Consider the following 57,671-nt stretch of genomic DNA (forward strand, 5'->3'; position numbering starts at 1 on the left):
CGTCGCCGCGGATGACGTGGGTGATCGCCATGTCGATGTCATCGACCACCACGCAGAAGTTGTAGGTGGGCGTGCCATCCGGGCGGGCGATGACCAGATCGTCCAGTTCGGCGTTGCTCACTTCCACGCGGCCCTTGACCTTGTCGTCCCACACCACCGAGCCCTGCTGCGGATTCTTGAAGCGCAGCACCGGCTGGATGCCTTCGGGCACCGGCGGCAGGGTCTTGCCCGGCTCCGGACGCCAGGTGCCGTCATAACGGGGTTTCTGTTTGGCCGCCATCTGGCGCTCGCGCAGCGCGTCGAGCTCCTCGACGCTCATGTAGCAGGGGTAGACGCAGCCTGCATCCTGCAACTGCCTGAGCACCTCCTTGTAGCGGTCCATGCGCTGCATCTGATAGAACGGCCCCTCGTCTGGCGTCATGCCCAGCCATTCCATCGATTCGAGGATCACGTCCACCGCTGCCTGGGTCGATCGTTCCAGGTCGGTGTCCTCGATGCGCAGGATGAAGTCCCCCCCCTTGGCGCGCGCAAAGGCCCAGGGATACAGGGCCGAGCGGATGTTGCCCAGGTGGATGAAGCCCGTGGGCGATGGCGCAAAGCGGGTGCGGACCCGTTGTGGTGAGGTAGTGGCTTGTGTCGTCATGATGTATGAAATTCCTTCGTCAAGGCTGGCTGATGGCGCCATGGACGATCTTGCCGCCCACCGCCCCGAGAACCAGACCGGTGAACTTGTCGATGTAATAAGCCGCGCGGCTGAACCAGGCACGCACCGGCGGGTGCGACAGCACCAGAATAATGAACAGGTCCCAGACCAGCACCACTGCCGTCATCCAGCCGCCCAGCGCAAGCTTGAAGACCAGCGCCACCTCGCTGTTGAGCACCAGCGAGAACAGGCTGAGATAGAACAGCAGGTTCTTGGGATTGAGCAGCGCCGAGGCGAACCCGACCACGCATTCGCGCCAGAAGCCCGGAGACGCGGCGGGTCGCGCCCCACCCTCCTGCGCCGCCAGCGCCGCCAAGGCTGCGTAGTCGGACTTCCTGGCGCGCAGCGCCATCCAGCCCAACCAGGCCAGGAACAGGCCGCCACCGATCTTCAGTACCAGCATCAGCCCCGTCGAGCGACTCAGCAACGCACCGACACCTGCCAGGCACAAGGCAATGTAGAGTGCGTTTCCGGTGGCAATGCCGACCGCGACACCGGCTGCGACGCGAGCCGGATGGCGGATGGCACTCTTGACCACCAGCACGAAATCCGGGCCGGGGCTGAGCAGCGCCAGGAAATGCGCCAGCGCAACGGTGACGAAGATGGTCGTCAACTCCATCGGATATGCCCTTCACCGCCGCTCGGGTCAGGACAGGCCGCCCAGGCCACGCAGTACGTCGTCCTGAATGTCCTTGGGGTATTCCAGCCCGACCGAGATGCGGATCAAGCCCTGGCCGACACCGGCAGCCTGGCGCTGCGCCTCGCTCAGGCGGCCGTGCGACGTGCTGGCCGGGTGCGAGATGGTGCTCTTGGTATCGCCCAGGTTGGTGGTCTTGCTGATCACCCGGCACTGGTCGATGACGTGGAAGGCATTGTGGCGCAGCGCCTCGGGCGAATCGCCCCGCACGTCGAAGGCCAACACCGCGCCGCCCAGACCCGATTGCTGGCGCATGGCCAGTTCGTGCTGCGGATGGCTCGGCAGACCCGGGTAATGCACGCGGGCCACCTGGGGCTGCTGCTGCAGCCATTGCGCCAGCTCCAGCGCATTGCGGCTTTGCTCGCGCATGCGCACGAACAGGGTCTCCATGCCCTTGAGCACCACCCAGGCATTGAAGGGCGAGAGGTTGAAGCCGGCACTGCGGATGAAGGCGCCGAGTTTGTCCTCGACAATGGCCCTGGGGCCGCAGACGGCTCCGGCCAGCACGCGTCCCTGCCCTTCGAGGAACTTGGTGCCCGAGTGGATCACCAGATCGGCACCGAAGCGGGAGGCCTGCTGCAGCGCCGGCGTGACAAAGGAATTGTCGACCGCCAGCCAGGCATCGGCGTTGTGGGCCAGGTCGGCCAGCGTGGCAATGTCGCACACGTCGGTGAGCGGATTGGTCGGTGTTTCGGCAAACAGCAGACGGGTCTGGCCTGGGCGGATGGCCGCCCGCCATTCGGCCGCGTCGGTCTGCGAGACGAAGGTGGTCTCGACCCCGAAGCGCGCCAGTTCGCTGCCGAGCAGCTTGATGGTCGAGCCGAACATCGAGCGCGAGGCGACGATGTGGTCGCCGCTCTTGAGCAGTCCATACACCATCAGCGCGATGGCCGCCATGCCGGTGGCCGTGCCGATGGCCGCCTCCGTGCCTTCGAGACCGGCGAGCCGCCGCTCGAAGCTGGTCACCGTGGGGTTGGAGGTGCGGGTATAGGTATAGCCCGCCTCCTCATTGGCGAAGCGGCGCGCCGAAGTGGCCGCGTCGGGCTGCACATAACTGCTGGTCAGGTACAGCGCTTCGGAGTGCTCGCCATACTGGCTGCGGGCAATGGCCTGGCGCACCGCCAGCGTCTGGGGGTGCAGGCCTTCGGGAAGCGTGGAATCAGTCACCAATCGTCCTGGTAAGGATAAAGGCGTTAGTTTATGCCTGTTTGGCGGCCCGTCCACGCCAGGCGTATGATCGGTGGAGGCAAGGCGCAAAGGATCCGGACGAAGGAGCCAAGACATGCAAAAACGTGATTTCCCGGTCAGCCAGGTCCGCCGCTATCTGGAGCCCGGCCCCATCGTGCTGGTCTCTTCGCACTGGCAGGGCGAGCGCAACATCATGACGCTGGGCTGGCACACCATCCTCGAATTCACACCCTCGCTGGTCGGGCTGATGATCTCGGCGGGCAACCACAGCTTCGAGCTGATCCGCCAGAGCCGCGAATGCGTCATCAATCTGCCCACCACGGCACTGACCGACACGGTGGTGCGCATCGGCAACACCACCGGCGCGGAGGTCGACAAGTTTGCCGAATTCGGACTGACGCCCGAGACGGCCAGCACGGTCTCGGCGCCGCTGATTGCCGAGTGCCACGCCAGCTTCGAGTGCCGGCTGCATGAGGATGCGCTGGTGGATAGCTACAACTTCTTCATCTTCGAGGTGCTCAAGGCACATGTGGCGCCCTCGCCCCGGCATCCCGAGACGCTGCATTACACCGGCGATGGGGTGTTCATGGTATCGGGCAAGATCATCAGTCGCCGGGCACTCTTTCGGCCCGGCATGCTATGAACAGGTTCTCAGGCCCAAGTCATTCCTGGACACCACCAAACGAAAACCGCCTGGGTCTCCCCAGGCGGTCTTGCTTGCGAACAGCGCACCCTGATCAAACGGCGGGTGGTGGAGCATCAGTCATCGACATGCTGCGCCAGAACCCGTGCTGATGAATGGGTTGGTGAAAATTCCGCTCAGGCAGCGGCTTGGGCCAGGGCCTTGACCTTGGCAGACAGGCGGCTCTTGTCGCGAGCCGCCTTGTTCTTGTGGAAGATGCCCTTGTCGGCCACGCTGTCGATGACACTTTGGGCCGCTGCGAATGCAGCCGTGGCCTTTTCCTTGTCACCGGCCAGCACGGCCTTCTCGACGTTCTTCACATAGGTGCGATACTTCGAACGCAGCGAGGTGTTCGCGGCGTTGAGCTTGACGTTCTGACGGGCGCGCTTGCGGCCAGAGGCAAGGCGCGGGTTCTTTTTGGCGGGCTTGGTTGCCATGGATCAATCCTTTAGGTGTTTGTGGATGTTGTTCGCAAAGCCGAAGATTATAGCCCAACTCCTGCCGGGCGTGCCAGCCAGCGCTCGGCCAGCCGCACCAGATAGCTCGCCCCGAGCGGCAGCACCGCATCGTTGAAGTCATAGCTGGCGTTGTGCACCAGACACGGGCCTTCGCCGTGGCCCGGCAGGCGGTGGGTGCCGTCGCCATTGCCGATGAAGGCATAGCAGCCGGGGATTTTCTCGAGCATGAAGGAGAAGTCCTCCGCAGCCATGATCGGTGCCTGCGCAATCAGCTGCTCGGGCCCCACCAGCTCCTGCAGCACCTCGCGGGCGAAGACGGTTTCGGCGGCATGGTTGACGGTCGAGGGATAGATGCGGTTGAAGTGGAACTCGCACCGCGCGCCGTAGGCCTTGGCGGTGCCCTCGGCGAGCTCGCCCATGCGCGTCTCGATCAGGTCCAGCGTCTCGCGCGTGTAGGCGCGCACCGTGCCGCCCAGTTCGCAATGGTCCGGGATCACGTTGAAGGTATCGCCCGCATGCAGCGTCGTCACCGAGATCACGGCAGCCTCCAGCGGCGCCTTGTTGCGGCTGATGATGGTCTGAAAGGCCTGGATCAGCTGCGTGGCCACCGCAATCGGGTCGATGGCCAGGTGCGGCATGGCCGCATGGCCGCCCTTGCCCTGGATGCGCAGCTTGAATTCGCTGTTGGAAGCCAGCACCGGCCCCGGCGACAGCGCAAAGCTGCCAGCCGCAATGCCCGGCATGTTGTGCATGCCGAACACCGCCTCCACCGGAAACTGTTCGAGCAGGCCCTCCTGCAGCATCACCTGCGCGCCGCCGCCAAATTCTTCGGCAGGCTGGAAGATCAGCACCACCGAGCCATCGAAGTCGCGGTGCGCGGCCAGGAACTGGGCCGCGCCCAGCAGCATGGTGGTATGGCCATCATGGCCGCAGGCATGCATGCGGCCGGGATGCCGGCTGGCATGCGCGAACTGATTGTGCTCGCTCATCGGCAGCGCGTCCATGTCGGCACGCAGCCCCACCATGCGGCCTCCGGGACCATGGCGGCCGTGGATCACGCCGACCACACCGGTTCTGGCCAGGCCGCGATGCACCTCGATGCCCCACTGCTGCAGCAAACCGGCGACCAGGTCGCCGGTGCGGGACTCCTCGAACGCCAATTCGGGGTGGGCGTGGATGTCGCGCCGGATTTCCGTCAGCTCGGCATGCCTGGCCACGATGGGCTCCACCAGTTTCATTTCCAATCACCTTTCATCCTGTTTCGCCGGGCCGCGGCAGCGCGCGGCCCGCCGATGATGCCACGCTTTGGACCGTACCGGCACGGCGTGCAAACGCACCACCGCAGCAAAGTGCATCTCGCTGGCACGGTGGAAGCATGAGCATAGGCGCAATAAATGTAACAATTAGTCAAATCAACAGGTTACGCCCGCATCATCGCAGAAAACGCCGTCACAATCAGCGCTGTTACAAATAGGACTGCAAGACCCATGAACACAGAAACCATCGCTCCGGCTGGAACCGAAGAAACCGTCACCACGGGCCGTGGCGACAAGATCCTGGTTGTCGATGACGACGCACGCATCCGCGACCTGCTGCGCCGCTACCTCGCGCAGGAAGGCTTCGAAGTGATGGTCGCCGAGGACAGCAAAGCCCTCAACCGCATCCTGCTGCGCGAGACCTTTGACCTGATCGTGCTGGACCTGATGCTGCCCGGCGAGGACGGTCTGTCGATCTGCCGGCGCCTGCGCAGCAACAACGACCGCACGCCCATCATCATGCTGACGGCCAAGAGCGAGGATGTGGACCGCATCGTCGGCCTGGAAGTCGGCGCCGACGATTACGTGGGCAAGCCCTTCAATCCGCGCGAGTTGCTGGCGCGCATCCATGCCGTGCTGCGCCGCCGCCCCACCCCGGAAGCTCCGGGCGCGCCGGCCGGCGACAACGCGGTGGTGAGCTTCGGCGCCTTCACCTTCGACATGGGCGCGCGCACGCTGCAGAAGAATGGCGAGGAACTGTCGCTGACCACGGGCGAATTCGCCATGCTCAAGGCACTGGTGCGTCACCCGCGCCAGCCGCTCTCGCGCGAGAAACTGGCCTTGCTGGCGCGCGGACGCGAGTTCGAGCCCTTCGACCGCAGCTTGGACGTGCAGATCTCGCGCCTGCGCAAGCTGGTCGAGGAGGACCCGACATCGCCGCGCTACATCCAGACCGTCTGGGGTGTCGGCTACGTGTTCGTGCCGGACGGCAACAACTGAGAATCCGGCTATCGTCCCTCCGGGCTGAGTGACTGAGGTGGACGTTGCGCACGCGGAGCGCTCGTCCACATGTACATATGCGCCACGCATCGATCTCCGGCAGCGCCGATGCCGGCGAAGCTATCATGGCGGGCCTGCCTGCTTTTTCCGCTCCTTCTCTCTCCACACGTTCAATCGGGTCATCGCATGGGTGAAGACTATCAGCCAACCACGCCGATGCTGCTCGGTGACGAAGAAACAGGCCGCCGCCACCGCCGGATTCGCCTGAGCCTGTTCTGGCGCACCTTTTTCATGCTGTGCCTGCTGCTGGCTGCCACCATCCTGGCCTGGCTGCAGTCGTTCCGTGCCATGGAGTTCGAGCCGCGCACGCTGCACACGGCCCAGCAGATCGCTTCGATGGTCAACCTCAGCCGTGCGGCACTGACCTACTCGGACTCGATCGCGCGCGTCTCGCTGCTCAAGACGCTCTCCGAGCAGGAAGGCATGCGCATCCAACCGCACGAGCCGACCGACAACTATGAGTTGATGGACAGCAGCCCGCTGGGCCTGCGCCTGACGCAGGAGCTGAAGAACCGCCTGGGCGCCGAGACGCTGGTGGCGCAAAGCGTCAATGGCACACCGGGCCTGTGGATCAGCTTCCGCATGGGCGATGACTACACCTGGCTGCTGATGGACAACTCGCGCCTGAGCCCGGTCGGCGGCAAGACGGTGGCGCTGTGGCTCGGCATTCTGGTTCTCATCTCCTTGACCGGCGCGGCCATCATCACCCGCCTGCTCAACAAGCCGATCCGGGAGCTCTCGATTGCCACCTACAAGCTGCGCGAAGGCGACTTCAGCGATAGCCAGCTCGACGAGCAGGTCGCCACCAGCGAAATCCGCAACCTCAACATCGGCTTCAACCGCATGGCCGAGAAGCTCGCCAAGATCGAGCAGGACCGCGCGGTGATGATGGCCGGCATCTCGCACGATCTGCGCACGCCGCTCGCGCGGCTGCGGCTGGAGACCGAGATGAGCGTGGCCGACGACGTCGCGCGCGAACACATGGTGGCCGACATCGTGCAGCTCGATGCCATCATCGACAAGTTCATGGACTATGCACGCCCGGTCTCGACCGAACGCGACAGCGTGAACCTGCAAAGCGTCGTCACCAGTTGCGTGTATTCGATCCAGGAGCTCGGCGAGATGGAAATCCACACCCATGTGCCTGGCAACCTGTATGTCTATGCCGACGAGGTGGAGCTCGCGCGCGTCGTCACCAACCTGCTCGAGAATGCACGCCGCTACGGCAAATCCCCCGCCACCGGCATCGCCACCGTGGATGTCACGGCCGCGGGCTCGGAAAATCACGTGCTGCTCAAGATCCGCGACCACGGCGTGGGGGTGCCCGAGCCAGAGCTGCGCAATCTGCTCAAGCCATTCTTCCGGGGCGATGCCGCGCGCACCGAGGCGGCCGGCGCGGGTCTGGGTCTATCCATCGTCGACAAGACCGTGCAGCGCATGGGTGGCCGTTTTGCGCTGACCAACTCCTCGACCGGTGGCCTGGCCGCCCACATCCGGCTCGATCGCGCCCCCAGCAACGAGCAATGGAGCGAGGAGCAGCGCCTGCAACGGCCGCACGTCAAGCGCCAGGCACGCTCGACCCCGTTCGCGCAGACCAATCTCTAGAACCTGTTCAAAGCTTCGCCATGCAGCCGCATGGCTGCGCCACGCCCTTCGGGTTGCTCCTGAAAACCGCGTCCGCGGTGTTCAAATCCTTGCCGGGCCAGCGGGCACCTCCGCCCCTTGCTGGCTATTTGAGGTTGCCCGAGAGGAAGCGCGCCAGCCGTTCGCTGCGCGGATTGGCGAGCACCTCGCGCGGATCGCCTTCCTCCTCCACCAGGCCCTGGTGCAGGAACAGCAAATGATTGGAGACTTCGCGGGCAAAACCCATCTCGTGCGTGACAACCACCATGGTGCGGCCCTGCTGAGCCAGCAATTGCATGATGCGTAGCACTTCGCCGACCAGCTCCGGATCGAGCGCGCTGGTGGGTTCATCGAACAGCAGCACCTCCGGCTCCACCGCCAGCGCGCGGGCAATCGCCACGCGTTGCTGCTGGCCACCGCTGAGCTGGCTGGGGTACTTGTCCTCGTGGCCCCTGAGGCCAACCATCTCCAGATAGTGCTCGGCACGCTCGACGGCCTGGCTCTTCGGCTGCCCCAGCACATGCACCGGCGCCTCGATGATGTTCTGCAGCACCGTCATGTGCGCCCACAGGTTGAAGTGCTGGAACACCATGGCCAGCTTGGTGCGAAAGCGCTGCAACTGGCCCAGATCGCTGGCATGCAGTTCGCCGTCCTTCTGCAGGCTCAGGCCGAGTTCCTCGCCGGTGACGATGATGCGCCCCTGGTTGGGCCGCTCGAGCAGGTTGATGCAGCGCAGAAAGGTGCTCTTGCCCGACCCCGAGCTGCCGATGATGCTGATCACGTCGCCCGCCCTCGCCGCGAGCGAAACGCCCTTGAGCACCTGGTTTGCGCCATAGTGCTTGTGGATGTTCAGGACCTGGAGCTTGAGCGCGGCGGGAGTCTGGGCGGAAGTCATGGCAGTGGCAGTCGGTGGCGAAGGCAATGGGGCCCCAGGGGCGAAGTCAGTTCGAGCGGACCTGCAGATAGGCGGTGTAGTGGCGCTCGGCCAGGCGGAACAAGCCCATCATTGCGAAAGTGAGCACCAGATAGAGCGCAGCCGCGAACAGGAACGCTTCGAAGGTCAGGTAATAGTCGCGATTGATCTTCTGCGCGGCGGCGGTAATCTCGAAGAGCGCCGGCACCGTGCTGGCCAGGCTGGTGCCATGCATCATCTGCATGACCTCGTTGCTGTAGGGCGGCAGCGCGCGGCGCAGCGCACTGGGCAGGATGATGCGGCGCATCACCTGCCAGCGGCTCATGCCCATCGCATAGCCGGCCTGCACCTCGCCCGGATTGGTGTCGCGTATGGCGCCAGCCAGGATCTCGGCAAGATAGCCCGCATGGTTGATGCTGAAGGCCAGCATCGCACAGAACAGTGCGCTTTTGAAATAAGTGATCGGCCAGACCGTGTCCCACAGCGCCTGCACCCAGGCGAGCTGTGCGATGCCGTAGTAGATCAGGTAGATCTGGATCAGGAGCGGCGTGCCCCGCACGAAATAGGTGAAGGCACCGGCCATTTTCTGCAGCACCTTCGAGCGCGAGGTCAGCATCAATGCAAACAGCAGCCCGGCAATGCCGCCGAAGAACAGCAGGCCTGCCAGCATGTAGAAGGTAGCCCACATGCCCTTGAGGTAGAGCATCAGGTTGCCTGGCTCGAACAGAACGGCCCAATTCATTGCAAACCCCTCACAGCGTGATCTTCTCGGTGCCCAGGCTGTAGCGCGCATGCACCCGGCGCAGCACCCACAGCGACACGCTGGCGAAAACCAGATAGAGCAAGGCCGTCATCAGGATGAAGACGAAAGGCTGGCGCGTGGCCGAGCCGGCCTGGCGCGCCAGATAGGTCATGTCGTGCAGGCCGATCAGGCTCACCAGCGCGGTAGCCTTGATCAGCGCCATCCAGCTATTGGTGAAGCTCGGCACCACGTAGCGCACCATCTGCGGCAACGTGATGCGTCGGAACACTTGCCAGCGCCCCATGCCGAAGGCCAGGCCGGCTTCGCGCTGGCCGTACGGGATGGCCTTGATGGCGCCACGGAAGTTCTCCGTCATGTAGGCCCCGTAGATGAAACCGATGGTCAGCACCCCGGCAGCGAACGGGTTGATGTTGATGCCCTGCGGATACCCCAGCTTCTCGAGCAGCAGGTTCAGGCCAATGGCGCCACCGTAGAAGACCAGCAGCATCATCACCAGCTCCGGCACGCCGCGCACCACCGTGGTGTAGAGCGAGCCGATGGTCACCAGCAGACGGTTGTGCGAGAGCTTGGCACCGGCGCCCAGCAGGCCCAGCACGATCGCCACCACGAGCGACAGCAGCGATACCGCCACCGTCAGCCCGGCGCCTTGCAGAATCGAGAGGTAGTAGCCACTCATGCCGTCTCATTGCGGGAGGGGAGGATGGAACAAACACTTCACGCACCGGCCTCCCGGCCCAGGGCATGAAAACAGCAAAGTCTGGCGGCAGTGCTGTGCCAGCCAGACTTGGAAATTCGCTTGGCGCTCACTTGGCGCGCCGGCACCAGCGTCGAAGCACCGCTGCCGGCCGATTTTAGTCTTGCCCGTACGGGTCGAAATCGAAATACTTCTTGGCGATCTCGGCGTACTGGCCATCCTCGCGCAGCTTCTTGATGGTGGCGTTGAGCTGCTCCTTCAGCTCGGGCTGGCCCTTGCGCAGCGCAATGCCCATGCCTTCGCCGAAATACTTGGGCTCGAGCAGGTCGGGCCCCACGGCGTGGAAATCGGCGCCTTCGGGCTTGCCCAGGAAGCCGCCGGTCACCTCCACCTTGTCGGCCACCGTGCCGTCGAGACGGCCGGCGTTGATGTCCAGGTAGACCTGGTCCTGCGCCTCATAGGCGACGACCTTGACCCCCTTGGGCGCCAGTTCGCCCTCGGCATAGCGCTCGTGCGTGCTGCCCTTGAGCACGCCCAGCGTCAGGCCCTTGAGCGAATCATGATCCTTGTAGTCCAGGCTTTTCTTGACGACGATGGTGCCGGGGGTCTTGTAATAGCGGTCGGTGAAGTCGACGACCTTCTTGCGCTCCTCGGTGATCGACATGTCGCTGATGATCACGTCGTACTTGCGGCTTTGCAGGCCGGGGATCATGCTGTCCCAGACCTGTTCGACGAACACGCATTTGCGCGCCAACGCCTCGCACACCGCATTCGAGAAGTCGATGTTGAAGCCGACCAGCTGGCCATTGCTGTTCTTGTAGACGAAGGGCTCGTAGGTCGGATCGACCGCCACGCGCAGATCCTGCGCGACAGCCGCGCCGGCGAAGGCCGTCAGGGAAACGGCCAACATGGCGGCCAGGGTGTTCTTCTTCATGCAATCTCCTGCAAAAAATGGAAATGGGTCAGATGCGCCCGCCAGGGCAAGCAAGCCACGTGCCACCATTGATCAGCGCGGCGGCAACGCCACCCCGGCGCAACCCAAGTGCAAGTGCGCGATTCTATGTCAGTGCACGGCCCCTGCCGTCAGTAAAACCACCAGCAGGAGCACCCTGCCCTTGGCAAAGCCTGCCGACAGGCAGCATCAGGACGGCATGCCCACGGCAGCCGGAAAGCCCTGCCGGAAGCTCGCCCGCAGATGCTCGACCAGCACCTGCACCGCCCGTGGCACCTGGGGTGCCCAGGGCCGGATCGCATAGATGCGGCCACCGAAGAAACCCTGCGGCTGCCAATCGGCCAGCACCGGCAACAACCCCGCATGGCGCCCTGTGGCGGGCTGGTCTGCGCCCAGGCTCGTGGCGCTGAAGTCGGGCAACAGGGCAATGCCCAGGCCGGCCAGCGCAGCGTCGCGCAGAGTTTCACTATTGTTGGCCTGGATGGGGCCGCGCACCGGCACGCTGCAGTGCTCGGGCTCGCCGCGGCGGCGCGTGCGGACCAGCGTCCAGTTCGACGCGGCGCTGCCGCCACGCAAATAGACCAGGCAATCGTGGGCGGCCAGTTCGCGCGGGTGCGCTGGCGCGCCGCGCCGGACCAGATAGTCGGCGCTGGCCACCAGCAGCGAGCGGGTCTCGCACAGCGGCCAGGCCACATACGTGTCCGGCGGCGCCTGGGTGTGGCGAATGGCCAGATCGAAGCCTTCCTGCACGAGATTGACCAGCCGGTCGTTCAGGTCCAGCTCGATGCGGATGTCCGGATAGCGGTGCAGAAACGGCGCCAGCGCCGGCATCACATGCTGGCGTCCCAGCGCCACCGGTGCGGTCAGCCGCACCAGGCCGCGCGGCGTGCTGGCGAGGTCCTTGACGGCGCTGAAGCTCTGCGCGATGCGCGCAAAGGCGGGGCCGGCTTCATCGGCCAGCTGCTGGCCAGCCGCGGTAAGCGCCACCGAGCGCGTCGAGCGCTGCACCAGCGGCACACCGGCGGCACGCTCCAGCGCCGTGATGCGCTGGCTGACGGATGCCTTGGAAATACCCAGGCGCCGCGCCGCCTGGGTATAGCTGCGCGTCTGGCCGATGATGGTCAGCAGATGCAGATCCGCAAACACCGGCTGCGCAGCAGCCGCATCGGCGCTGGCATGGGCAAAGCGGCGCGGGTCGTCGGAGGAATGGAGCGGATAGGAAGGCATGGCAGCAGAGCGGCTGGCAGATCGCAGGCAGTGCGCCCACAGCACTCATTGTTCAGTATGGCAAACAATGTAATCGATTTGATCGCCTTCTCAAAACGGCGGAGCATGCCTAGACTGCAGGCATTCCAAGCCTCTGCTCCACCCGAGCATTCACAGGATCAACCATGACCACCACCATCACGCACTGGATTTCCGGCGCCCGCGCCGATGCCACCAGCGGCCAGCAATTGCCGGTCTACAACCCCGCCACCGGCGCCGTCACCGGTCAGGTACAGCTGGCCAGCCATGCCGACGTGGATGCCGCCGTGGCATCGGCCAAGGCGGCATTCCCGGCCTGGAGCAACCTGCCGCCGCTGCGCCGCGCGCGCGTGCTCAACCAGTTCCTGGCCCTGCTCAACGTGCACCGCGATGACCTGGCGCGCATGATCACCGCCGAGCACGGCAAGGTGTTCACCGATGCGCAGGGCGAGGTCACGCGCGGCATCGAGATCGTCGAGTTCGCCTGCGGCGCGCCGCAGCTGCTCAAGAGCGACTTCACCGACCAGGTCTCGACCAACATCGACAACTGGACGCTGCGCCAGCCGCTGGGCGTGGTCGCGGGCATCACGCCGTTCAACTTCCCGGTCATGGTGCCGATGTGGATGTTCCCGATGGCGCTGGCCACCGGCAACACCTTCGTGCTCAAGCCCAGCCCGATTGATCCGAGTCCGAGCCTCTTCATCGCCGAGCTGCTGAAGGAAGCCGGCCTGCCCGATGGCGTCTTCAACGTGGTGCAGGGCGACAAGGAGGCCGTGGGCGCGCTGATCGCACACCCGGACGTACAGGCCATCTCCTTCGTCGGCTCGACACCGATCGCCAACCACATCTACGAGACCGGTGCGCGCCACGGCAAGCGCGTGCAGGCCCTGGGCGGGGCCAAGAACCACCTGGTGGTGATGCCCGATGCCGACATGGACCAGGTCGTCGACGCGCTGATCGGCGCCGCCTATGGCTCGGCCGGGGAGCGTTGCATGGCCGTCAGCGTGGCCGTGTTCGTCGGCGACGACACCGCCGACAAGGTGCTGCCCAAGCTGATCGAGCGCACCAAGGCCCTCAAGGTGCTCGACGGCACCAACCTCGACGCCGAGATGGGCCCGATCGTCACCCGTGCCGCGCACGAGCGCATCTCCGGCTACATCGAACAAGGCATCCGGGAAGGCGCCCAACTGCTGGTCGACGGCCGCGGCTTCGACGGCGCCCAGGCCGGCACCGGCTGCGAAGGCGGCTTCTGGATGGGGGGCACCCTGTTCGACCACGTCAGCACCGACATGCGCATCTACAAGGAAGAGATCTTCGGCCCGGTGCTGGCCTGCGTGCGCGTACCCGACTTCGCCGAGGCGGTGCGCATCATCAACGAACACGAATTCGGCAACGGCGTGAGCTGCTACACGCGCGACGGCCACATTGCGCGCGAATTCGGCCGCCGCATCCAGGTCGGCATGGTCGGCATCAACGTACCGATTCCGGTGCCGATGGCCTGGCATGGCTTCGGCGGCTGGAAGAAAAGCCTGTTCGGCGACATGCACGCCTATGGAGAGGAAGGCGTGCGCTTCTACACCAAGCAGAAAAGCATCATGCAGCGCTGGCCGCAGGCCACTGCCAAGGGCGCGGAATTCGCCATGCCGACCAGCAAGTAAGAGCACCGCCGGGCGGCAAACAGAACAAGAGAACAAGACATGACAGCGCGGCGCAGCCCGTGCGATCGCCACCGCCCGGCTGGTGCTTGCCAGCGATCACGGCCCCCGGCCATACTGCAGCCCGTGATGAAAACGACAAGGCAAGGAGACAAACCGACATGGCCTCAACCATTGCTGCGGGCAACGGCACCCGCTTCGACTACATCGTCATCGGCGCCGGCTCGGCCGGCTCGCTGCTGGCCAACCGGCTCAGCGCCGACGCGGCAGCGCGCGTGCTGCTGCTCGAAGCCGGCCGCAAGGACGACTACCACTGGATCCACATCCCGGTGGGCTATCTCTACTGCATCGGCAACCCGCGCACCGACTGGCGCTTCTTCACCGAACCCGACGCCGGCCTCAACGGCCGCAGCCTGCGCTACCCGCGCGGCAAGGTGCTGGGCGGCTGCTCCAGCATCAACGGCATGATCTACATGCGCGGGCAGGCGCGCGACTATGACCATTGGGCCAGCGTCACCGGCGAGGACGACTGGCGCTGGGAAAAGGTCCTGCCGACCTTCATGGCGCACGAAGACCATTACCGGCTCGACCCCGCGCTGGCGAGCGGGCAGACCTCCGAGCAGCGGCAGGCGCTGGCACGCTTTCATGGCAATGCCGCGCTGCGCCCCGCCGGCGCCGCACAGGGCGGCGAATGGCGCGTCGAGAAGCAGCGCCTGCGCTGGGAGATTCTCGACGCCTTCGCCAATGCCGCACAGCAGGCCGGCATTGCCGCCACCGAGGACTTCAACCGCGGCACCAACGAGGGCGTCGGCTACTTCGAGGTCAACCAGAAGGCCGGCTGGCGCTGGAACACCGCCAAGGCCTTCCTGCGCCCGGTGCGCCAGCGCCGCAACCTCGAGGTCTGGACCGGTGCCCACGTGCGCCGCCTGCGGATCGAGCCCCGCGCGGATGGCCAGCTCGCCTGCACCGGCGTGGAAGTCGTGCGCGGCGGTCAGGCCGTGGTGCTGCATGCCGCGCGTGAAGTGGTGCTCAGCGCTGGCGCCATCGGCTCGCCGCAGCTGCTGCAGCTCTCGGGCATCGGCCCTGGTGCGCTGCTGCAGCGGCATGGCATCGCGGTGCAAGCCGAGCTGCCCGGCGTCGGCGCCAACCTGCAGGACCATCTGCAGATCCGCTCGGTCTACAAGGTCAGCGGCGTGCGCACGCTCAACACCATGGCCTCCAACCTGTTCGGCAAGGGGCGCATCGGGCTGGAGTATCTCCTCAAGCGCAGCGGGCCGATGAGCATGGCGCCATCGCAGCTGGGGGCCTTCACGCGCTCCTCTCCGCAATACGCGCACGCCAACATCCAGTACCACGTGCAGCCGCTCAGCCTGGAAGCCTTTGGCGAGCCGCTGCACCGCTTCGACGCCTTCACCGCCAGCGTCTGCAACCTGAACCCGAGCTCGCGCGGCAGCGTGACCATCCAGAGCGCCGCGTTCGATGCCGCACCGGCCATCGCGCCCAACTACTTGAGCACCCCAGAAGACCGCCAGGTGGCGGCCGACAGCCTGCGCGTGACGCGCCACATCGTTGGCCAGCCGGCACTGGCGCCCTACCGGCCCGAGGAATGGAAGCCGGGCCCGCAGTACCAGAGCGATGAAGAGCTGGCACGGCTGGCCGGCGATATCGCCACCACCATCTTCCACCCTGTCGGCACCTGCCGGATGGGCCGCGCGGATGATCCGCAGGCAGTGGTCGACCCGCAATTGCGCGTGCGCGACGGGCGTGGCAGACACATCGCCGGACTGCGCGTGGCCGATGCCAGCATCATGCCCACCATCACCAGCGGCAACACCAACAGCCCGACGCTGATGATTGCCGAGAAGGCGGCCGGCTGGATCCATGCCGACACCTGAGAACCTGTACACGTGATCCAATAGCACGCTGGCAATTAGCACGTTGGCAGTTGCGCGGCAGCAGTCGCACCAGTGAATCGATAGGCAGACCAAGGAGAAGAGCCATGAACGCATCCGTATCCGCATCCGAGTCCTTCACCGCACGCCTGGGTCTGCAGCTTCCGCTCATCCAGGCGCCAATGGCAGGCGTGGCCACGCCGGAACTGGCAGCGGCCGTCAGCAATGCCGGCGGCCTCGGCTCCCTGGGTCTGGGCGCCAGCAACCCGGCGCAGGCCGAGGCGCTGATTCGCCAGACCCGCACCCTGACCGGGCACCCCTTCAACGTCAACCTGTTCTGCCACCAGCCCGCCGTGCGGGACGCCGCACGCGAAGCAGCCTGGCTGGCGCATCTGGCCGGGGAATTCCAGCGCTTCGGTGCCAGTCCCCCCGCGTCGCTTGAATCACCTTACCCAACGTTGATCGGCAACACCGAGATGCTGGAGCTGCTGCTGCGGGAAAAGCCCGCAGTCGTCAGCTTCCACTTCGGCCTGCCCGAGCCGCATGCCATCGCCGCGCTGCGCGCTGCCGGCATCGTCACGCTGGCCAGCGTCACCAACCCCGCAGAGGCCGCTCAGGCCGAACAGGCTGGGGTGGACGTGCTGGTGGCGCAAGGCATCGAGGCCGGTGGCCACCGCGGCATCTTCGACGCCGCGCACGACTTGGGCCTGGGTGTCTTCGCGCTGGTGCCGCTGCTGCTGCGCGAGACCCGGCTGCCGGTGGTGGCCGCCGGCGGCATCATGGACGGACACGGCATGGCCGCTGCATTGCGGCTGGGTGCTGCCGCAGTGCAAATGGGCACGGCCTTCATCCTGTGCCCGGAATCCTCCGCCAGCGCCGCCTACCGGCAGGAACTGCAAAGCCCGCGCAGCCACCACACGGCCATCACGGCAGCGATTTCGGGCCGACCAGCGCGCGGCATCGCCAACCGCCTGCATGCACTCGCTGGTGATGACGCGCCGGCCATACCCGACTATCCGGTGGCGTACGCCGCCGCCAAGGCCCTGCACCAGGCCGCCAGTGCCCAGGATAGCCATGACTACGCGGCCCACTGGGCCGGCCAGGGCGCGCCGTTGGCGCGCGCGCTGCCGGCGGCCGAACTGGTGCAGCGCATTGCCCGGGAATGGCAGGAACAGGAGGCACCAAAGCCGGAATAAGAACCTGTTGGAACGCGCGCGTCGCCTGCCGGGGCAACGCGACCCATGCAAAGATCGTGAACAGGTTCTTGTATCTCAGAAGCGCCTGCTGATGCTGAAACTGCCATACACCGGCCGTTCGCGCTGACCGCTGAACTCCCGGCTGCGCTGGTAGCGCGCAAAAGCGAACTTCCAGTGCCCACGGTTGACGACAAAGCCATAGCCGATGTCAGCCACCCATGGCCGCCTGTCGACATGGTGGCTGGAGCGGAAGGTATTGCCATCGAGCGTGATGTCGCGCAGCACCCAGCGCCCACTCGCCACCACGAAGAAATGGCCATCAACAGTGCCGGCAGAATGCGTGCGCCCGGCCCCTGGCGCGGCACTCTCTCCAGCGGGGCGCAGCGGCGCACTACCAAAGTCATCCGGCAGGCGCCAGCCCAGGCGCCATTCCAACCCGGTGTTCGCATGGGTGGAGAGATTGCCCACGGCGGCGCCCCAATGGACGATGAGGTCCGAGGCCAGGCCGCTGCCATCTTCCTGCGGCGCCAGCAACATGCGCCGTTGCAGGCGTTCGTGGCCGAACTGCAGCACCGGCTCGTTGCGCAGTTGGTTGCGCCAGCCATAGAAGCGCTTGCTGCCCAGCCAATGGTGGGCCGAATCCTGAACCTGGCGGCCCAGCGCCGCCGGCCCGACCACGCCCAGGCGCGCATAGTTGGTGCGCAGTTCATCACCTCGCCGCAGGTTGTAGCTGACGCCGGCTGCCAGGATGGCTGCGTAGGGACGATCGTCCTCGATCAGCGTCGCGGGCAGCGGATCGTTCGGGGTGAAGATGGCATGGGCGAGACTGAACACCATGTTGCGCTGACCATCGCCGTCCGGCTGCAGCCAGCCCAGGGCGCCGTTGAAGCGGCGCATGCCGCCGGGCAGGCAAGGATCACGGCGGTAGTCGGTCAGGTCGGGAGTGACCAGGCTCAGCTGCAGGCCGTTGCTGTAACCTTGGTCCTGCGCGCTGCCGCCGAAAAGGTCGTTGTCCACGCGCAGGTTGATGGCGGAGCCCGGGGCTCCCCACAGTCGAGCGTGGCCGACGCAATCATCGGCACCCCAGGCCGGGGAGAACAGCGCCAGCAACACCGGCAATGTCCATCCGGCCAATGTCGCGGCCCTGGCCGCATGGCCGGCGATGTGGCGAAACTGCATTCGAGATCTCCTGTCATCGCCCCATGGCGCATACGCCTGCGCAGCAGCAGGGGCGCGGCGACCGGGACCGGAGGAACCACCATGGTTGAATGGTCAACACATCATCAGGCCATCTGGCTGATGGTCTTGCGAAAGCGCCCCAGCGAAAAAGCGAACAGCGCGCCGCCAATCACCAGCAATGCCAGAAACTGCGGCCACACCACATCCAGCCCGGCGCCACGGAACAGGATGGCCTGACCGAGGCTCACGAAGTGCGTGGTGGGCGCGGCCAGCATGATGTTCTGCACCAGTTCGGGCATACTCTCGCGCGGCGTGGTGCCGCCCGAAAGCATCTGCAGCGGCATCATGGTCAGCACCATCAGCATGCCGAACTGCGGCATGTTGCGCGCCACAGTGGCCATGAAGATGCCCATCGAGGTGGTGGCAAACAGGCTCAGCGCCGCGCCGGCGAAGAACAGCAGCAGCGAGCCATGCACCGGCACGTCCAGCCAGCCGCGCACCACCAGGTTCAGCGACAGGAACGCCGCCACCAGCACCACCAGGCCCATGGACCATATCTTGGAGACCATGATCTCGGCGGGCGTGACCGGCATCACCAATAAATGCTCGATGGTGCCGTGCTCGCGCTCGCGGATCAGCGCCGCACCGGTGAGGATCATCGACAGCATGGTGATCTGGTTGATGATCTGGATCAGCCCGCCGAACCAGGATTTGTCCAGCGCCGGGTTGAAGCGCGCGCGCAGCGCCAGATCGACCGGCGTGGTGCTGCTGGCACGGTAGCGCTGCGCGAACTCGTTGATCTCGCCCATCGTGATCTGCTGCACGTAGCTGCTTCCGGTAAAAGCCTGGCTCATGCGGGTGGCGTCGACGTTGAGCTGGATCTGCGGCGCCCGTCCGGCCAGCACGTCACGCTGGAAGTTGGGCGGGATGACCATGGCGAAGGTGTAGTTGCCGGCATCCATGCCCGGGTCCACCTGCGGCCAGTCGATGTGCTGCGGCGGACTGAACTGCGGCGGATAGAAGGCCGAGGCAATGCGCTGCGAGAGCGGCGAATCATCCTCGTCGACGATGGCGATCGGCGCGTTGTGCAGCGTCTCTGGCATGGCGCTGGCGGCAGTGTAGACCGCGGCGGTGAACACGTAGACGATGAGCACCAGCATCACCGGGTCGCGCCACAGGCTCCACAGCTCCTTGACGCCCAGGCGGTAGATGTTGGCCCAATGCCGCGCCTTCATGCCAGATGCTGCCATCCTATCGCTCCTGTTTGCGCAGCAGCAGGATGGCCGCGCCAATGATGACCGGCACCGACACCAGCATGGGCCAGAATGCGCCGGAGAGGTCGGCAAAACCCAGCGCCTTGTTGAAGACGCCGCGGCTGATGGTGATCATGTGCGTGGCCGGGTAGATTTCGCCAATGAGGCGCCCGCCGCCCTCAAGCGAGGTGACCGGGTCCGTCAGGCCGGAGAACTGCGTGGCCGGGATCAGCGTACCGATCATCGCAAAGAACATCGCGGCGATCTGGCTCTTGGTGACGCTCGAAGCCAGCAGGCCCATGCCGGTCGCGGCGAAGCTGAAGATCAGGGCTGCGGCCAGCAGCGCCCAGTAGTTGCCTGTCACCGGCACGCCGAAGATGGTCACCGCCAACAGGCTCATCAGCAGGAAGTTCAGCATCGCCAGCCCCACATAGGGCAGTTGCTTGCCCAGCAGGAATTCGCTGCGCGTGACCGGCGTGACATAGAGGTTGAGGATCGAGCCGGTCTCCTTCTCGCGCACCACTGCCAGCGCCGTCAACATGGCCGGCAGCATCAGCAGCAGCATCGGGATCACTGCCGGCACCATGGCCGGCAGGCTGCGGACATCGGGGTTGTAGCGAAACCGCGTCTCGATGCCGGCCACGCCGGCATAGGTCACCCCCAACCGTTCGGTGGCCTGCTCGGCCAGCCAGTATTGGTGGATGCCCTGCACGTAGCCCTGCACGGTTTCGCCGCGCATCGGCATGGAGCCATCGATCCAGGCGCCGATCTGCACGTTCTGGCCGCGCAACACGTCGCGCCCAAAGCCCGGTGGAATCTCGATGGCCAGCGCCAGCTCGCCACTCTTCATGCGGCGGTCGAGCTCCTCGTAATCGCTGATGGGCGGCTGCTCGATGAAATAACGGGAACCAGCCAGGCTCAGCGCATAGCTCTGGCTGAGCGTGGACTGGTCGCGGTCGAGCACGCCATAGCGCAGGTCTTCCACATCCATGGTGATGCCGAAGCCCATCACGAACATCAGGATCACCGAGCCCGCCAGCGCCAGCGTGGCGCGCACCGGATCGCGCTGCAGTTCCAGCGATTCGCGCCACAGATAGCTCATGAGGCGCTGCAGGCTGAAGCGCGGCTGACGTGCCGGCCCAGCATGCGCCGCCTGTGCGCTCGCATCGGCCGATACGGCCGCAGCCGGCTCCGCCTCGGGGCTGCCACCACCAGCCTCGACCAGGTAGCCGATGAAGGCTTCCTCCAGCGTCTTCGCGCCGCGCTTCTTGACCAGCGCGGCCGGCGTGTCGCTGTCGAGCACCTTGCCGGCGTGCATCATCGACATGCGGTCGCAGCGCTCGGCCTCGTTCATGAAGTGGGTGGAGATGAAGATGGTGACCTTGTCGCGCCGCGACAGCTCGATGAGCAGCCGCCAGAACGCATCGCGCGCCACCGGATCCACGCCAGAGGTTGGCTCGTCGAGGATCAGCAGCTCGGGCTTGTGCACCATGGCGACGGCCAGCGAGAGGCGCTGGCGCATGCCCAGCGGCATGCTGTCGGGCAGGCTCTCGATGTCGTCCTGCAGGCCGAAGCGCTCGACCATCTCGGCCACACGCGCGGCAATGTCCTGCTCGGGCACCTGGAAGAGGCGCGCATGCAGCACCAGGTTCTGCCGCACCGTCAGCTCACTGTAGAGCGAAAAGGCCTGCGACATGTAACCCACGCGCCGGCGCGTGCCAATGTCCTTCGGATCGACCTCGTTGCCAAACAGCCAGGCCTTGCCCTCGCTGGCCGGCAGCAGGCCGGTGAGCATCTTCATGGTGGTCGACTTGCCGCAGCCATTGGAGCCGAGGAAGCCGAAGATCTCGCCGCGCCGGATGCGGAAACTCACGTGATCGACCGCGACGAAGTCGCCAAAGCGCATGGTCAGGTCCTTGGCTTCGATGGCGATGTCGTCCGGGTCGGTCTGCAGCGGCGGAATCACCACCGGCGCATAGCCGCGCTTCTTCTCCTCGGGCAGCAGGTGGATGAAGGCCTCCTCCAGATTGCCCGCGCCGGTGCGCGAAAGCAGTTCGGCCGGCGTGCCGGTGGCCAGCACCTGGCCGTCGTCCATCGCCACCAGCCAATCGAAGCGCTGCGCCTCGTCCATGTAGGCAGTCGCCACCAGCACGCTCATGCCGGGGCGCTGGCCGCGGATGCGCGCGATCAAGTCCCAGAACTGCGCCCGCGCGAGGGGATCGACGCCGGTGGTCGGCTCGTCGAGGATGAGCAGGTCCGGGTCGTGGATCAGCGCGCAGCAGAGGCCTAGCTTTTGCTTCATGCCGCCCGAGAGTTTGCCGGCCGGGCGAGCGAGGAATGTCGAAAGGCCGGTGGCTTCGGTGAGCTCGTCGATGCGGCGGCGGCGCTCGGCCGAGTCGTGGCCGAACAGGCGGGCAAAGAATTGCAGGTTCTCCTCCACCGACAGCGTCGGGTAGAGGTTCTTGCCCAGACCCTGCGGCATGTAGGCGATGCGCGGGCACACGGCATTTCGGTGCGCGCGGCTGGCCATGTCGCCGCCCAGCACCTCCACGCGCCCCTCTTGAACGGCGCGCGCGCCGGCGATCAGCGACAGCAGGCTGGACTTGCCCACCCCGTCCGGGCCGATCAGACCGACCATGCAGCCGGCCGGAATGTCCAGCGTGATGCCGGCGAGCGCCCGCACCTTCTTGTAGTGCAGCGCGACGCCATTCAGCCGCACCACCGGCGAAGCACTCCTGCCTTCAGGAGGTGCTCCTTCGGGAGCCGCTGCGCGTTCGGGCTGCGCCTGCGGCTGGCTCATTGCGCCGCTTTCAGGGCCAGGTGGGCCGGCCATTCACGCTGCGGATCCAACCGCACCCAGGCCTCGCCGGGCAGGCCGGTCTTGACGTATTCGAGATGCTGACGCAGCAGCTCGCGGTCGATCTGCGCGCGCACGCGGAACATCAGCTTCTGGCGCTCACTGGCGGTTTCCACCGTCTTGGGCGTGAACTGCGCGTTGCTGGCCACGAACGAAACCTTGGCCGGAATCACGAAATCGGGCGCCGCATCGAGCACGATACGCACCTCGGTGCCCAACGCCACGCGACCGGCCGTGTCGGTGGGCAGAAAGAAGGTCATGTAGACATCGGAGAGGTCGATCAGGTTGAGCACCTTGCCGCCCGCGCCCAGCACCTCGCCGGGCTGCGCCACGCGGTACTGCACGCGGCCGTCGCGCGGCGCCTTGAGCTGGCTGTCGTCGATCTCGGCCTGGATGCGCTCGAGCGTGGCGTCCACCGCCTCGACCTGCGACTGCGCGCTGGTGACCTGCGAACGCGCCGCAGCGATGGCCGCATCGGCCGAGGTCACCTGAGCCCTGGCGGCGGCAATCGCCGCCTCGGCGCTGCGCGTGCGGGCGCGGTCGTCATCGAGCGTCTGGGCCGAGGCCGCGCCTTCCTTCGCCAGGGTTTCCGAGCGCGTCAGGCGCCGCCTGGCGGCATCGAGCTCGGCCTCCGCCTGGCGCACCTGCGCCTGCAGCGCGGCCTTGTCGCTCTGACGCATGGCCACCTGCGCCTCGGCGCTGGCGACCGCATCCACCGCCTGCTGGCGCTGGGCGCGCGCCTCGCGCAGCTGGGCATCCAGCGTCTGCACCTGCATGGTGGCGAGCACCTGGCCAGCAGTCACGAACGCGCCTTCGTCCACCAGGATGTCATCGACACGGCCGGCCAGCTTGGTGGCCACATCGACCTCGGTGGCTTCGATGCGGCCATTGCTGCCGACGAAGGCGCCATCGTCCTCGCTGGCCTTGTACTGCTGCCAAGCGTACCAGCCGCCGACGGCCAGCACCGCGACGATGGCCACGGGAATCCATTTGTTCTTGAGAGGGCTTGCCATGGGGTTCACTCCACTGAGGAAGACGGTGTTGCAGGTTGGGCGGCGTCAGGGATGCGCGGCGCGGGCAGCAGCGGCGCTCCGGCCAGCTGGCTCGAGCCACCGCCAAGCGCGGCATACAGGGCCACGCGGCTGGCCAGCAACGCGTGGCGCGTCTGCACCACTTGCTGCTCGGCGGAAATCAGGTTGCGCTCGGCATCGAGCACTTCGAGAAAGCTGGAGGCGCCGTTGTCGTAGCTCAGGCGCGACAGACGCGCGCGTTCCTGCTGCGCCACCAGCGCGCGCTGCTGTACCTGCACCTGCTGCTGCAGCCAATGCTGGGCCGACAAGGCATCCGCCACGTCACGGAAAGCGTTCTGGACGGTCTGTTCGTACTGCACCACCGCCAGATTCCGGCGCACCTCGGCCAGGTCGAGGTTGGCGCGGTTGCGGCCGGCGTCGAAGATCGGCAGCGACAGGCTGGGCGCAAAGCTCCAGGCACGGCTGGCGCCCCGGAACAGGTCGTCCAGCTCGCTGCTGGCGACACCGCCAAAGGCCGTAAGGGTTATGCGCGGGAAGAAGGCCGCGCGCGCCGCGCCGATGTTGGCATTGGCCGCGCGCAACTGGTGCTCGGCGGCGATGATGTCCGGGCGGCTTTGCAGCAGTTGCGACGGCAGGCCCGGCGCCAGCGGCTGCAGCACCTGGCTGTCCGGCCCATTGCCACTGCCGTGCACCGACGCAACCGGGTTCGCCGGCACCACTGCGCCACCCAGCAGGATGTCCAACGCATGCAACTGCACCTCGCGCTGCTGCTGCAACTGCACCACCAGCGACTCGGCCTGCGCCAGCAACGTCTGCACCTGGGTCAGCTCCAGCCGCGCGGCCGCACCCACCTCGAAGCGGCGGGTGAAGATGCGCAGCGACTCACGCTGGCTGGTTTCACTCTGCTGCGCCAGGCGCAGGCGCTCGTCGATTTCCCGCAGGCTCAGCCAGGCATTGGCGACCTGCGCCACCAGGCTCATCGTGGTGGCCCGCCGCGCCGCATCGGTGGCCAAGAAGCTCTGCAGCGCCGCTTCGTTGAGGCTGGCGATGCGGCCCCAGAAGTCGATTTCCCAACTGCTGATGCCCAGCCCGGCCTGGAGCTGGTTGGCGGTGTAGGCCTGCCCCGTGAGGCTCAGCTCGGCCGGCGTCCGTCCTCGCGTGGCATCAGCCCCCAGCCCGACGGTGGGCGCCAGCGCGCTGCGTTGCACCCCGTAAGCGGCCTGCGCTTCTTGCACGCGCAGCACGGCGGTGCGCAGGTCGTGGTTGTTCTCCAGTGCCGTGGCAATGAGCGCCTGCAGTTGCTCATCATGAAAATACTGCTGCCAGGGCAGATCGGCGGCCAACAGGTCCGCGGCAGCATCCGCCGCCCCCGCGGCATGGCCATACCGCTCGGGCAGGCCTGGCGCAGGTGCGTCGTAGGCAGGGGCCATCGAGCCACAACCGGCCAGTGTGGCCAATGCCACCATCGCAGCCACTGCCGCAATGTTTCGCCAGCAGGAGGGAAAAGGTGGGACAGCAGTGCGCATCGAAGACCTGCAAATGGCAAACGGAGAAATGTCAAACAGAGATTAACGACCCGAAGGTCGATAGCGGATTCAGAGTATAGCCGACCCCCAAGTCGTTAATTGCGGCCATCGGCGATAATCTGCCGTGGCCCGCATTCCCGGCCGCCAACATCATGCCCACCTCACCTGCCCTCGCCTCTGCCATCGCGTCCCCCAGCAAACGGCGCCGCCTCAAACCCGAGGCACGCATCGAGGAAATCCTCGATGCGGCATTGATCGAATTCTCCGAACACGGCTATGCCGGCACGCGCATGGACGACATTGCGCAGCGCGCCGGCCTCTCCAAGGGCGGCCTGTACGCCCACTTTGCCAGCAAGGAGCAATTGCTCGAAGCCCTGCTGACCAGGCAGCTGCAGCCCCGCCTGATTGCCGAATCCTTTCTGATGGCCGAGCAGGACAACGTCGCCGACATGATCGAGCGTTTCCTCGATGAGCTTTATGAGCAGCTTCTCACGCCCGCCTCGCTGGCCATCGTGCGCCTGCTGATCACGGAAGGCTTCCGTCTGCCCGAGCTGACACGGGCCTGGCTGTTGCAACACCGCCAGACCTTCATCGATGCGCAGCGCGCGGTTTTCGAGCAATGCATTGCGCGCGGACGCCTGCAGCGCAGTGCATTGACCGAACATCCGGAACTGCTCAATGCACCGCCGATCATGGCGTTGACTGCCTCCATTGCCTTGGGCAACCAGGCCCCTTCGAACATGCTGGCCGAAGCACGGCAAGCCCACCGCCGCATGCTGACGGACATGCTGCGCCCGCCGGCGCCGGCCGATGGCTCCACCAGCGGTCAGCCTGGCGCTGGGGCATCCCGTCCGCGGCGCGCCGGCGCATGACAGGCCGCCCCACGCATTGAACACCTCCCGCTTTTGAATACTCCCGAGACGGCCAAGGCACACGCAGTCCGGCCACTCTGGCGCGGCGCTGGCATGCTGCTCGCCGCTGGCGGCATGCTGGCCGTGCTGGCATGGGGTGCGCTGGCGCTGTGGTTCCAGCTGCCGCTGCCGCCATGGGGACGCGTTCTGGTCATGCTGGCCTGGCTTGCACTCGGCCTGCGGACCTTGGGCCTGATCATCATGCGCTGGTGCCGGCAATTGCGCACGCACCGGAATGATCACAATCGGCCAGTACCAATACCTGCGGTTTGGCGCAGCCTCTGCGCATGGGGCACCGCCTGGCTGCTGCTATTGCTGTGGTGGGCCAGCCTCGCTCCCTCCCACCAGCGCGACTGGGCCGATGACGTGGCGCGCCTGCTCAGCGCCGAGCGCCATGGCAGCCAGGTAACGCTGCACAACGTGCGCAACTTCCAATGGCGCAGCGAAACCGACTACGACGTGCGCTGGGAAATCCGCCAGTACGATCTGGACACGCTGGTCAGCGCGGATCTCATCCTCTCGTACTGGATGGGCCCGCACATCGCCCATACCCTGGTCTCGTTCGGCTTTGCCGATGGCCGCCAGCTGGTGTTCTCGGCCGAGATCCGCAAGGAGCGCGGGGAGGCGTTCTCCTCGATTGGCGGGTTCTTCAAGGAGTTCGAGCTGGTGCTGATCGCCGCCGACGAGAACGACATCGTGCGCACCCGCACCAATGCCCGCGGAGAGGACGTCTACCTCTACCGCCTCAATATGCCCAAGACGCAGTTGCGGCCCTGGTTCGAGCGCTTCCTGGACACCGCGGCCGACATCGAGGCCAGGCCGCACTTCTACCATTCGCTGACCAGCAACTGCACCACCATCGTGTTCGGGCTGGCCCGCCAGCTCGATCCGGGCTTGCCGCTCGACTGGCGCCTGCTGCTCTCGGGTCACCTGGCACGTTACGCCTATGACCTGGGCGCCCTCGCCCCGGGTTACCGCTTCGAGGCGTTGCAACGCGCCGGCCGCGTCACCGAGCGCGCGCTCGCCACCGACGACCCCGCATCCCCGCTGGCGGACATGCCATTCTCCGCCGCCATCCGCCAGGGCGTGCCGGGCATTGTCCGGCCAGATCCAATGCCATGAATCCCCCGACCATGCTGCCGCGCCTGCCCGAGACCTTGACCATCGATCCATTCAACAGCGCAACGCTGGCCATCCTGCTGCTCTTCGTCGGCAAGGCACTGACACAGCGTGTGGCCTGGCTGCGCCGCCACAGCATTCCCGACCCGGTGGCTGGCGGCGTGATGTGCGCGGCCGTGGTCTGCGTGCTGTTCTATGCCGCAGGCACGCGCGTGCAGTTCTCGCTCGATTCCCGCGAGCTGATGCTGCTGTATTTCTTCGCCGCTATCGGCCTGGGCACCGACGTGCGCACGCTGCGCGAAGGCGGCCGGCCGCTGGCCATCCTGCTGGCGCTGGCCATTGTTTTCATCGTGCTGCAGAACCTCGCCGGCATGATGCTGGCCGGCAGCTTCGGCATGGATGCCCGCGCTGGGCTGATGGTCGGCTCCATTTCCCTGACCGGCGGCGCCGGCACCACGCTGGCATGGAGCCCGTATTTCACGGATGTGCTGGGCATCGCCAACGCACAGGAAGTGGGCCTGTCGGCCAACATGATCGGCACCATTGCCGCCTGCTGCATCGGTGGTCCGATCGCCAGCTACCTGATGAAGCGCCACCATATCCAGCCGTCCAGCGTGACCGAGCTGGAAGTGGGCGCCATGCACAAGGAGGAGTCGATCATCCGCATCGACTACTACGGCGTGCTGCTGGCGGTGTTCTGGCTCAACCTCTGCATTCTGCTGGGCCAGAGCATCAGCGGCGCCATCCGCCTGACGGGGCTGAATCTGCCGGACTTCGTCGGCTGCCTGATGGCGGGCATCCTCATCCGCAGCCTGGGCGACGTGATCTCGCCCATCCACAAGCGCATCTGGCAAAGCCGCATCTGGCATTGGCCCAGCATGCAGCCGGGCGTGGCGCTGATCTCCGACATCTGCCTGGGTCTCTTCCTGACCATGGCGCTGATGGGGCTGCAGCTTTGGACCCTGCAAGGCATGCTGGGCTTCATCGGCCTGGCGTTGCTGCTGCAGACGCTGCTGACCGTGGCCTTCACCGTGCTGCTGGTGTTTCCGCTGATGGGGCGCGACTATGAGGCCACCGTCATCAGCGCCGGCTTCGGCGGCATCACGCTCGGCTCCACCGCCACGGCGATCGCCAACATGAGCGCGGTCACCCGCAGCTATGGCGCCGCGCCGCACGCCTTCCTGGTGGTGCCGCTGGTGTGTGGCTTCTTCATCGACCTGGTCAATGCCCTCATCGTCGGTGTGCTGGCACGCTGAAACGGGTACCAATCCTCCAGGTGCTCAAAAAAGCATCACGGAACCGTCGCACCGAGGGCCATCCCGCGCATGCTGACAACTTGTCCACAGTGTTTTCCACCGCCGCTGTGGATGGCCAGCATGCGGTCATGGCGGCCGCCAGGGCCGCCACCCCATTGCAAATGATTGCTGTCCAGTTGTGACATGATCGAATCTTCCGCGTTTTGCTTCATCCATGACTCCAACCATGACCGATACCCGCCAATACCAGCATCCCCTGCAGCAAGTCTGGCCCGACGACTTCGTGCAACGCTACCGTGAAGCCGGCTACTGGCGCGGCGAAACCATGACGGCCTTCCTGCGCGAACATGCCGCGCAACATGCCGGACACACCGCCATCGTCGGTTACACGCAGGGCGTGCTGCAGCGCTGGAACTATGCCGAGTTCTGGCGGCGGGTCGAAACCGCCGCGGCCGGCTTTCTGGCACTGGGCCTTGCCCCCGGTGATCGGGTCGTGGTGCAATTGGGCAATGTGCCCGAGTTCTACAGCGTGGTGTTCGGCCTGTTCCGCGCCGGGCTGGTACCGGTCTATGCCCTGCCCGCACACCGCATCACCGAGATCGCGCACTTCGCCAGCAAGGCCGAAGCCTCGGCCTACGTCGCACTGCAGCAGTACGAAGGCTTCGACTACCGTACCCTGGCGCGCGAACTCAAGGCGGCACGGCCGACGCTCGAACACATCGTCATCGTCGCGGGCGACGCCGGAGAGTTCACATCCTTCGACGCCTTCGAACCCCATCCTGCGCTGCTGCCGGTGCAGGATGCCGACCCGCAGTCGGTGGCCTTCCTGCAGATCTCCGGCGGCAGCACAGGCCTCTCCAAGCTGATCCCCCGCACGCACGACGACTACATCTACAGCTTCCGCGCCAGCAACGAGATCTGCGGCATCACCCCCGCGAGCGTCTACATGGTGGCGCTGCCAGCCGCGCACAACTTCCCGATGAGCTCGCCCGGCGCCTTTGGCGCCCTCTATGCCGGTGCTACCGTGGTGCTCAGCCCTTCGCCCTCGCCCGAAGCCGCATTTCCGCTGATTGCGCAGGAAAAGGTCGATTCGCTCGGGCTGGTACCGCCACTGGCGCTGCTGTGGGCGCAGGCTGCGGCCAACACCGGGCATGACCTCTCCAGCCTGCGCGTGCTGCAGGTCGGCGGTGCCAAGCTCACGCCAGAAGCCGCGCGGCGCGTCATCGGCGGGCTCAAATGCCAGCTGCAGCAGGTCTTCGGCATGGCCGAGGGCCTGGTCAACTACACGCGCCTGGATGACCCGGAAGAGACCATCATAGAAACCCAGGGCCGCCCGATCAGCCCTGCCGACGAGGTACTGGTGGTCGACGACCACGGCCACCCGCTCGACAGCGGCAAGACCGGCTACCTGCTCACGCGCGGCCCTTACACCATCCGCGCCTATCACAACGACGACGGTGCCAACACCCGCAGCTTCACCGAGGACGGCTTCTACCGCACCGGCGACGTGGTCACCCGCACTCCCGATGGCTACCTCGTCGTGCAGGGCCGTGCCACCGACCACATCAACCGTGCCGGCGAAAAGGTCTCGGCCGAGGAGATCGAGGACCAGCTGCTGGCCCATCCCCAGGTCTTCGATGCGACAGTGGTTTCCATCCCCGACGAGTACCTGGGCGAGCGCAGTTGCGCCTTCATCATCCCCAAGGCCGGCGAAACGCCGCGCTCGCCCGACATCAAGCGCTGGATGCGCGAGCGCGGCGTCGCTGCCTTCAAGGTGCCCGACCAGATCGTCTTCGTCGACTCTTTCGACACCACCGCCGTCGGCAAGACCAGCCGCAAGGAACTGCGCACGAGGCTGCGCGCACAGCTGCTGGATCAGGACAAAGGCTGAGATGCAGCGATGGGCTTGCCCAGATTTCTTGCCCATTCCTCCTCGGAGCCCAGCAAAGCCGATCCCCAACGGCTCGATGAGCACTCTCTCAACGTGGGTGCCATTGCAGGTGAAAGCGCCGCCCATTTCGGGGCACGCCAACTTGAATCGCCCCGGGATTCGCGAAGGCTGTTTGATTCAAATCAGGCCACCGCCCTGGTGTTCTGCCGATAGTAGTTTGCCTCGGCTTCTGCTGGCGGGATGTACCCGATGGGTTCAAGCAGGCGATGATGGTTGAACCAGAAGACCCATTCGAGGGTGGCGAACTCCACGGCCTCCCTGGTTTTCCAAGGCACCCGGCGGTGAATCAACTTTTCCTCGTACTGGCCTTTGATGGTCTCGGCCAAGGCGGTTGTCATAGCTGTCGCCTTTGCTGCCCACAGACGGCTCGATGCCGGCCTCGGCAAGCCGCTCGGTGTAGCGGATGCTGACGTATTGCAATCCGCGGTCGCTGTGGCATATCAGGCTCCCCTCGCGCTCAGGCTGCCGGGCGTAGAGGGCCTGCTCCAGCGCATCGAGCACGAAGTCCGTCCGCATTGAGCTGCTCACACGCCAGCCCACGATGCGACGGGAGAACACGTCGATGACGAAAGCCATGTAGAGCCAGTTCTGCCAGGTCGAGACGTACATGAAGTCGCTGACCCACAGCTGGTTCGGCCGCTCGGCCCGTAACTGCCGGTTGAGCCGGTCCAGCGGGCACTGGGCCTTGGCATCATCGACCGTGGTTCGCACGACCTTGCCACGCATCACGCCCCGCAGCCCCAGCTTGCGCATCAGTCGCTCGACCGTGCAGCGTGCAACGGCTACGCCTTCGCGTGCCAGTTGCCGCCACACTTTATCGGCGCCATAGACCTGCATGTTGGCCTGCCAGACATGTTGAATCTGCGGCGCCAGCACCTCGTCGCGATCCGCTCGGGCACAGCGCTTGTAGGGCTCCCGCAGCAGCGCTGCATGGCGTCGATATGCCGACGGGGCGACCTGCAAAACCTTGCAGAGCGGCTCGACCCCGAACGTAGTGCGATGCCGGTCGATGAAGTCCTTCAGGACTTGAGCCGGCGGTCGAACTTCGCCTGGGCGAAAAACGCGATGGCCAGCTTCAGTATCTCGTTGGCCCGGCGCAGTTCCTTATTCCCGCGCTCCAACTCCTTCATCCGCTGCGCCTCGCTGGTCGTGATGCCTTCGCGCACACCGGCATCGACCTCGGCGCGCTTAGCCCATTCGTTCAAGGTCTGCGGCACGCAGCCAATCTTGGACGCGATGGACTCGATAGCCGCCCACAACGGCGGGTACTCCCCACGGTGCTCCTGCACCATCCTCACCGCGCGCTCATGCACCTCGGGTGAAAACTTTTTCGACTTGCTCATGACTCAATCCTCTCAGAGTGTTGAGCCTCCTCAAAATCCGGGGGCGATTCACAAGTCAAATAAATCAATAGCTTATATTTCAGATTGGCGGAAGCGGTGAGATTCGAACTCACGAACGGTTGCCCGTTGCCGGTTTTCAAGACCGGTGCAATCGACCACTCTGCCACGCTTCCCACATTGAACTTCCCGCTGCCGGAAGGCGGGAAGCCGGTTATTGTACTGAGGTTTATCCCCCCTTGCGGCGGATCACCAGCCCGTTGTCGAGCTGGCCCTCATCTGTCACCAGTCTGCATCTGTCCGGACTCCTCCAGCCCGCAATCAATGCCGCTTTGAAGCCATCAGCCTACACGCCCATGTCTTGCCGCAGTGGTACAACAGATGCGGCGGTCAGCACCCTGCGTGACAAATGGTTGGCTGCCGCCTTGGCCGAAAAGGAGGATTCACCATGGCTATGAGTATCGCTGATCTGCTGGTCCAGACCCTGGCAAATGCGCAGGTTGAGCGCATCTGGGGCGTGACGGGCGACAGCCTCAACGGAATCAACGACAGCCTGCGGCGTGATGGGCGCATTCGCTGGATGCATGTGCGCCACGAGGAAACGGCGGCCTTTGCCGCGGGCGCCGAAGCGGCGGTAACGGGGCAACTGGCGGTGTGCGCCGGCAGCTGCGGACCGGGCAATCTACACCTGATCAACGGCTTGTTCGACTGCCAACGCAACCATGTGCCGGTGCTGGCCATTGCTGCGCACATTCCCTCTTCCGAGGTCGGCCTGGGCTATTTCCAGGAGACGCATCCGCAAGAGCTGTTCCGCGAGTGCAGTGTGTTCACCGAACTGGTGTCCAACCCGGCGCAGTTGCCGGAAATCCTGCACCGCGCGCTGGGCGCCGCCCTGGGCCTGCGCGGTGTGGCCGTGCTGGTGATCCCAGGCGATGTGGCGCTGGCCGAGGCCCCGCAAGGCGCCAAACCGCATTGGCAGGCCCCCGGCCAGCCACACATCGTACCGGCCGATGCCGAACTCGATCGTCTGGCCGGGCTGCTGGCTCAGTCGAAGGCCACCACCATCCTCGCCGGCAGCGGCTGTGCCGGCGCACACGATGCGGTGGTGGCATTGGCCGAAAAGCTGCAGGCCCCCGTCGTGCACGCATTGCGCGGCAAGGAGCACGTGGAATGGAGCAACCCCTACGATGTGGGGATGACGGGGCTGATCGGCTTCTCATCCGGCTACCACGCACTGCTGAGCAGCGACACGGTGCTGATGCTTGGCACGGATTTCCCGTACCGCGCCTTCTACCCACAGGATGCCTCCGTCATCCAGATAGACACCAATCCGGCCGCGCTGGGCAAACGCGTGCAACTGACGCAAGGCATCGTCGGCGGTGTGGCCGAGACCATCGCCGCGCTGCTGCCGCGCCTGCAGGCACAGGCTGATTCGCGTTTTCTCGACAACGCCAGGCAGCACTACGCCAAGGCTCGGGAGGGCCTGGACGAGCTGGCGGTGCCGGCACCTGCGGGCGAGTCCATCCACCCGCAATACCTGACCCGGCTGGTGAGCGAACTGGCAGCACCCGACGCCATTTTCACCGCCGATGTCGGCACACCCACGGTATGGGCCGCGCGCTACCTGCAGATGAACGGCCAGCGCCGCCTGATCGGCTCGTTCAGCCACGGCTCCATGGCCAATGCCATGCTGCAGGCCATCGGCGCACAGGCCGCCGCACCAGATCGCCAGGTCATCTCGCTCTCGGGCGACGGCGGTTTCACGATGATGATGGGGGACTTCATCTCGCTGGCGCAGTTGAAGCTGCCGGTCAAGGTGATCGTCTTCAACAACGGCTCGCTGGGCTTCGTCGCCATGGAGATGAAGGCCGGCGGCTACCTCGACAGCGGCACCGACCTGCAAAACCCCGACTTTGCCGCCATGGCCCAGGCCATGGGCATCACGGCTTTCCGCGTGACCGAGTCGGCCCAACTGGAAGAAACGCTGCGCCAGGCGCTGGCCCACCCTGGCCCGGTATTGGTGGATGTAGTGACGGCCAAACAGGAACTGGTCATGCCGCCCAAGATCAAGGCCGAGCAGGCCAAGGGCTTCAGCCTCTATATGCTCAAGGCCATCATCAATGGCCGCGGCGATGAGGTCGTCGACCTCGTCAAAACCAATTTGCGCCGCTGAACCAGGGCCGCAACCAGCGCACAAGCCGGTCACGGCGCACGATCCGCCCCGAGCTGTGGCTACCTCATCTGCCAAACAAGCGCTGTTGGACCAAGGGCTGTTGGACTGCACCCATGTAAGCATATGGCTGACGCGACAGCAGCCGCCCAAGCCATATGCTTATCCCATTCACAACGACACGACACAGGAGCCGTATCATGATTTCCCGCAAACCTCTCATGCTGGCAACCGCCATCGCCGTCGGCAGCCTCACACTGGGCGCCTGCACCACCACCCATGAAGGCGTTGCCCACGCACCGGCTTCGGACAACACCACCATCGATCAGCGCGCCGACGCCACGCTCAGCCGTCTGTATCAGGCCGTGCCCGGCTCGCAGGAACTGGTCCAGCGCGCTCCCGGCGTGCTGATCTTCCCCACCGTGGTGGGCGGCAGCTTTGTCGTCGGTGCCGAACACGGCCGTGGCGTGCTGCGCGTGCGTGGCCGCAACCAAGGCTACTACAGCACCACCGGTGCCTCCATCGGCTGGCAGGCTGGTGGCCAATCCAAGGCCGTCGTCTACGTGTTCAACACGCGTGATGCACTCGAGAAGTTCCTCGCCAGCGACGGCTTCTCGGTCGGTGCCGATGCCTCCGTGACGGCCGGCCGTGTCGGCGCCAGCGGCAACATCGACACCACCACGGCCAACGCGCCGGTCACCAGCTTCGTGCTGACCAACGTGGGCCTGGAAGCGGGTGTATCGCTCGAAGGCACAAAAATCACCCCCATCAAGCCTTGACCAGGCCGTGATGAGCGGAGTTGCCAACGCAATCCCGCTCATTCGCCCCCCACCAGCACATGCAGGTTCTGCCTGCATGTGCTTTTTTATGGTCTGGGCCGGCCGGACGCTAAGCACCTATCATCGCAGTTCCCGCCAATGCCAGCGCAGCCGTTCTGCCCATGACGCCTGCTGCATCCAGCATCAGGCGACAAACCCATCCCCTACATGCATGGAGAACGCCCCGTGACTCTGGCAATCCAAATGGTCGATGTCTTCGGCGCCCAACCACTCACCGGCAATCCGCTGGCAGTGGTATTCGGCGGCGAAGAGCTTGGCACCGAAGACATGCTGCGCATCACGCGCTGGTTCAATCTCTCCGAAACCACCTTCGTGCTGCCGCCCACGCACCCTGAGGCCGACTACCGCGTGCGCATCTTCACACTGGAGCGGGAGATGCCGTTTGCCGGCCATCCGACACTGGGCAGTTGCCACGCCTGGCTGAACGCCGGCCACGCTCCCAAGCATGCGGATGCCATCGTGCAGGAGTGCGGGGCCGGTCTGGTCTCCATCCGCCGTGAAGGACCGCATCTTGCCTTTGCCGCCCCGGCCCTGCGGCGCTCGGGCCCGCCCTCCCACGCCGAGTTGCAGGAGGCCCTGCGGTTCCTGGGCATCGATGCGGCTGAAGTAACTGAAGCCGCATGGGTCGACAACGGTCCGGGCTGGCTGGGCATTCGACTGGCGAGCGCTGCACAGGTGTTGGCATTGCAGCCAGCGCGTGCCTGGCCCCGACGCATCGACATCGGCGTGGTCGGTCTCTACCCGGCCGACAGCGGGGCCGCCGTGGAAGTGCGCGCATTTTTCAGCGACCAGCATGGCAGCATCGTTGAAGACCCGGTAACCGGCAGCCTCAATGCTTCCGTCGCCCAATGGCTTTATGCCAGCGGGGTATTGAGCGGCCCCTATCTGGCCAGGCAAGGTTCCTGCCTCGGACGCGATGGCCAGGTGCATGTCAGCCAGGACGCAGATGGGCAGGTCTGGATCGGTGGTGCGACGCGCACCCAGGTGCGCGGGCAACTGCAGGATCCGTGATCCAGCACGGCCATCCACGCAACCACGAAGCAGGCGCAAAGGACCGTGGGCGCACGTGCCACACGGCTGCTGCAGCTGCTGGATGAACTGGCCCGTCGCAGACATCCGGTGCAAGGCGCTGCGCTGGCCCGCCGACTGGGCGTCAGCCTGCGCATGCTCTACCGCGACATTGGTGCTGGGCGCCCAGGGCGGGCAAATCGATGGTGGACACGGCATCGGCTACCAGTTGCACAGCGGCTTCCTGCTGCCTGCGATGATGTTCTCCACCGAGAAGCTCGAAGCCCTGGTGCTGGGCACGCGCTGGGTGGCCGTCCAGGGCGACCCGGACAGCGCTGGAGCGCATCACCACGGTGCTGCCTGAAGCCTTTGCGAGCCGTCACCTGCAAAGGCCGGCCGCGCTCGCTGCCGCAGCGCATGACGATGCGCTGTGGCCAAGTCATTGGTCTCCTGAATCTCGCCACGTCATGAAATACAGGCCGCGCAGTTGCCCGCGCGGCCTGTATTTCATGGCTCAATCAACACCACTACCGCCGTCTGCCGCATTCACTTTCGCCAGTTGCGCCAATGCTGCTGCAATGCGCTCCAATGCCTGCTTGTCAGCCTCGGACAGCTTCCGGTAATGCCCCAACAAAGCAGCCTGCCGATCATTGAGCAGCCATGGTGTCGGCTCCTGCACGGTGGAGGCAAGCCTTCTGTCCCCTGTCAGGATGTAAAGCACATCCGCTCCTGCACGCGCCAGCCCGGACAACTGCACGGCCGTTGGCGAGGAGACGCCCTTCTCCCAATCGATCAGCGTGCGCCTCTTGGCACCTGCGAACTCTGCAAACGCCGGCTGCGTGTAGCCAAGGCGCTCACGTTCTTGCTTCAGTCGGCTTCCAATCATGCAGATTTCCGCAAACAAAAATTGACAAGTGCAAATATCCGCACTAACATAATTCCAAGCCGACCCTCAATCGAGGGCTGAGGGATAGGGGTTCTGCGGCCACCGCCGCAGCATCGGGTGGGTCAGTCAATGCGCCGGATGGATGCGGTGAGGCGGTGTCCTGTCAATGCCGCATCGGCAAAAACAGGGCCATCCACGCAGAACCTCATTTATTAGGTGAAGGATAGCAGAGCATGCATCCCGAGGAAATCAAGGCGGCCTTGCGAATCAGGGGATGGTCGCAGGTGCGGATAGCCAGTGACCTGAACGTCACTCCCGCATCCGTCCACCAGGTCATCACCGGCCGAGTCAAAAGCATCCGTATCCGGGAATTCATCTGCCGGATTCTGGAAAAACCGGTAGATGCAATCTGGCCGCTCGAAGCCGAGGAGCGACAGGCGCCTTTCTCCGAACGGGCTCCGCGCCATGACATCGAATCCATCGAGAAGCATGGACGAGCAGGATGAGCGCCCCGCTCCCGCTCACTGAAGAGGCTGCGGCGCCATGTCACGGCGGGTCTTGCGAGACTCCGGGAGCCAAGACCGCTGGAATAAATAAGGGAAGGGCATGACTGAGAGCGAGCAAGCAAGCATTGACACCCTTTTCAAGCGGATCCAGCAGCTGCATCGGCCTGGTCAAGCGATCGATGCGGACATGTTCCGCCATGTCCAGGAGCATTTTCGCAAGCATCCGGAAGCCGGCTATTACCTCGTCAGGGACATCCTCTCGCTGCAGGCTTCAGTGTGTGCCCTGCGTGAGGTCGTCGCGCGCGCCCGTGCACATTTCACCGCATTCCAGGAAAGCCGGGAGGCGGGCTGTGCCGGCAAGGGCGCGGCAGTGTCAGCAACATCGGCCACGTCCGGTCGGGAACATGACCACGGCGCTCATCCCGCAAAAGCGGCCGCACCCCACGGGGTGCCAAACGCCAGTCTGGCGGCCCGTCATCTGCAACAGCGACTGAATCGGAGCCCCGACATCCAGGGCTGACACCAGCCCTGCAAAGCCGATCCATACCGGCCTCCGGCTCACCCCACCACCTGCGCCCAGACCTTGTCCAGGCGCTTGACCGAGACCGGCTGCGGCGTGCGCAATTGCTGGGCGAAGAAGCTCACGCGCAGTTCCTCGAGCAGCCAGCGGTAGTCCTGCAGGGTTTCGTCCTGCTGGCCCTTGCGTTGGCCGAGCAGGCGGAGGTAGCGCGCTTCCAGAGGAGCGACCTCGGCCTGGCGACTCTGGTCGCGGGCCGGGTCTTCGCGGTATTTGTCCAGGCGCATCAGCATGGCTTTCAGGTAGCGCGGAAAGTGCTTGAGATGCGCCTGCGGCGTGGCCTGCACGAAGTGCTTGCCCATCAGCCGCTCCAGTTGCTGCCGAATATCCGCCACGGCGGCATCGGCGCCCTTGGTGTCCTTGAGCTTGCGCACCACCTGGGCATACTCGGCCAGCACCTGCGCGGCCAAGCGGGCCACTTCCTGTGCCAGCAGCGACAGGCGCGGCCGGCCTTCGGCAAGGCGTTGCTCGAACTGTCCGGCGTTGATGGGCAGCGGCTCCTGCAGGAAGGCCAGCTCGATGGCCACGGCGATGACCTGTGCGCGCAATTCCTCCAACGTGCCCAGCGGCATGTAGGCCACGGCCATTTTCTGCAGGTCGGGGATGTTCTTTTCCAGGTACTTGAGCGCATCCTTGATCTGCAGTGCGAACAGACGCGCCAGACCTTTGCGATGGACCTTGGCGGCGGCCTCCGGCTCGTCGAACACTTCGATGGTGACGGCATCGCGCTGGTCCACCAGCGCGGGAAAACCCACCAGCTTCTTGCTGCCCTTGCCCCATTCCATGATCTCTGGCAGTTCACCAAAGCTCCAGCTGGCGTGACGCTGCTCGGGCTCGCCCATGTCGCTGTGGCGATCGGCCTGGTTGGCCGATGCGCCTTTCCCACCGGCCTGACCACCTTGGCTGTTGGATGCATGGGGGGGGACGGGCTGTCCGTGCGGCACCTGGCTCGTGGCGTCGGCCTGGGTGTCTTCGGTGTCCGGTGCGGCATCGGTGCTGGCCGCCAGCTTCAGGCCGGCCAAGGCCTGGAAGGCGCCTCTGGCCTGCTGGCCCCATTCGGCCTTGAGCGCGGCCAGATTGCGGCCTTGGCCCAGTTGGCGGCCATGCTCGTCGACCACGCGGAAGTTCATGAACAGGTGCGGGCTGAGCATGTCGGCCTTGAAGTCGGTCGGTTTGACCTCCAGCCCGGTCTTGCCACGCACCCATTGGCGCAGGCGTTCGCCCAGGTCGCCCTGGCCAAAGCGGCCCTCGTCCATCCAGGTGCTGGCGATGGTCTCCGCCGTTTCGGCCAGCGGCAGCAGGCGCGAGCGCGGGCGCTGCGGCAGACTCTTGATCAGCGCCTGTATCTTGGCCTTGAGCATGCCGGGCACCAGCCAGTCGGCGCGCTCTTCCTGCACCTGGTTGAGCGCATACAGCGGGATGGTGATGGTGACGCCATCGCGCGGGTTGCCGGGCTCGTGCAGGTAGCTGGCGTTCAGGTCCATGCCGGCCAGCTTGATGGTGGGCGGGAAGGCCTGCGTGGTGATGCCGGCGGCTTCATGCCGCATCAACTCGTCCTTTTGCAGCTCCAGCAACTGCGGCTGCAGCTTGCGCTCCTGCCGGTACCAGTGCTCCAACTGGCGGCCATTGACCACCGCCTCGGGAATCAGCCGGTCGTAGAAGGCGTAGATCAGCTCCTCGTCCACCAGCACGTCCTGGCGGCGCGATTTGTGCTCCAGCTCTTCCACCTTGGCAATGCGCTTTCGGTTGGTGGCGAGGAACGGGAACTTGCGCTCCCATTCGGGCGCATAGTCGCCCTGCACCAGCGCCTGGCGGATCATGATCTCGCGCGCGGCCGCGGGGTCGACGCGCTCATAGGGCACGCGCCGGCCACTGTAGACCACGATGCCGTACAGCGTGGCGCGCTCCAGCGCCACAGCTTCGCCGGCCTTCTGCTCCCAGTGCGGATCGAGCAACTGCTTCCTGAGGAGGTGACCGCCCACCTCCTCCAGCCATTGCGGCTCGATGTTGGCGATCTCGCGGCCGAACAGGCGCGTGGTTTCCACCAGTTCGGCGGCGACCACCCAGCGCCCGGGCTTCTTGCGCAGATGCGCGCCGGGGTGGCGGTAGAACTTGATGCCGCGCGCGCCGAGGTAATGGTCGTTCTCGTCCTGCTTGAAGCCGACGTTGCCCAGCAACCCGGCCAGCAGCGAGAGGTGCAGCGCCTCATACGAGGCCGGCCCTGGCTGCGCCTGCGGCTTCCAGCCCTGCTCGGTGACGGCAGCCGTCAACTGCTGGTGGATGTCGCGCCACTCGCGCACGCGGCGGATGTTGATGAAACTGGCGCGCAGCAATTGCTCGTACTGGCGATTGGAGAGGCGTTGGGCAGGCTGGGTCTCAGACGGAGTGCCGGCACTGCCCGCGTCATTGGCGGGCGCGCTGCGCTGCGCCACCGGCAAGGCCGCATGGTTCTTGCCGGCCTTCCTGGCTTGTGCCGCGGCCATGGCCTGCTGCCTGGCCGACGGCAGGCCGCCCGTCTTGCCGCCGCGCGCATCATGGATCCACTGCCACAGCTTGAGGTAGCTGACGAACTCGCTTTTCTCGTCGTCGAAGCGCGCATGCTGCTGGTCGGCCTGGGCCTGCTTGTCCAGCGGGCGGTCGCGCACGTCCTGCACCGACAGCGCCGCTGCCACCACCAGCACCTCCTGCAGTGCACCACGCGCCTTGGCTTCGAGCAGCATGCGGGCCACACGCGGGTCCAAAGGCAGGCGCGCCATCTGCTGCCCGGTGTCGGTCAGCTGGTGCGCCTCATCCATCGCCCCCAGTTCCTGCAACAACTGGTAGCCATCGGTAATCGCACGGGCGGAAGGCGCCTCGAGAAACGGGAAATCCTCCACCGCCCCCAGACCCAGCGACTTCATGCGCAGAATCACGCCTGCCAGCGAGGAACGCAGGATTTCCGGGTCGGTGAAGCGTGGGCGGCTGGCAAAGCCGGCCTCCTCGTACAAACGGATCGCAATGCCATCGGCCACGCGGCCCGAACGTCCGCTGCGCTGGTTGGCTGCGGCCTGGCTGATGGGCTCGACCAACAGCTGCTCGACCTTGTTGCGGTAGCTGTAGCGCTTGACGCGCGCCGTGCCGGCATCGACCACATAGCGCACGCCGGGCACCGTCAGCGAGGTCTCGGCCACGTTGGTGGCCAGCACCACGCGCGGCGGCCCGCCGGTCTCGAACACCCGGTCCTGCTCGGCCTGCGAGAGGCGCGCAAACAGCGGCAGCACGACGCCGTGGCGGCGCAGCGGATCGTGCGCCAGGTGCTTGTGCAGGTGATCGGCCGCTTCACGGATTTCACGCTCACCAGGCAGAAAAACGAGGATGTCGCCCTGTGCCCGCCCCGACCACAGCTCATCCACCGCATCGGCGATGGCGGTATTCAGGTCCGTCTCGCGACTTTCCTCGAATGGCCGATAACGAACTTCAACGGGGTATGTGCGCCCCGAAACCGCAATCACCGGCGCCGGCCCTTTGCGGCTGGCAAAGTGCTGCGCAAAGCGCTCGGCATCGATGGTCGCCGAGGTGATGATGACTTTCAGATCGGGCCGGCGCGGCAGGATCTGCTTCAGGTAACCCAGTAGAAAATCGATGTTCAGGCTGCGCTCGTGCGCCTCGTCGATGATCAGTGTGTCGTAGGCTTTGAGCAGCGGATCGGTCTGCGTCTCGGCCAGCAGTATGCCGTCGGTCATCAGCTTGACGCGGGCATGCGGACCCAGCCGGTCGTTGAAGCGCACCTTGTAGCCAACCACCTCGCCCAGCGGTGTCTGCAACTCCTCGGCAATGCGCTTGGCCACGCTGGAGGCCGCGATGCGGCGCGGCTGCGTGTGGCCGATCCACTGGCCGCGCCGGCCACTTTGGCCATCCTTGTGGCTGCGTCCCAGGCCGCGGCCCAGGGCCAGCGCTATTTTTGGCAGCTGCGTGGTCTTGCCCGAGCCCGTCTCACCGCTGACGATGATGACCTGGTGCTCGCGCAGCGCGCGCTCGATCTCCTGCCTGCGGGCGGAGACGGGCAGATTGTCTGGAAATCGGATGGCAAGCGGGGTGGCAGGCCGGGTGATGGTCGAGCCAGCCAAGCCGTCTCCTGCATGCGGAGATGCCTGCGCTTCTCCTGAAGGTTCTTGAGGCGTGTGCAATCCGGATTTCTTGTGGTCGGCAGCAGAGTCAATGGACGGCATAGAGGCCGCATTATCCGCGCCTGCGTCGCAATCCGCATCGAGGTGGCCATGAATCCCGTCGTTCAAGCCCAATGGAAATCGCTGCTTGGCTGGCGGGGCAATGTGGCCCGCGAAAAGATCGCAAACAGGCTCTCAGAGATCGCCTGCCTGTAGCGCCATCGCCGCGCGGTACTGGCCGGGCGTGACTCCATAGGCTTGCCTGAAACGCCGCACCAGATGGCTGGGGTTCGCATGGCCGGTAGCCGCAGCGATTGCATCCAGGCATGGCGACACCTTTTGCCGCAACAGGGCAGCGGCATGCTCCACCCGCCGCGCGGCCAGCCACGCATGGGGGGCACATCCAAACGAGGTGGCGAAGGCATGGGCAAAATGGTGTTCCGACAAGGCCACTTGCGCCGCCATCTGGCCTACCGTCAGCGGGGATGCAATATGCGCTTGCAACCATTCGATCAGGCGCTTGCGCATGGCCGGCGACAAGCCCCCCCGCAAGGCTGCAGCGGGGCGGCGGAGCATATGCGATTGCACTAGACAGGCCATCGCCGCATGGCCGAGCTGGTTGGCCGCCAGACGTTGGCAGTCGTCGCTCCAGTCCAGCAGGTGCAGTCGAGAGACGATGGCGGCCAGCTGTGGTTGCTCCGCAAAGTTCAGTTCCGGCAACTGCATCTCGCGCGGCTCGCGGTCAAGCAGGCGCAACACCAATGGCCCCAGCAGTTGCGGCTCGAAATACAGATGCAGAAAGACCTGGCCCTCGCCCACGACCCAGTCCACCTGGTGTCCGGCAGGCATCAAACACAACTTGCCGGGGGCTCCATGAACCTGCGGCGCGTCCGTGCGGAAAGTACCCCGCCCGCCCTGCAGGTAGAGCGAAATCGTATGGTGCGCAGGCAAATAGCCCACGGCATCGCGCTGATTGGACCACAGTGCTACCCGCATGCCATCGCCCAGGGCGGCATGCCGGTGCAGCCTGGCGCGCGAGCGCCCCAGAGTGTCATAAACGGAATGGGCGAGGGAAGAAGCGGTCATTCGGGTTACACAAGCAAAACGCACGGACACCGGAATTATCAAGTCCTGTGGGGCGCGATCCGCATGCACATGTGGCACAAAACCGCAGGTTTGTGCAATCGCATTGCAAGGCCTGCGCACACACTGGCGGACATGACGCCTTATCTCTTCTTGACAACGGTGCTGATCTGGGGATCGACCTGGATGGCCCTCAAGCTGCAACTGGGTGTGGTTCCCATCCCGTGGTCCATCGTCTGGCGTTTTGCCCTGGCCGCAGCACTGCTGATGGCGTGGCTGCGCATGACCGGCAAGCTGCGCCGGCCGCCGCGCGCGACTTGGGCACTGATTGCCATGCAAGGCTTGTGCCTGTTCTGCTTGAACTTCATCTGCTTTCTGCATGCCTCCCGCTTCATTCCCAGCGGTCTGGTGGCGGTGGTTTTTTCCACCGCCACACTGTGGAATGCGCTTGGCGCGCGCCTTCTGTTCGGCAGGCGCCTGCGGACCCCCATTGTCGTGGGCGGCATCCTCGGCTTGACCGGCCTCACCGCCATGCTCTGGCCAGAAATTCGCGCCCACGGTGCCAGCACCAGCGCCGCGCAAGGCCTGGCACTGGCCACGCTGGGCACCATGCTGTTTTCAATGGGCAACCTGTTGTCGGCCCGATTGCAAGCCATGGGGCAACCACCTGAACAGACCAACGCCTGGGGCATGGCATGGGGCGCTGCCGCACTGGCGATAGGCTGCCTGGCCGCGGGCGTGCCGGCGCGCTTCGATTGGTCTGGCGTGTACGTGGCCACCTGGCTGTATCTGGCGATCGCCGGATCGGTGATTGGCTTCACCATCTACCTGAAGCTGGTAGGGCGTCTTGGTCCGGAACGCGCTGCGTACTGCACGGTGCTTTTCCCATTGGTGGCCTTGGCCATTTCCTCCCTCTTTGAGGGCTACCAGTGGAGCCTGCCTGCCATTCTGGGGCTGGGTCTGGTGTTGGCCGGCAATGTGCTGGTGTTTCGGCCTCCCCGGCGCACAGCCGGCAGGCCATGAAGTGAGTACGGCCGACAACGAAAAACCCATGCCGATTGCGCGCCACTTGCGGATCATTCATGTGAGGACTGAGGCCACTTGATGGCCAATCCTCACCACAGCACTCCGATGAACGACCTCCATTGAATGTCATACGGCCGCTGATCTTCAAATCTTCAAGGGAATCGTGACTGGCCCATCGTTGAGCAACTCAACCTGCATGTGCGCGCCGAAAACACCGCTGGCCACAGACGCATGGCACTGGTGGGCCTGGGCCAGCAAATACTCGTACAGCCGCCGCGCCAGCTCCGGTGGCGCGGCATGCGAGAAGCCGGGCCGGGTGCCACTCCTGAGATCGGCTGCCAACGTGAACTGGCTCACCAGCAGCAATCCACCCTGCACATCCTGCAGGCTGCGGTTCATGCGCCCTTGCGCATCGGGGAAAATGCGCAGCCGCAACAGCTTGCCGAGCAGTTTGTCGGCTTGTGCCTCGCCGTCCTGCGGCTCCGCGCAGACCAGCACCAGCAGCCCCGTGCCAATCGCTCCCACCACCTCGGCGTCCACGCGCACCTGCGCACGCGTCACGCGTTGAATCAGCGCCAGCATGTCACTCCTTCCATCCGTTTTTGGGGCCGATTGTCAGCCTGCGGCGAGGTCCGCCACGGCGGGCAACCAGAGGTCTCCCTGACGATAGCCGGTAGCGGCCTGGACGGCCCGCACGGTCGCCAGCGCCACGGCCTCCACCGTCATCGCGGCCAGCACCATCATGCCGGGCGAGCCTCCGGCGCGACCGGTGGCCATGGCAAACAGCGTGTCGCCGTCGGACATGGTGTGCACCGGCGCAATGCTGCGCGCCAGGCCGTCATGGCCCAGCATGGCCAGGCGCTGGGCCTGCGTCTTCTCGAGCCTGGCGTCGGTGGCGATCACGCCGATGGTGGTGTTGGTGCCGGCCAGCGCCGGCAATGGCCGCGCGCCAGCGAGCAGGCTGGCGTGGGCATCGCACAGCTGAGCCGAATCGGCGGCCTCGCGCGCACCAGCCAGCACGCGGCCGTTCACGGGGTGGCGCACGTCGCCCAGTGCGTTGCAGGCGATCACAGCGCCGACGGTCACGCCATCGCAGCGCACCGAGGCCGAACCGATGCCGCCGCGCATGGCCCGCGCAAGGCCGAAGATCTTGCCGACCACGGCGCCGCTTCCCGCCCCCACATTGCCATTGACCAGCGGTGCGCTTCCAGCAGCCTGGCAGGCCGCGTAGCCACAGGCGGCATCAGGCCGGACGCGGGCATCGCCGATCAGCAGATCGAACAGCACGGCCGCCGGCACGATGGGCACCCGCGCCACCCCGACATCAAGGCCGATACCGCGCTGCTCCAGCCAATGCATCACGCCTTGTGCGGCATCCAGCCCGAAGGCGCTGCCGCCGCACAGGGCGATGGCATGCACCTGCTCGACCAGGTTTCCGGGCACCAACAAATCCGTCTCGCGCGTGCCAGGGGCGGCACCGCGCACATCGACTGCGGCCACCGCCCCTTCGGGCGCCAGCACGACGGTGCAACCGGTGGCACGTGCCGCCATGGCAGCATGACCGGCCTGGATACCCGCCACATCAGTGATGCAGCTCGGGCGCTGCAGCCGCGCATCAAAATCGGATGGCATTCAGGCGCCAGTTCTGCGGCAACAAACCGCCGGGGTCATTCGACCTCTTCGAAAATCAGCGCCGGCGGCTCGGTCACGCGCACCAGATTGCCCAGGTCGCGCTGGATGCGGTTGGCGAAATAGCTGTTTTGCGTATCCGGCTCCAGCGCCGCCACCGCCAGGTAGGCGAGCGGCTGGCCCATCGGCACGTAGAAGCTGCCGGGCTGCACGTCGACGCGCTCGGGGTTGAGGCGCACATCCACCTGGATGACTTCCCCCTCCCCCGTCAGGCTGCCACGCACATCCTCGCGGGCCGATTGGCTGCGCGAGACTTCGTTGTAGCGCTCGACCTGCACGCTGCCGGCCTCGGCCACGCGCAACACCGAAACACCCATCACCTGCAGGCGCGCGATGGCATCGCTCTCGGAGCTGGCCAGCAGGTAGCCGCAGGGGCGTGTGCGCTCTCGCGTGGGCCGGGTCTGCAGCGAGGATTTCCAGGGCAGTTCGCGCACCACATCGGCACCGCTAACCGGGTCGAGCATGGTGATGCGGCGCTGCTCCTGGGTCTGGGCCGCGTCGATCACCAGGCTGCCGCGGCACGCCTGGGATGCGGCATCACGCGCCACGAACGAGCGCACCTGATTCAGGTGGCCGGCCCGCGCCGCGGTTTGCTCCAGCACCTTGCGCACTGCCACCACGTGGGTGTGCACACGCCGCTGGATATGGGTGCGGCCCAGGCCGATGCCACGCGTCTCGATCAACAGACTGACAGCGTTCTTGAGGCCATTGACATTGCGGCCCGTATCGGGGCGGATGCCTCCCATGGCGAGGCTCAGGTCCTGCGGGTCCTGTGAGGTGGTGTAGTACCACTGTGCCGTCAGGCCTTCGGCCTCCAATGCCGCGAAAAGGGGCTTGCTGAACCACTCGTCGGCAGCCTTGGTGACGAACTCCCCGATATTGGGCGTGTTCGCGTACTGCAGCATCGCGTCATACGCCTGCACGGCGCCAAACTTCTGCTGGAAGCGCCCTGCCACCGTGTATTCGTGGTTGTCGACGATGACCATGGGCCGGTAGTCCTGCACCAGCCGCGCCAGCGCCCGGGCCTCGGGCGTACGCAGCAACAGGTGGTCGCGGTTGAGGTCGATGCCGTTGGCGAGCGCACGCTCACCTTCCTCTGCGCCATCCGGATTGGCACGCGGCACGAGAATCACGTTGATCTGATCGAGCACCGGGCTCCATGGTCCCTGCAGCAATTGCTGCGCCGCCACCAGCAGCGCTTCGCTGCCGGCCGGCTCGTCGCCATGCTGCTGACCGATGAACAGCACGGTCGGCTTGCGCGATTGCTCGAAGCCCGCCGCGGTGGCCTGGGCACCGCGCGTCATCAGGATCGCGTGGATGTCGGCACCGCGCTGTGAGCGCCCCAGCGACACCACCTGGGCCGACACACCGGTTGCCGGGCGCTGCGCCAGATCTGCCAGGAAAGCGCGAATTTCCTCGTTGGTGGTGAAATGGCTGCGCTGCTCCTGCAGGCCGGGAGTCGCATAGCGCTGTGGCGGATCGGGAAAGCGCGCCGCCACAGCGGCGCTGTAACCCGGCACCGTGCTGCCAGGCGCCTGCGCTGGCACATCCGGGGCGGTGACCTGACCGGGCTGACCGGGCTGGCCGGGTGTGGTCGGCCACGGCGGCAGCGGTGTGGTCTGGCACGCCGCCAGCAGTACGGCCAGCGCGAGCACCGAGCCGCGCCCCAGCCAGGCGGCCTTGCGCTGGCGTTTTTCATCCTTGGTGTGCATCACAGTCATTTTGTATCTCTCGAATGGGGCAATGCAGGCGACGTTCCCATCGGCCCACGTCCACACTCGGACGCCGCCGTGCACCACCATCAGCTTTTGAACAGCCTGTTCTATCTTGGAGCCTGCCAACCATACCATAGGCCACAGAGGCCGGACCGAGAAGCCGCTCACGATCTTTTCATGAGGCGTCACTGAAAAAATCGTGGCGTGCAGCTCCTTTTGAACCGGTTCTTACTGTGCATCATGGCTCGGCGCCGCAGCGGCATCGCTTTTGGGCGCCGGCAACAGAACCACCGGTTCGGCCTCGACCACCACCGCGCCGGCATCCGCCGAGCCGGCCCGCAACTCCTGCAGCACCCACAGCACGTAGTGCACATACCAGAGCGCCGACAGCGCAAAAACCCAGGTGTAGATGAAAATCGCCAGCGGCACCATGATCGGAAATGCCAGCACGAAGAGCAACCCCGAAGCCCAGACGATGCTGGGCACGGCGCCCAGGAAGCCGCAGACGATGCCCATCACCAGCAGCGGCCAGCGGTGCTGCTCGAGGATCAGCCGCCGCTCGGCCGCCGTGGCGTGCTGCACCAGCGCGTCGAAGCTCAGGATGCGAAAGGCCAGCCAGCCCCAGATCAAGGGCGGCACGATCAGGGCCAGCGGCGGGATCAACCACAGCGGCAGCGTGATCAGCAGCGCCAGCAGCGCCAGTCCGGTCGACAGCAGCGTCCAGCCGGCGCTGGCCCAGAAGCCTCCCGAGCCCAGCCGCGCCAGGTCCGGAAAGCGCCGCTTCGCCACACTGCGCGCCAGCGCCGGGCTCATGAACATTGCCACCACCAGCAGGCTGAGCACGGCCAGCAGCGGTGTCGCCACCAGAATCACCAGCAGCGGAGCAAAAAAAGCCGTGGCATTATCGATCCCGATCTGCGCCAGCGTCGAGCCCACCCACAACCAGCCGGCACTCGAGTCCAGCCAGGTGGAAACACCGGCGACGGCGCGTGCCCAATAGAAGTAGCCCAGCAACAGACCGGCCGCCAGCATCAGGCCCAGCGGCAACAGCGATATGGCGATCACGCGGGGGCGGAAGCTGTCCACCAGAGCGCGCGAGAAGGCTTCCAACATGCGTTTCATGGGGTCTTTGCAGCCAGGAATTGGGCGTGTGTTGTTGATCAAGCGCGTATCTTGCCCCAAGCGGGCGCCCCTGTGTGTAGGAACAGGCAGGCAGATGGCGGCCGAGGCAGGCGCGGCAGGACGACCGGCCGAGCCGCATGCCTCGGTATCCGGCTGCGCACGCCGGCCATTTGGCGTACAGTGGCGGCTCCGCGCGGGCCGGCAGCCTCCATGGCCTTTCGCCCGGCGGCCACTGGGCGTTCGCCTTTTCTTTTCGCTTCCGCATGTCCACCCCCGCTTCCGCCTTGACCGGCATCAGTCTGGTCCTCTCGGCCGTGCTCTTCTTCGCACTGCTCGACAGCAGCTCCCGCTATGTATCCGGCGTCATTCCGCTGCTGGTGGCGCTGTGGGTGCGCTATGCGATCCAGACCGCCATGACGCTGTTGATGATCCGGCGCCAGCATCCCTACTGGCTGCCGTCCAGCCAGAACTGGCCGTGGCAAGTGGCCCGAGCCTGCTGCTATATCCTCACCAGTGGTTTTGCCTTCCTGGGCCTGCGCTACATCAAGGTTGCGGAGTTCACGGCCATCGCCAGCATCGCGCCCATCATCGTCTCGGTGCTGGCACTGTGGGTATTGCATGAAAAACTGCCCCCCATCCGCTGGGTGCTGCTCGGCCTGGCGCTGGCGGGCACGCTGGTGATCATCCGGCCCGGCGGCATGGCCTTCGAGTGGGTGTTGCTGCTGCCATTGGCCCAGGTCGCCGCCAACGTGCTGTTCCTGCTGATCACCGCGCATCTTTCGCGCTACGACGACACCCTGACCACTCATCTGTACACAGGCCTGATCGGGCTGGTGGTGGTCTCGGTGGTGCTGCCTTTCTTCTGGCAGCATCTGGCCGGCATTCACTGGACGCACTGGCTGGCGCTGGCCGGCGGTGGCCTGGCCGCCTCGATCGGCCACATGCTGTTGGCACAGGCCTATCGCCACGCACCAGCCACGGTGCTGATGCCCTATCTGTATGCGCAGATCGGCTTTGCCGTGCTGCTGGGCTGGCTGTTCTTTGGCACCATCCCCGACACACTCTCGACGCTGGGCATCCTGATGATCGCCGCCAGCGGCCTGGCAGGGGCCTTGATGAACTGGCGCAAGCCTGCTTGAAGGGTGACCCGAAGAGCCTGGGCCGAACGGTCCAGACGATCAGGTCATCAGGTAAACAGGTAGCGGCAAATCGCCACTGAGGCAACGACGGCGACCACATCGGCGGTCAATGCCGCCAGCAGTGTGTGGCGGATACGCCGTACCTGCACGGCACCAAAATACACGGCCAGCACATAGAAGGTCGTCTCCGACGAGCCCATGATGGTGGAGACCAGATAGCCCACGTAGCTGTCCGGACCGATGGCCGGATCGGTCAGCGTGGCTGTCATCACCCCATACGCCCCCGAGCCCGACAGCGGCCGCAGCAAGGCCATCGGCAACGCCTCGGCCGGCAGGCCCAGCGGCGCCGTCACCACCGCCAGCGTGCCCACGATCACGTCCAGTGCGCCACTGGCGCGCAACATGCCGACCGCCACCAGAATCGCCACCAGGTAAGGCATGATGCGCAGCGCCACGCCAAAGCCGTCCTTCGCACCTTCGACAAACGCCTCGTAGATGCGCACACCCCGCAGCCAGCCGAAGACCAGAAAGCCCAGCATCATGGTCGGCACGATCCAGGGCGCGATCACCTTGCCCCAGAAAATCGTGGCAGGAATCGCCAGCACGATGCAGCCGAGCGCCAGGATACAGACCCAAAGCGGGTAGGCGCTGACGTCCTCTGCCGCGGCCTGCGTCGAAGCAGCCGGCAGCGCTACGGCTTGTGCATCAGCGACCCAGGGCCGGGCCATCGCCAGTTCCTCGGCCGTCGGCTGGCCCACCGGAAAGAAACGCTGGAACAGCAGCGCCGCGGCAATCGCCGCCAGCGTCGAAACCACCGTGGCAAACAAGGTGGTGGGCAGGATGCCGGCCGGATCCATCGAGCCCGAGGCGGCCCGGATCGCAATCACCTTGGCGGGCAGCAAGGTCACCCCCGAAGTGTTGATGGCCAGGAACATGGCCATGGCGTTGGTGGCGGTGCCAGGGCGCGGGTTGAGCGCATCGAGCGCCTGCATGGCGCGAATGCCGAACGGCGTGGCGGCGTTGCCCAGTCCCAGCGCATTGGCCGACATGTTCAGAATCATCGCCCCCATGGCCGGGTGGTTGGCCGGCACCTGCGGGAACAGCCGCACCATCAGAGGCCGGATCAACTTGGCAATGATGACCAGCATGCCGCCCTCCTCGGCCACCTTCATCAGGCCGAGGAACAGGGCCATCACCCCCACCAGACCAATGGCCAGCTCGATAGCGCCCGTGGCCGAGGCCACCATGCCGCTCGAGAGAGCCTCCATCGGGCTGGAGACCGCCTCAGCCCCATCCGACGGCACGAAATGCCACTGCCGCCATGCCGCTGCCGCAAAGGCAGTGACCACGATCAGCAGGAAGACGATGTTCATGGCACGTGTGGGTCAGTGATTCGGTCAGGCTGCAGCCTCGCTCACCCCGGTCAGTCGCCGTTCTGCGCGCGATGGCGCAGCGCATGGTCCATCAGCACCAGCGCCAGCAAGGCTTCGGCAATGGGCGCGGCACGGATGCCGACGCAGGGGTCGTGGCGCCCCTTGGTGACCACCTCGACCACGCTGCCATCGACATCGATCGACGGGCGTGGCGTCAGGATCGAACTGGTGGGCTTGATGGCGATCTTCACGTCGATGTCCTGCCCGGTGCTGATGCCGCCCAGAATGCCGCCCGCATGGTTGCTGGCGAACCCTTCGGGAGCGATGGCATCGCCGTGCTCGCTGCCAAGCTGGCGCGCACTGGCGAAACCCGCGCCGATCTCCACGCCCTTGACGGCATTGAGGCCCATCATCACATAGGCGATGTCGGCATCGAGCTTGTCATAAAGCGGCTCGCCCCACCCGGCCGGCACGCCGCGGGCAATGACACGGATCACCGCACCGCAGGAATTGCCACTCTTGCGCAGGCCATCCATGTACTGCTCAAGGGCCTCGGTGTCATGCACCGGTGCAAAAAATGGGTTCTGCCCCACGTAGTCCATCGACTCGAAGGGGATGTCGATGCAGCCCAGTTGCGTCATGAAACCATGGAACTGCGTGCCATGGTGCTCGGCCAGCCATTTCTTGGCCACCGCGCCCGCCGCCACCGTAGGTGCCGTCAACCGCGCCGACGAGCGCCCACCGCCGCGCGGATCACGGATGCCGTACTTGTTCCAGTAGGTGTAATCGGCATGGCCCGGGCGAAACTGCCGGGCGATCTCGCCATAGTCCTTGCTGCGCTGATCGGTGTTGCGGATCAGCAGCGCGATCGGTGTGCCGGTGGTCTGGCCTTCATAAACGCCCGAAAGAATCTCGACCGCATCGGGCTCATTGCGCTGCGTCACGAAGCGGCTGGTGCCCGGACGCCGGCGATCGAGCTCCTGCTGGATGTCGGCCTCCGCCAGCGACATGCCCGGCGGGCAGCCGTCTATCACGCAGCCGATGGCCGGGCCGTGGGACTCACCGAAGTTGGTGACGCGAAAAAGGGTTCCTAGGGTGCTGCCGCTCATAGTGAACCGCATTATCGCCTCATCATCCTTTGCCGGCGCCATCCTCTGATGTGACTGCAACTTCTTCAACAGCAATCACTCGCGATGGACGAAGAAGCAATGACTCACATTAGCAATCTGTTGTAAGTCGACGACAGTTGGCTGGAAGCAAGCATCAATCCATAGTGTTTGCCATCCAGAACTCACACAAAACCAGCCTCAACATTGAGACTTATTTCTATTTTTATTACAATTTTTGGCACTTTCAATGGAACCATCAGGAGCCGCTCGTACCATGCCTATCCCATCCGTATCCCACAGCCACCGTCGCCGTCTGATCTCGGTCGCCGTAGCCTCCTGCCTTTCCGCGTCCGCCATGAGCGCGATGGCGCAAGCCACCGACGAAGTGCAGCAACTCAATGAGGTCTCGGTGCTGGGCACCGCGGAAGACGAAGTGAAACAATCGCTGGGCTCATCCGTCATCACAAGCGAAGATATCGACAAGCGTCCACCAGCGAACGACATCTCGGAACTGGTACGTACCCAGCCTGGCGTGAACTTGACCGGAAACAGTTCTTCCGGTCAGTACGGCAACAATCGGCAAATCGACCTGCGCGGCATGGGTCCAGAGAACACCTTGATCCTGATTGACGGCAAGCCAGTGCTATCGCGTGAAGGCGTACGGATGGGACGCAGCGGCGAACGCGACACCCGTGGCGATTCGAACTGGGTTCCCGCCGAGTCTATCGAACGCATCGAAGTCATCCGCGGGCCGGCTGCAGCACGCTATGGCTCCGGCGCGGCCGGTGGCGTGGTCAACATCATCACCAAGAAGCCAGGCGATAAGTTCACCGGTTCCGTGACTGCTTATGCCGACTTCCCCCAACATGGAGAGGAGCAGGACACACGGCGTCTGGGCTTCAACCTTTCGGGCCCGGTAGCAAAGGACTTGTCGTTTCGCGTGTACGGAAACGTCGCGAAGACCAGTGCCGACGAACCCGGGCTGAACGCTGCGGCCTCCGGAGTGGACCTGACAGACTCCACCGTTCCCCCTGCCGGTCGGGAGGGTGTGCGCAACCGCGACATCAATGGCTTGCTGCGCTGGGACCTGACGCCCGAGCAAGTGCTGGAATTCGAGGCCGGCTTCAGCCGCCAAGGCAACATCTACGCTGGGGAACGTCCCATCAGCGCCAGCGGCAATGACATGATTGCCGAACTGGCCAATGCGGGAGCAGAAACCAACAGCACCATTCGCCGCACCGCCTCCGTTACGCACCGCGGCCGCTGGGGCAAGAACAGTTCGCGCACGCTGCTGCAGTACGAAGGCACGGACCGCCGCTATGCTCCCACCGGGCTGGCTGGTAGCGGCGAAGGCACGATCAACTCCACCGACAAGGTCAAGTCGGAACTGGAAAACACCTTCTTCCAGTCCGAATTAAACACGCCACTGGCGCTGGCCGGCAAGAACCAAGTCGTGACATGGGGCGTCGAGGCTCGGCACCAGAGCCTGGACGATCCGTTTGCAGTCACTCAATCCGCCAGTTCCGGCGGCGGCGTCCCGGGTCTCGGCAACGACCGCGACGGCTCGTCCAGCGCCACTTCATGGGCTTTGTACCTGGAGGACAACATCGAGATGACCAATACCCTGATCCTGACGCCGGGCGTACGTTTCGACCACCACGACGACTTCGGCAACAATTGGAGCCCCAGCCTGAACGCCTCGTGGTATCTGAGCGACACGATCAGTCTCAAGGGCGGCATTGCCCGCGCTTTCAAGGCACCCAACCTGTACCAGTCCAATCCGAACTATCTGTACTACACGATGGGCAATGGCTGCCCGTCCAATTACCCCAATCAGGGTGGCGGCTGCTATATCCAAGGCAATGACAATTTGAAGGCCGAGACCAGCGTCAACAAGGAAATCGGTATCGCCTTCAACGGAGCAACCGGTTTGGATGCCAGCCTGACGTATTTCCACAATGACTACAAGAACAAGATCCATGCGGACATGTTTGATCAGGGATCCCCGGCCAGTTCCGGCAACTCGCGAATCTTCCGCTGGAGCAATGCGGCCAAGGCGGTGGTTCAAGGATTCGAAGGCAATCTGAATGTGCCGCTGCTAGGCCAGCATGGCGACAAACTGAAGCTGATCAACAACTTCACCTACATGATTGAGAACAAGAACAAAACCACCGACCAGCCGTTGTCGATCATTCCGAAGTACACCATCAACAGCACGCTGGACTGGCAGATCGATCCGCAGTGGTCCGCCCAGCTGACCGCCACCTTCTATGGCAAACAGGAGCCCCGAAGCCTCACCCAAGGCGGCGCAAATGCCACTGGTGACGCACTCAACGAACGTGGCTCATACCACCTGTTCGGCCTCGCTACGCAATACAAACTGAACAAGAACCTGCGTGCCAACGTCGGCGTCAAAAACCTGTTCGACAAGCGCCTGTTCCGCGAAAGCGTCTCTTCCGGCGCCGGTGCAGCGACATACAACGAACCCGGCCGCGCCTACTACCTGTCGCTAACAGCATCGTTCTAACCAACTGGTTCAGTCGCCTTGCGCTGTTCAGCGGCCAAGGCCTCCAAAGGACCACGGCTTGCGCACCGCGCTGGTCGTGGTCTTTTTCATAGTATGTTCAGGTTATGCAGAACGCCCAACGCCCAAACTTGGAAAACGGTGCCTATGTCACCGATGTCACCTATCCCGCCCAGTTTGTCAGGGAACTCATGCCGTTGTGGCTCGGCAGCACACTGACCTCACTGGGACGCCTCGCACCGGATGTTGATCAAGCGTTTGATTGGCTTGAGCTGGGCTGCGGCGCGGGGCTGAGCACGCTGGTGGCCGCCGCCAACCATCCCGCGGCCCATTTCACCGGCATCGACCTCAGCCAACGGGAAATCGAACGGGCCACTGCTCTGGCGACGCGGGCTGGGCTTGCCAACGTCGATTTCATCTGCCAGAGTATCGAGGCCGCAGCCGATGCCGAAAACAGCACATCGCCACCGAAGCGAGACTTCATCGTCTGCAACGGGGTCTACTCCTGGGTCGGCGAGCCCGTCCGCAAGGCCGTTGAACGCATCGTCGCGCAGCAACTCAGGCCTAGCGGTGTGGCCTACCTGTCGTACATGAGCCAACCAGGCGCCGCCTCATTCAGCGCTGCACAGCGGTTACTGCGTCTGATGGCGCGTGGTCACCCAGGCGACAGCGCCGCCCAGGCCCGCAACGGCATGAATCTGTTGCTGAGCCTAGAGCAGGCCGGCGCAGGTTACTTTGTCGAACATCCCGCCGCCGCCCGTGACATGCAACAAGCCAGCGCCGGCAGCGATGCTGCCTTGGCGCATGAGTATCTGAACGAGCACTGGCAGGCTTTTCATGCTGCCGACATCTTGCAGAGCTTTACCAGCATTGGCTGCGAATGGGCCGGCAGCGCCATGCCTCTGGACAACATCGATGCCGTTTCACTGCCGGCGCAGGTGCAACCCATCGTCCAGCAGTTGCGGCAACAAGGTGCGGACGCACTGTTGCTGGAGACTGTTCGGGATATCGCCCGCAACCAGAACTCGCGCATGGACATCTTTCAGAAGGCGCGATCATCACTTGCCACGAATCGTCTAGACCTGTCAGAGCATCGTCAGGCCCTGCTGCGGCAAAAAGTCATGCTGGCGCCACCGGCGCGGCTCGGCGAACTGACCAGCGGCCAACACCTGGTGCTATCGACACGTATCGGTCCGGTTGACATCCCGTTCGCCCAAGTCCAGCCTCTGCTTGAGGCGGTCCAAGACGCACCCAGAAGTTATGCCGAACTCGCATCGCTGCCGGCATACGCAGGCAACCCGGGCTTCATCAACCAGGTCCTGCAGGTTCTGGCCTGGGCGGGCTGGATTCGCTTTATCCGCTCTCCGACCTCGACCGATCTGGAAGAGATTGAGCAACGCTGCCAGCGGCTTCAGCAGGTGCTGAAGGATGCCGGTCTCGGTGATTGGCACATCGATGCCCATGCCGCTACGGCCATGCCTCAGGGCAGCGCCTGAACCGACTCGCCTGCCGAAATCAAGCCCCCTTCGCAGACTGGCAAAATAGCGGCCTGCGCGCTGCGCCGATCATCGGCAGCGCGCAGGCTGTCCTAAAAATTTCGCTGCCCAATGCTCCACACCACGCCACCACCACCTTTGCGCCTTTCCGGCCTGGAGCCGCTCCTCATCGACGAGAACAGCCTCTTCGTCAACATCGGCGAGCGCACCAACGTCACCGGCTCGAAGGCGTTCGCGCGCATGATCCTGAACGGCCAGTATGAAGAGGCGCTTGCCGTGGCGCGCCAGCAGGTCGAGAACGGCGCGCAGATCATCGACGTGAATATGGATGAGGCCATGCTCGACTCCAAGGCTGCGATGGTGCGCTTTTTGAACCTGATCGCCTCGGAGCCCGACATCGCGCGTGTGCCGATCATGGTCGATTCATCGAAGTGGGAGGTGATCGAGGCGGGTTTGCGCTGCATCCAGGGCAAGGGGATCGTCAATTCCATCTCGATGAAGGAAGGCGTCGAGAAATTCAAGCACGAGGCACGGCTGATCAAACGCTACGGCGCGGCGGCCGTGGTCATGGCCTTCGACGAAAAAGGCCAGGCCGACACCTATGCGCGCAAGATCGAGATTTGCGAGCGCGCCTATCGCATCCTGATCGATGAAGTAGCTTTCCCGCCCGAGGACATCATCTTCGATCCCAACATCTTCGCGGTGGCCACCGGCATCGAAGAGCACGACAACTACGCCGTCGAGTTCATCGAGGCGGTGCGCTGGATCAAGCAGCACCTGCCCGGCGCCAAGGTCTCGGGTGGCGTCTCCAACGTCAGTTTCAGCTTCCGCGGCAACGACCCGGTGCGCGAGGCCATCCACACCGTGTTCCTCTACCATGCGATTTCGGCTGGCATGGACATGGGCATCGTCAATGCCGGCATGGTCGGCGTCTATGACGACCTGGACCCCGAACTGCGCGAGCGCGTCGAGGACGTGATTCTCAACCGTCGCCCCGATGCCGGCGAACGATTGGTGGAGATCGCCGAGAACGCCAAGGGCAAAGCCAAGGACGACAGCAAGAAGTACGAATGGCGCGGCACGCCCGAGAATCCCGTGCCGGTCGAGAAGCGCCTGGCACATGCGCTGGTGCAGGGCATCACCGAGTTCATCACCGAGGACACCGAAGAGGCCTACCAGCAGATTCTCGCCAAGGGCGGGCGGCCGCTGCACGTCATCGAAGGGCCGCTGATGGACGGCATGAACATCGTCGGCGACCTGTTCGGCGCCGGCAAGATGTTCCTGCCGCAGGTGGTCAAGTCCGCCCGCGTGATGAAGCAGGCCGTGGCCCACCTGATTCCGTACATCGAGGAGGAAAAGCGCCTGATGCGCGAATCCGGCGCGGAGGTCAGGACCAACGGCAAGATCATCATGGCCACCGTCAAGGGCGACGTGCACGACATTGGCAAGAACATCGTCTCGGTGGTGCTCGAATGCAACAATTTCGAGGTCGTCAACATGGGCGTGATGGTGCCCTGCCACGAGATCCTCGCCAGGGCCAAGGAAGAAGGTGCCGACATCGTTGGCCTATCGGGCCTGATCACGCCCAGCCTGGAAGAAATGCAATACGTCGCCAGCGAGATGCAGAAGGACGGCTGGTTCAAGGAGCGCGGCATTCCACTGCTGATCGGCGGCGCCACCACCAGCCGTGTGCACACGGCTGTGAAGATCGCACCCCACTACGAAGGCCCGGTCGTCTACGTGCCCGATGCCTCGCGCAGCGTGGGTGTGGCGCAAAACCTGCTGGGCGATGGCGCGCGCAAGTTCATTGACGAGTTGCTGGCCGACTACGAAAAAGTGCGCAGGCAGCATGCCAACAAGAAACC

At 65.1% G+C, this 57,671-nt stretch carries 46 protein-coding genes, 1 tRNA gene, 1 pseudogene and 1 other annotated feature (2 of these 49 cut by a window edge); of the genes and pseudogenes, 21 read left to right on the forward strand and 27 right to left on the reverse strand.

Annotated features, from left to right (window positions below):
* The 3 genes in view from gltX to EV687_RS03630 are tightly spaced (at most 27 nt apart) and all read right to left on the reverse strand, a layout consistent with a single transcriptional unit that may run on beyond the window.
* Nucleotides 1-643: the beginning of a glutamate--tRNA ligase gene (gene gltX, locus EV687_RS03620; protein ID WP_122226480.1), read on the reverse strand. It extends 782 nt beyond the left edge of the window; only the first 643 of its 1,425 coding nucleotides appear in the window; it begins with the start codon at nucleotides 641-643; its stop codon lies beyond the left edge, outside the window.
* 19 nt (nucleotides 644-662) lie between these two features.
* On the reverse strand, nucleotides 663-1,322 hold the full coding sequence (locus EV687_RS03625; protein WP_122226481.1) for a LysE family translocator: 660 nt from the start codon (nucleotides 1,320-1,322) through the stop codon (nucleotides 663-665).
* Between the two features lie 27 nt (nucleotides 1,323-1,349).
* A complete protein-coding gene (locus EV687_RS03630; protein WP_122227170.1) occupies nucleotides 1,350-2,567 on the reverse strand; it encodes an O-succinylhomoserine sulfhydrylase in 1,218 nt (405 codons plus the stop codon).
* A gap of 115 nt (nucleotides 2,568-2,682) precedes the next feature.
* Here EV687_RS03630 and EV687_RS03635 point away from each other — a divergent pair, with 115 nt between their 5' ends.
* Entirely contained in the window at nucleotides 2,683-3,231 is a 549-nt protein-coding gene (locus tag EV687_RS03635) for a flavin reductase family protein (RefSeq protein ID WP_122226482.1), read from the forward strand.
* A 176-nt stretch (nucleotides 3,232-3,407) separates the two neighbouring features.
* Here the strand turns inward: EV687_RS03635 and rpsT are convergent, their stop codons facing one another.
* Together rpsT and EV687_RS03645 are read right to left on the reverse strand one after the other, a co-directional pair.
* Nucleotides 3,408-3,707 carry a 30S ribosomal protein S20 gene (rpsT, locus tag EV687_RS03640; protein WP_122226483.1) on the reverse strand — a complete coding sequence of 100 codons (300 nt, stop codon included), beginning with the start codon at nucleotides 3,705-3,707 and terminating at the stop codon, nucleotides 3,408-3,410.
* A gap of 47 nt (nucleotides 3,708-3,754) precedes the next feature.
* Entirely contained in the window at nucleotides 3,755-4,966 is a 1,212-nt protein-coding gene (locus tag EV687_RS03645) for a M20 aminoacylase family protein (RefSeq protein ID WP_122226484.1), read from the reverse strand.
* Between the two features lie 249 nt (nucleotides 4,967-5,215).
* On the opposite strand from EV687_RS03645, the gene ompR reads away from it, so the two are divergent.
* Complete coding sequence (gene ompR, locus EV687_RS03650; protein WP_122226485.1) at nucleotides 5,216-5,983, forward strand: osmolarity response regulator transcription factor OmpR; 768 nt, start codon at nucleotides 5,216-5,218, stop codon at nucleotides 5,981-5,983.
* Between the two features lie 186 nt (nucleotides 5,984-6,169).
* Nucleotides 6,170-7,648 carry an ATP-binding protein gene (locus EV687_RS03655; RefSeq protein WP_122226486.1) on the forward strand — a complete coding sequence of 493 codons (1,479 nt, stop codon included), beginning with the start codon at nucleotides 6,170-6,172 and terminating at the stop codon, nucleotides 7,646-7,648.
* A 124-nt stretch (nucleotides 7,649-7,772) separates the two neighbouring features.
* Here the strand turns inward: EV687_RS03655 and EV687_RS03660 are convergent, their stop codons facing one another.
* From EV687_RS03660 to EV687_RS03680, 5 genes are all read right to left on the reverse strand, one after another.
* A complete protein-coding gene (locus EV687_RS03660; protein ID WP_122226487.1) occupies nucleotides 7,773-8,561 on the reverse strand; it encodes an ABC transporter ATP-binding protein in 789 nt (262 codons plus the stop codon).
* A 46-nt stretch (nucleotides 8,562-8,607) separates the two neighbouring features.
* Nucleotides 8,608-9,321, reverse strand: coding sequence for an ABC transporter permease (locus tag EV687_RS03665; protein ID WP_122226488.1), 714 nt, complete (start codon nucleotides 9,319-9,321; stop codon nucleotides 8,608-8,610).
* Nucleotides 9,322-9,331: 10 nt separating this feature from the next.
* Nucleotides 9,332-10,018 carry an ABC transporter permease gene (locus tag EV687_RS03670; protein ID WP_122226489.1) on the reverse strand — a complete coding sequence of 229 codons (687 nt, stop codon included), beginning with the start codon at nucleotides 10,016-10,018 and terminating at the stop codon, nucleotides 9,332-9,334.
* A 175-nt stretch (nucleotides 10,019-10,193) separates the two neighbouring features.
* Complete coding sequence (locus EV687_RS03675; RefSeq protein WP_122226490.1) at nucleotides 10,194-10,970, reverse strand: transporter substrate-binding domain-containing protein; 777 nt, start codon at nucleotides 10,968-10,970, stop codon at nucleotides 10,194-10,196.
* A gap of 207 nt (nucleotides 10,971-11,177) precedes the next feature.
* Nucleotides 11,178-12,215, reverse strand: a complete 1,038-nt coding sequence (locus EV687_RS03680; protein ID WP_122226491.1) for a LysR family transcriptional regulator — start codon at nucleotides 12,213-12,215, stop codon at nucleotides 11,178-11,180.
* A gap of 164 nt (nucleotides 12,216-12,379) precedes the next feature.
* On the opposite strand from EV687_RS03680, the gene EV687_RS03685 reads away from it, so the two are divergent.
* The 3 genes from EV687_RS03685 (at nucleotide 12,380) to EV687_RS03695 (ending at nucleotide 16,976) form a co-directional block, all read left to right on the forward strand.
* Nucleotides 12,380-13,891, forward strand: a complete 1,512-nt coding sequence (locus EV687_RS03685) for a CoA-acylating methylmalonate-semialdehyde dehydrogenase (RefSeq protein WP_122226492.1) — start codon at nucleotides 12,380-12,382, stop codon at nucleotides 13,889-13,891.
* Nucleotides 13,892-14,049: 158 nt separating this feature from the next.
* The gene (locus EV687_RS03690; protein WP_122226493.1) at nucleotides 14,050-15,783 is read left to right on the forward strand and encodes a GMC family oxidoreductase; all 1,734 of its coding nucleotides are present in this window, start codon (nucleotides 14,050-14,052) and stop codon (nucleotides 15,781-15,783) included.
* Nucleotides 15,784-15,887: 104 nt separating this feature from the next.
* Nucleotides 15,888-16,976 (forward strand): NAD(P)H-dependent flavin oxidoreductase, encoded by a 1,089-nt coding sequence (locus EV687_RS03695; protein ID WP_122226494.1) that lies wholly within the window; start codon nucleotides 15,888-15,890, stop codon nucleotides 16,974-16,976.
* Nucleotides 16,977-17,051: 75 nt separating this feature from the next.
* Here the strand turns inward: EV687_RS03695 and EV687_RS03700 are convergent, their stop codons facing one another.
* The 5 genes from EV687_RS03700 to EV687_RS03720 all read right to left on the reverse strand — a co-directional run bounded on the left by EV687_RS03700 (nucleotide 17,052) and on the right by EV687_RS03720 (nucleotide 24,762).
* Nucleotides 17,052-18,155 (reverse strand): lipid A deacylase LpxR family protein, encoded by a 1,104-nt coding sequence (locus EV687_RS03700; RefSeq protein WP_122226495.1) that lies wholly within the window; start codon nucleotides 18,153-18,155, stop codon nucleotides 17,052-17,054.
* Nucleotides 18,156-18,259: 104 nt separating this feature from the next.
* On the reverse strand, nucleotides 18,260-19,390 hold the full coding sequence (locus EV687_RS03705; protein WP_122226496.1) for an ABC transporter permease: 1,131 nt from the start codon (nucleotides 19,388-19,390) through the stop codon (nucleotides 18,260-18,262).
* 16 nt (nucleotides 19,391-19,406) lie between these two features.
* On the reverse strand, nucleotides 19,407-22,208 hold the full coding sequence (rbbA, locus tag EV687_RS03710) for a ribosome-associated ATPase/putative transporter RbbA (protein ID WP_122226497.1): 2,802 nt from the start codon (nucleotides 22,206-22,208) through the stop codon (nucleotides 19,407-19,409).
* Nucleotides 22,205-23,278 carry an HlyD family secretion protein gene (locus EV687_RS03715; protein WP_122226498.1) on the reverse strand — a complete coding sequence of 358 codons (1,074 nt, stop codon included), beginning with the start codon at nucleotides 23,276-23,278 and terminating at the stop codon, nucleotides 22,205-22,207. The genes rbbA and EV687_RS03715 overlap by 4 nt, the downstream gene beginning before the upstream one ends.
* A 5-nt stretch (nucleotides 23,279-23,283) precedes the next feature.
* The gene (locus EV687_RS03720) at nucleotides 23,284-24,762 is read right to left on the reverse strand and encodes an efflux transporter outer membrane subunit (RefSeq protein WP_122226499.1); all 1,479 of its coding nucleotides are present in this window, start codon (nucleotides 24,760-24,762) and stop codon (nucleotides 23,284-23,286) included.
* Between the two features lie 212 nt (nucleotides 24,763-24,974).
* Here EV687_RS03720 and EV687_RS03725 point away from each other — a divergent pair, with 212 nt between their 5' ends.
* The 3 genes from EV687_RS03725 to gltS all read left to right on the forward strand — a co-directional run bounded on the left by EV687_RS03725 (nucleotide 24,975) and on the right by gltS (nucleotide 28,108).
* Nucleotides 24,975-25,694 (forward strand): TetR/AcrR family transcriptional regulator, encoded by a 720-nt coding sequence (locus tag EV687_RS03725; protein WP_122226500.1) that lies wholly within the window; start codon nucleotides 24,975-24,977, stop codon nucleotides 25,692-25,694.
* Nucleotides 25,695-25,787: 93 nt separating this feature from the next.
* Nucleotides 25,788-26,855 carry an Lnb N-terminal periplasmic domain-containing protein gene (locus EV687_RS03730; RefSeq protein WP_242612453.1) on the forward strand — a complete coding sequence of 356 codons (1,068 nt, stop codon included), beginning with the start codon at nucleotides 25,788-25,790 and terminating at the stop codon, nucleotides 26,853-26,855.
* Complete coding sequence (gene gltS, locus EV687_RS03735; protein WP_242612454.1) at nucleotides 26,852-28,108, forward strand: sodium/glutamate symporter; 1,257 nt, start codon at nucleotides 26,852-26,854, stop codon at nucleotides 28,106-28,108. Before EV687_RS03730 ends, gltS begins: the two co-directional genes overlap by 4 nt.
* Nucleotides 28,109-28,143: 35 nt before the next feature.
* Here the strand turns inward: gltS and EV687_RS18880 are convergent, their stop codons facing one another.
* On the reverse strand, nucleotides 28,144-28,320 hold the full coding sequence (locus EV687_RS18880) for a hypothetical protein (RefSeq protein ID WP_162846537.1): 177 nt from the start codon (nucleotides 28,318-28,320) through the stop codon (nucleotides 28,144-28,146).
* 14 nt (nucleotides 28,321-28,334) lie between these two features.
* Here EV687_RS18880 and EV687_RS03740 point away from each other — a divergent pair, with 14 nt between their 5' ends.
* The gene (locus EV687_RS03740) at nucleotides 28,335-29,999 is read left to right on the forward strand and encodes a (2,3-dihydroxybenzoyl)adenylate synthase (protein ID WP_207226371.1); all 1,665 of its coding nucleotides are present in this window, start codon (nucleotides 28,335-28,337) and stop codon (nucleotides 29,997-29,999) included.
* A gap of 182 nt (nucleotides 30,000-30,181) precedes the next feature.
* Here EV687_RS03740 and EV687_RS03745 read toward each other — a convergent pair.
* Together EV687_RS03745 and EV687_RS03750 are read right to left on the reverse strand one after the other, a co-directional pair.
* Nucleotides 30,182-31,402, reverse strand: a pseudogene (locus EV687_RS03745) (IS3 family transposase).
* Nucleotides 31,008-31,124: a sequence feature (AL1L pseudoknot), on the reverse strand. It overlaps the preceding pseudogene by 117 nt.
* Before the next feature lie 85 nt (nucleotides 31,403-31,487).
* A tRNA-Ser gene (locus EV687_RS03750) sits at nucleotides 31,488-31,575 on the reverse strand.
* 272 nt (nucleotides 31,576-31,847) lie between these two features.
* On the opposite strand from EV687_RS03750, the gene poxB reads away from it, so the two are divergent.
* From poxB to EV687_RS03770, 4 genes are all read left to right on the forward strand, one after another.
* Nucleotides 31,848-33,572 carry a ubiquinone-dependent pyruvate dehydrogenase gene (gene poxB / locus EV687_RS03755; protein WP_122226502.1) on the forward strand — a complete coding sequence of 575 codons (1,725 nt, stop codon included), beginning with the start codon at nucleotides 31,848-31,850 and terminating at the stop codon, nucleotides 33,570-33,572.
* Nucleotides 33,573-33,790: 218 nt separating this feature from the next.
* On the forward strand, nucleotides 33,791-34,348 hold the full coding sequence (locus tag EV687_RS03760) for a BPSL1445 family SYLF domain-containing lipoprotein (protein ID WP_242612455.1): 558 nt from the start codon (nucleotides 33,791-33,793) through the stop codon (nucleotides 34,346-34,348).
* A gap of 225 nt (nucleotides 34,349-34,573) precedes the next feature.
* Nucleotides 34,574-35,419, forward strand: coding sequence for a PhzF family phenazine biosynthesis protein (locus EV687_RS03765; RefSeq protein WP_122227176.1), 846 nt, complete (start codon nucleotides 34,574-34,576; stop codon nucleotides 35,417-35,419).
* A gap of 108 nt (nucleotides 35,420-35,527) precedes the next feature.
* Nucleotides 35,528-35,887, forward strand: coding sequence for a hypothetical protein (locus tag EV687_RS03770; RefSeq protein ID WP_242612508.1), 360 nt, complete (start codon nucleotides 35,528-35,530; stop codon nucleotides 35,885-35,887).
* A 43-nt stretch (nucleotides 35,888-35,930) separates the two neighbouring features.
* On the opposite strand, the gene EV687_RS03775 is transcribed toward EV687_RS03770, so the two are convergent.
* The gene (locus EV687_RS03775) at nucleotides 35,931-36,302 is read right to left on the reverse strand and encodes a helix-turn-helix domain-containing protein (protein WP_122226504.1); all 372 of its coding nucleotides are present in this window, start codon (nucleotides 36,300-36,302) and stop codon (nucleotides 35,931-35,933) included.
* Nucleotides 36,303-36,535: 233 nt separating this feature from the next.
* Here EV687_RS03775 and EV687_RS03780 point away from each other — a divergent pair, with 233 nt between their 5' ends.
* Together EV687_RS03780 and EV687_RS03785 are read left to right on the forward strand one after the other, a co-directional pair.
* The gene (locus tag EV687_RS03780) at nucleotides 36,536-36,808 is read left to right on the forward strand and encodes a helix-turn-helix domain-containing protein (RefSeq protein ID WP_122226505.1); all 273 of its coding nucleotides are present in this window, start codon (nucleotides 36,536-36,538) and stop codon (nucleotides 36,806-36,808) included.
* Between the two features lie 100 nt (nucleotides 36,809-36,908).
* A complete protein-coding gene (locus tag EV687_RS03785) occupies nucleotides 36,909-37,328 on the forward strand; it encodes a DUF2076 domain-containing protein (protein ID WP_122226506.1) in 420 nt (139 codons plus the stop codon).
* Between the two features lie 38 nt (nucleotides 37,329-37,366).
* Here EV687_RS03785 and hrpA read toward each other — a convergent pair whose 3' ends face one another.
* Together hrpA and EV687_RS03795 are read right to left on the reverse strand one after the other, a co-directional pair.
* On the reverse strand, nucleotides 37,367-41,593 hold the full coding sequence (gene hrpA / locus EV687_RS03790; protein WP_122226507.1) for an ATP-dependent RNA helicase HrpA: 4,227 nt from the start codon (nucleotides 41,591-41,593) through the stop codon (nucleotides 37,367-37,369).
* A 132-nt stretch (nucleotides 41,594-41,725) separates the two neighbouring features.
* Entirely contained in the window at nucleotides 41,726-42,616 is an 891-nt protein-coding gene (locus tag EV687_RS03795) for an AraC family transcriptional regulator (protein WP_122226508.1), read from the reverse strand.
* Between the two features lie 132 nt (nucleotides 42,617-42,748).
* On the opposite strand from EV687_RS03795, the gene EV687_RS03800 reads away from it, so the two are divergent.
* Complete coding sequence (locus EV687_RS03800) at nucleotides 42,749-43,636, forward strand: DMT family transporter (RefSeq protein WP_122226509.1); 888 nt, start codon at nucleotides 42,749-42,751, stop codon at nucleotides 43,634-43,636.
* Nucleotides 43,637-43,783: 147 nt separating this feature from the next.
* Here the strand turns inward: EV687_RS03800 and dtd are convergent, their stop codons facing one another.
* From dtd to EV687_RS03820, 4 genes are all read right to left on the reverse strand, one after another.
* A complete protein-coding gene (gene dtd, locus EV687_RS03805) occupies nucleotides 43,784-44,221 on the reverse strand; it encodes a D-aminoacyl-tRNA deacylase (RefSeq protein ID WP_122226510.1) in 438 nt (145 codons plus the stop codon).
* Between the two features lie 33 nt (nucleotides 44,222-44,254).
* Nucleotides 44,255-45,271, reverse strand: a complete 1,017-nt coding sequence (locus EV687_RS03810; RefSeq protein WP_122226511.1) for a P1 family peptidase — start codon at nucleotides 45,269-45,271, stop codon at nucleotides 44,255-44,257.
* Nucleotides 45,272-45,306: 35 nt separating this feature from the next.
* The gene (locus EV687_RS03815; protein ID WP_122226512.1) at nucleotides 45,307-47,049 is read right to left on the reverse strand and encodes a M14 family metallopeptidase; all 1,743 of its coding nucleotides are present in this window, start codon (nucleotides 47,047-47,049) and stop codon (nucleotides 45,307-45,309) included.
* Nucleotides 47,050-47,271: 222 nt separating this feature from the next.
* A complete protein-coding gene (locus tag EV687_RS03820; RefSeq protein ID WP_122226513.1) occupies nucleotides 47,272-48,165 on the reverse strand; it encodes an EI24 domain-containing protein in 894 nt (297 codons plus the stop codon).
* A gap of 263 nt (nucleotides 48,166-48,428) precedes the next feature.
* Between EV687_RS03820 and EV687_RS03825 the strand changes: the two genes are divergently transcribed.
* The gene (locus tag EV687_RS03825; RefSeq protein ID WP_162846538.1) at nucleotides 48,429-49,304 is read left to right on the forward strand and encodes a DMT family transporter; all 876 of its coding nucleotides are present in this window, start codon (nucleotides 48,429-48,431) and stop codon (nucleotides 49,302-49,304) included.
* Between the two features lie 47 nt (nucleotides 49,305-49,351).
* On the opposite strand, the gene EV687_RS03830 is transcribed toward EV687_RS03825, so the two are convergent.
* Together EV687_RS03830 and aroC are read right to left on the reverse strand one after the other, a co-directional pair.
* A complete protein-coding gene (locus tag EV687_RS03830) occupies nucleotides 49,352-50,677 on the reverse strand; it encodes a nucleoside recognition domain-containing protein (protein ID WP_122226515.1) in 1,326 nt (441 codons plus the stop codon).
* 50 nt (nucleotides 50,678-50,727) lie between these two features.
* Nucleotides 50,728-51,786: a chorismate synthase gene (gene aroC / locus EV687_RS03835; protein ID WP_122226516.1), complete on the reverse strand. Its 1,059-nt coding sequence runs from the start codon at nucleotides 51,784-51,786 to the stop codon at nucleotides 50,728-50,730.
* 274 nt (nucleotides 51,787-52,060) lie between these two features.
* Between aroC and EV687_RS03840 the strand changes: the two genes are divergently transcribed.
* From EV687_RS03840 to metH, 3 genes are all read left to right on the forward strand, one after another.
* On the forward strand, nucleotides 52,061-54,313 hold the full coding sequence (locus EV687_RS03840; RefSeq protein WP_122226517.1) for a FepA family TonB-dependent siderophore receptor: 2,253 nt from the start codon (nucleotides 52,061-52,063) through the stop codon (nucleotides 54,311-54,313).
* Between the two features lie 128 nt (nucleotides 54,314-54,441).
* Nucleotides 54,442-55,806, forward strand: coding sequence for a class I SAM-dependent methyltransferase (locus tag EV687_RS03845; protein WP_165392808.1), 1,365 nt, complete (start codon nucleotides 54,442-54,444; stop codon nucleotides 55,804-55,806).
* Nucleotides 55,807-55,917: 111 nt separating this feature from the next.
* Nucleotides 55,918-57,671, forward strand: the 5' portion of a protein-coding gene (gene metH, locus EV687_RS03850; protein WP_122226519.1) for a methionine synthase. It continues 994 nt past the right edge of the window; 1,754 of the gene's 2,748 nt are visible here — the first part of the coding sequence; its start codon is at nucleotides 55,918-55,920; its stop codon lies beyond the right edge, outside the window.

Origin of the sequence: Corticibacter populi (assembly GCF_004217315.1) — a bacterium.
GTDB lineage: Bacteria > Pseudomonadota > Gammaproteobacteria > Burkholderiales > Burkholderiaceae_C > Lampropedia > Lampropedia populi.

Coding starts and splice junctions, on each gene's coding strand:
- EV687_RS03625 (WP_122226481.1), bottom strand. CDS start 1,322: ATGGAGTTGACGACCATCTTCGTCACCGTTGCGCTGGCGCATTTCCTG.
- EV687_RS03635 (WP_122226482.1), top strand. CDS start 2,683: ATGCAAAAACGTGATTTCCCGGTCAGCCAGGTCCGCCGCTATCTGGAG.
- rpsT (WP_122226483.1), bottom strand. CDS start 3,707: ATGGCAACCAAGCCCGCCAAAAAGAACCCGCGCCTTGCCTCTGGCCGC.
- EV687_RS03645 (WP_122226484.1), bottom strand. CDS start 4,966: ATGAAACTGGTGGAGCCCATCGTGGCCAGGCATGCCGAGCTGACGGAA.
- ompR (WP_122226485.1), top strand. CDS start 5,216: ATGAACACAGAAACCATCGCTCCGGCTGGAACCGAAGAAACCGTCACC.
- EV687_RS03655 (WP_122226486.1), top strand. CDS start 6,170: ATGGGTGAAGACTATCAGCCAACCACGCCGATGCTGCTCGGTGACGAA.
- EV687_RS03660 (WP_122226487.1), bottom strand. CDS start 8,561: ATGACTTCCGCCCAGACTCCCGCCGCGCTCAAGCTCCAGGTCCTGAAC.
- EV687_RS03665 (WP_122226488.1), bottom strand. CDS start 9,321: ATGAATTGGGCCGTTCTGTTCGAGCCAGGCAACCTGATGCTCTACCTC.
- EV687_RS03670 (WP_122226489.1), bottom strand. CDS start 10,018: ATGAGTGGCTACTACCTCTCGATTCTGCAAGGCGCCGGGCTGACGGTG.
- EV687_RS03675 (WP_122226490.1), bottom strand. CDS start 10,970: ATGAAGAAGAACACCCTGGCCGCCATGTTGGCCGTTTCCCTGACGGCC.
- EV687_RS03680 (WP_122226491.1), bottom strand. CDS start 12,215: ATGCCTTCCTATCCGCTCCATTCCTCCGACGACCCGCGCCGCTTTGCC.
- EV687_RS03685 (WP_122226492.1), top strand. CDS start 12,380: ATGACCACCACCATCACGCACTGGATTTCCGGCGCCCGCGCCGATGCC.
- EV687_RS03690 (WP_122226493.1), top strand. CDS start 14,050: ATGGCCTCAACCATTGCTGCGGGCAACGGCACCCGCTTCGACTACATC.
- EV687_RS03695 (WP_122226494.1), top strand. CDS start 15,888: ATGAACGCATCCGTATCCGCATCCGAGTCCTTCACCGCACGCCTGGGT.
- EV687_RS03700 (WP_122226495.1), bottom strand. CDS start 18,155: ATGCAGTTTCGCCACATCGCCGGCCATGCGGCCAGGGCCGCGACATTG.
- EV687_RS03705 (WP_122226496.1), bottom strand. CDS start 19,390: ATGAAGGCGCGGCATTGGGCCAACATCTACCGCCTGGGCGTCAAGGAG.
- rbbA (WP_122226497.1), bottom strand. CDS start 22,208: ATGAGCCAGCCGCAGGCGCAGCCCGAACGCGCAGCGGCTCCCGAAGGA.
- EV687_RS03715 (WP_122226498.1), bottom strand. CDS start 23,278: ATGGCAAGCCCTCTCAAGAACAAATGGATTCCCGTGGCCATCGTCGCG.
- EV687_RS03720 (WP_122226499.1), bottom strand. CDS start 24,762: ATGGTGGCATTGGCCACACTGGCCGGTTGTGGCTCGATGGCCCCTGCC.
- EV687_RS03725 (WP_122226500.1), top strand. CDS start 24,975: ATGCCCACCTCACCTGCCCTCGCCTCTGCCATCGCGTCCCCCAGCAAA.
- EV687_RS03730 (WP_242612453.1), top strand. CDS start 25,788: ATGCTGCTCGCCGCTGGCGGCATGCTGGCCGTGCTGGCATGGGGTGCG.
- gltS (WP_242612454.1), top strand. CDS start 26,852: ATGAATCCCCCGACCATGCTGCCGCGCCTGCCCGAGACCTTGACCATC.
- EV687_RS18880 (WP_162846537.1), bottom strand. CDS start 28,320: ATGAAGCAAAACGCGGAAGATTCGATCATGTCACAACTGGACAGCAAT.
- EV687_RS03740 (WP_207226371.1), top strand. CDS start 28,335: ATGACCGATACCCGCCAATACCAGCATCCCCTGCAGCAAGTCTGGCCC.
- poxB (WP_122226502.1), top strand. CDS start 31,848: ATGGCTATGAGTATCGCTGATCTGCTGGTCCAGACCCTGGCAAATGCG.
- EV687_RS03760 (WP_242612455.1), top strand. CDS start 33,791: ATGCTGGCAACCGCCATCGCCGTCGGCAGCCTCACACTGGGCGCCTGC.
- EV687_RS03775 (WP_122226504.1), bottom strand. CDS start 36,302: ATGATTGGAAGCCGACTGAAGCAAGAACGTGAGCGCCTTGGCTACACG.
- EV687_RS03780 (WP_122226505.1), top strand. CDS start 36,536: ATGCATCCCGAGGAAATCAAGGCGGCCTTGCGAATCAGGGGATGGTCG.
- EV687_RS03785 (WP_122226506.1), top strand. CDS start 36,909: ATGACTGAGAGCGAGCAAGCAAGCATTGACACCCTTTTCAAGCGGATC.
- hrpA (WP_122226507.1), bottom strand. CDS start 41,593: ATGCCGTCCATTGACTCTGCTGCCGACCACAAGAAATCCGGATTGCAC.
- EV687_RS03795 (WP_122226508.1), bottom strand. CDS start 42,616: ATGACCGCTTCTTCCCTCGCCCATTCCGTTTATGACACTCTGGGGCGC.
- EV687_RS03800 (WP_122226509.1), top strand. CDS start 42,749: ATGACGCCTTATCTCTTCTTGACAACGGTGCTGATCTGGGGATCGACC.
- dtd (WP_122226510.1), bottom strand. CDS start 44,221: ATGCTGGCGCTGATTCAACGCGTGACGCGTGCGCAGGTGCGCGTGGAC.
- EV687_RS03810 (WP_122226511.1), bottom strand. CDS start 45,271: ATGCCATCCGATTTTGATGCGCGGCTGCAGCGCCCGAGCTGCATCACT.
- EV687_RS03815 (WP_122226512.1), bottom strand. CDS start 47,049: ATGACTGTGATGCACACCAAGGATGAAAAACGCCAGCGCAAGGCCGCC.
- EV687_RS03820 (WP_122226513.1), bottom strand. CDS start 48,165: ATGAAACGCATGTTGGAAGCCTTCTCGCGCGCTCTGGTGGACAGCTTC.
- EV687_RS03825 (WP_162846538.1), top strand. CDS start 48,429: ATGTCCACCCCCGCTTCCGCCTTGACCGGCATCAGTCTGGTCCTCTCG.
- EV687_RS03830 (WP_122226515.1), bottom strand. CDS start 50,677: ATGAACATCGTCTTCCTGCTGATCGTGGTCACTGCCTTTGCGGCAGCG.
- aroC (WP_122226516.1), bottom strand. CDS start 51,786: ATGAGCGGCAGCACCCTAGGAACCCTTTTTCGCGTCACCAACTTCGGT.
- EV687_RS03840 (WP_122226517.1), top strand. CDS start 52,061: ATGCCTATCCCATCCGTATCCCACAGCCACCGTCGCCGTCTGATCTCG.